At 55.3% G+C, this 57,671-nt stretch carries 47 protein-coding genes, 1 tRNA gene and 1 riboswitch (2 of these 49 running past the window's edge); of the genes, 17 read left to right on the top strand and 31 right to left on the bottom strand.

The window, feature by feature from the left end; translation table 11 throughout:
* The 14 genes from JWF83_RS03655 to eptB form a co-directional block, all read right to left on the bottom strand.
* On the bottom strand, positions 1 to 271 hold the 5' portion of the coding sequence (locus JWF83_RS03655; RefSeq protein WP_413648758.1) for a glycosyl hydrolase family 8. The gene continues 740 nt to the left of window position 1, outside the view; only the first 271 of its 1,011 coding nucleotides appear in the window; its start codon is at positions 269 to 271; its stop codon lies beyond the left edge, outside the window.
* Positions 272 to 280: 9 nt separating this feature from the next.
* Positions 281 to 742: a cellulose biosynthesis protein BcsD gene (bcsD, locus tag JWF83_RS03650; RefSeq protein WP_413648756.1), complete on the bottom strand. Its 462-nt coding sequence runs from the start codon at positions 740 to 742 to the stop codon at positions 281 to 283.
* 2 nt (positions 743 to 744) lie between these two features.
* A complete protein-coding gene (locus JWF83_RS03645) occupies positions 745 to 4,791 on the bottom strand; it encodes a cellulose synthase subunit BcsC-related outer membrane protein (RefSeq protein ID WP_413648755.1) in 4,047 nt (1,348 codons plus the stop codon).
* A gap of 1 nt (position 4,792) precedes the next feature.
* Complete coding sequence (bcsB, locus tag JWF83_RS03640; protein WP_413648753.1) at positions 4,793 to 7,285, bottom strand: cellulose biosynthesis cyclic di-GMP-binding regulatory protein BcsB; 2,493 nt, start codon at positions 7,283 to 7,285, stop codon at positions 4,793 to 4,795.
* Complete coding sequence (gene bcsA / locus JWF83_RS03635) at positions 7,282 to 9,399, bottom strand: UDP-forming cellulose synthase catalytic subunit (RefSeq protein WP_413648751.1); 2,118 nt, start codon at positions 9,397 to 9,399, stop codon at positions 7,282 to 7,284. The genes bcsB and bcsA overlap by 4 nt, the downstream gene beginning before the upstream one ends.
* A 92-nt stretch (positions 9,400 to 9,491) precedes the next feature.
* Entirely contained in the window at positions 9,492 to 10,289 is a 798-nt protein-coding gene (gene bcsQ, locus JWF83_RS03630; RefSeq protein ID WP_413648750.1) for a cellulose biosynthesis protein BcsQ, read from the bottom strand.
* Positions 10,280 to 10,990 (bottom strand): cellulose biosynthesis protein BcsO, encoded by a 711-nt coding sequence (gene bcsO, locus JWF83_RS03625; RefSeq protein ID WP_413648748.1) that lies wholly within the window; start codon positions 10,988 to 10,990, stop codon positions 10,280 to 10,282. The genes bcsQ and bcsO overlap by 10 nt, the downstream gene beginning before the upstream one ends.
* Positions 10,991 to 11,301: 311 nt before the next feature.
* On the bottom strand, positions 11,302 to 12,309 hold the full coding sequence (gene dppF, locus JWF83_RS03620) for a dipeptide ABC transporter ATP-binding subunit DppF (protein WP_413648747.1): 1,008 nt from the start codon (positions 12,307 to 12,309) through the stop codon (positions 11,302 to 11,304).
* The gene (dppD, locus tag JWF83_RS03615) at positions 12,302 to 13,285 is read right to left on the bottom strand and encodes a dipeptide ABC transporter ATP-binding protein (RefSeq protein WP_413648745.1); all 984 of its coding nucleotides are present in this window, start codon (positions 13,283 to 13,285) and stop codon (positions 12,302 to 12,304) included. The genes dppF and dppD overlap by 8 nt, the downstream gene beginning before the upstream one ends.
* Before the next feature lie 12 nt (positions 13,286 to 13,297).
* Positions 13,298 to 14,200 carry a dipeptide ABC transporter permease DppC gene (dppC, locus tag JWF83_RS03610; protein ID WP_413648743.1) on the bottom strand — a complete coding sequence of 301 codons (903 nt, stop codon included), beginning with the start codon at positions 14,198 to 14,200 and terminating at the stop codon, positions 13,298 to 13,300.
* 10 nt (positions 14,201 to 14,210) lie between these two features.
* A complete protein-coding gene (dppB, locus tag JWF83_RS03605) occupies positions 14,211 to 15,230 on the bottom strand; it encodes a dipeptide ABC transporter permease DppB (RefSeq protein WP_413648741.1) in 1,020 nt (339 codons plus the stop codon).
* A gap of 246 nt (positions 15,231 to 15,476) precedes the next feature.
* Positions 15,477 to 17,087: a dipeptide ABC transporter periplasmic-binding protein DppA gene (gene dppA, locus JWF83_RS03600; RefSeq protein WP_413648740.1), complete on the bottom strand. Its 1,611-nt coding sequence runs from the start codon at positions 17,085 to 17,087 to the stop codon at positions 15,477 to 15,479.
* Positions 17,088 to 17,962: 875 nt separating this feature from the next.
* Positions 17,963 to 18,039, bottom strand: a tRNA-Pro gene (locus JWF83_RS03595).
* A 131-nt stretch (positions 18,040 to 18,170) separates the two neighbouring features.
* A complete protein-coding gene (gene eptB / locus JWF83_RS03590; protein ID WP_413648738.1) occupies positions 18,171 to 19,844 on the bottom strand; it encodes a kdo(2)-lipid A phosphoethanolamine 7''-transferase in 1,674 nt (557 codons plus the stop codon).
* A 407-nt stretch (positions 19,845 to 20,251) separates the two neighbouring features.
* Here eptB and JWF83_RS03585 point away from each other — a divergent pair, with 407 nt between their 5' ends.
* Positions 20,252 to 20,869, top strand: coding sequence for a hypothetical protein (locus JWF83_RS03585; RefSeq protein WP_413648736.1), 618 nt, complete (start codon positions 20,252 to 20,254; stop codon positions 20,867 to 20,869).
* A 113-nt stretch (positions 20,870 to 20,982) separates the two neighbouring features.
* Here the strand turns inward: JWF83_RS03585 and JWF83_RS03580 are convergent, their stop codons facing one another.
* Positions 20,983 to 21,411 carry an organic hydroperoxide resistance protein gene (locus tag JWF83_RS03580; RefSeq protein ID WP_413648735.1) on the bottom strand — a complete coding sequence of 143 codons (429 nt, stop codon included), beginning with the start codon at positions 21,409 to 21,411 and terminating at the stop codon, positions 20,983 to 20,985.
* 264 nt (positions 21,412 to 21,675) lie between these two features.
* Between JWF83_RS03580 and JWF83_RS03575 the strand changes: the two genes are divergently transcribed.
* Positions 21,676 to 22,260, top strand: coding sequence for an HD domain-containing protein (locus tag JWF83_RS03575; RefSeq protein ID WP_413648733.1), 585 nt, complete (start codon positions 21,676 to 21,678; stop codon positions 22,258 to 22,260).
* A gap of 217 nt (positions 22,261 to 22,477) precedes the next feature.
* Here the strand turns inward: JWF83_RS03575 and JWF83_RS03570 are convergent, their stop codons facing one another.
* The 7 genes from JWF83_RS03570 to JWF83_RS03540 all read right to left on the bottom strand — a co-directional run bounded on the left by JWF83_RS03570 (position 22,478) and on the right by JWF83_RS03540 (position 30,680).
* Entirely contained in the window at positions 22,478 to 22,774 is a 297-nt protein-coding gene (locus JWF83_RS03570; protein WP_413648732.1) for an HTH-type transcriptional regulator, read from the bottom strand.
* A 194-nt stretch (positions 22,775 to 22,968) separates the two neighbouring features.
* Entirely contained in the window at positions 22,969 to 26,568 is a 3,600-nt protein-coding gene (gene uca, locus JWF83_RS03565; protein WP_413648730.1) for an urea carboxylase, read from the bottom strand.
* A gap of 88 nt (positions 26,569 to 26,656) precedes the next feature.
* Positions 26,657 to 27,292, bottom strand: a complete 636-nt coding sequence (locus JWF83_RS03560) for an urea amidolyase associated protein UAAP2 (RefSeq protein WP_413648728.1) — start codon at positions 27,290 to 27,292, stop codon at positions 26,657 to 26,659.
* A 10-nt stretch (positions 27,293 to 27,302) separates the two neighbouring features.
* The gene (locus JWF83_RS03555) at positions 27,303 to 28,013 is read right to left on the bottom strand and encodes an urea amidolyase associated protein UAAP1 (protein WP_413648726.1); all 711 of its coding nucleotides are present in this window, start codon (positions 28,011 to 28,013) and stop codon (positions 27,303 to 27,305) included.
* A gap of 10 nt (positions 28,014 to 28,023) precedes the next feature.
* Positions 28,024 to 28,785: an ABC transporter ATP-binding protein gene (locus JWF83_RS03550; protein ID WP_413648724.1), complete on the bottom strand. Its 762-nt coding sequence runs from the start codon at positions 28,783 to 28,785 to the stop codon at positions 28,024 to 28,026.
* A gap of 2 nt (positions 28,786 to 28,787) precedes the next feature.
* Positions 28,788 to 29,609, bottom strand: a complete 822-nt coding sequence (locus tag JWF83_RS03545) for an ABC transporter permease (RefSeq protein WP_413648722.1) — start codon at positions 29,607 to 29,609, stop codon at positions 28,788 to 28,790.
* Between the two features lie 15 nt (positions 29,610 to 29,624).
* Positions 29,625 to 30,680: a putative urea ABC transporter substrate-binding protein gene (locus JWF83_RS03540; protein ID WP_413648721.1), complete on the bottom strand. Its 1,056-nt coding sequence runs from the start codon at positions 30,678 to 30,680 to the stop codon at positions 29,625 to 29,627.
* Between the two features lie 63 nt (positions 30,681 to 30,743).
* Positions 30,744 to 30,838, bottom strand: a riboswitch (guanidine-I (ykkC/yxkD leader).
* Between the two features lie 417 nt (positions 30,839 to 31,255).
* Between JWF83_RS03540 and JWF83_RS03535 the strand changes: the two genes are divergently transcribed.
* The 12 genes from JWF83_RS03535 (at position 31,256) to JWF83_RS03480 (ending at position 45,297) form a co-directional block, all read left to right on the top strand.
* The gene (locus JWF83_RS03535; protein WP_413648720.1) at positions 31,256 to 31,975 is read left to right on the top strand and encodes a FadR/GntR family transcriptional regulator; all 720 of its coding nucleotides are present in this window, start codon (positions 31,256 to 31,258) and stop codon (positions 31,973 to 31,975) included.
* Complete coding sequence (locus JWF83_RS03530; RefSeq protein ID WP_413648719.1) at positions 31,972 to 32,979, top strand: ABC transporter ATP-binding protein; 1,008 nt, start codon at positions 31,972 to 31,974, stop codon at positions 32,977 to 32,979. Before JWF83_RS03535 ends, JWF83_RS03530 begins: the two co-directional genes overlap by 4 nt.
* Positions 32,976 to 34,055 carry an ABC transporter ATP-binding protein gene (locus JWF83_RS03525; RefSeq protein ID WP_413648717.1) on the top strand — a complete coding sequence of 360 codons (1,080 nt, stop codon included), beginning with the start codon at positions 32,976 to 32,978 and terminating at the stop codon, positions 34,053 to 34,055. The genes JWF83_RS03530 and JWF83_RS03525 overlap by 4 nt, the downstream gene beginning before the upstream one ends.
* Positions 34,056 to 34,059: 4 nt before the next feature.
* The gene (locus JWF83_RS03520) at positions 34,060 to 35,577 is read left to right on the top strand and encodes an ABC transporter substrate-binding protein (protein ID WP_413648715.1); all 1,518 of its coding nucleotides are present in this window, start codon (positions 34,060 to 34,062) and stop codon (positions 35,575 to 35,577) included.
* A gap of 20 nt (positions 35,578 to 35,597) precedes the next feature.
* Complete coding sequence (locus JWF83_RS03515; RefSeq protein ID WP_413648713.1) at positions 35,598 to 36,539, top strand: ABC transporter permease; 942 nt, start codon at positions 35,598 to 35,600, stop codon at positions 36,537 to 36,539.
* 2 nt (positions 36,540 to 36,541) lie between these two features.
* Complete coding sequence (locus JWF83_RS03510; RefSeq protein WP_413648711.1) at positions 36,542 to 37,417, top strand: ABC transporter permease; 876 nt, start codon at positions 36,542 to 36,544, stop codon at positions 37,415 to 37,417.
* A gap of 16 nt (positions 37,418 to 37,433) precedes the next feature.
* Positions 37,434 to 39,035, top strand: coding sequence for a gamma-glutamyltransferase family protein (locus JWF83_RS03505; RefSeq protein WP_413648709.1), 1,602 nt, complete (start codon positions 37,434 to 37,436; stop codon positions 39,033 to 39,035).
* A 744-nt stretch (positions 39,036 to 39,779) separates the two neighbouring features.
* On the top strand, positions 39,780 to 40,496 hold the full coding sequence (locus JWF83_RS03500) for a DUF3053 domain-containing protein (RefSeq protein WP_413648708.1): 717 nt from the start codon (positions 39,780 to 39,782) through the stop codon (positions 40,494 to 40,496).
* Between the two features lie 471 nt (positions 40,497 to 40,967).
* Positions 40,968 to 42,899: a PTS mannitol transporter subunit IICBA gene (locus JWF83_RS03495; RefSeq protein WP_413648706.1), complete on the top strand. Its 1,932-nt coding sequence runs from the start codon at positions 40,968 to 40,970 to the stop codon at positions 42,897 to 42,899.
* 102 nt (positions 42,900 to 43,001) lie between these two features.
* The gene (gene mtlD, locus JWF83_RS03490) at positions 43,002 to 44,153 is read left to right on the top strand and encodes a mannitol-1-phosphate 5-dehydrogenase (RefSeq protein WP_413648705.1); all 1,152 of its coding nucleotides are present in this window, start codon (positions 43,002 to 43,004) and stop codon (positions 44,151 to 44,153) included.
* 171 nt (positions 44,154 to 44,324) lie between these two features.
* A complete protein-coding gene (gene mtlR / locus JWF83_RS03485; RefSeq protein ID WP_413648704.1) occupies positions 44,325 to 44,870 on the top strand; it encodes a mannitol operon repressor MtlR in 546 nt (181 codons plus the stop codon).
* A 64-nt stretch (positions 44,871 to 44,934) separates the two neighbouring features.
* On the top strand, positions 44,935 to 45,297 hold the full coding sequence (locus JWF83_RS03480) for a YibL family ribosome-associated protein (protein WP_413648703.1): 363 nt from the start codon (positions 44,935 to 44,937) through the stop codon (positions 45,295 to 45,297).
* 107 nt (positions 45,298 to 45,404) lie between these two features.
* On the opposite strand, the gene JWF83_RS03475 is transcribed toward JWF83_RS03480, so the two are convergent.
* The 5 genes from JWF83_RS03475 to JWF83_RS03455 all read right to left on the bottom strand — a co-directional run bounded on the left by JWF83_RS03475 (position 45,405) and on the right by JWF83_RS03455 (position 51,484).
* Positions 45,405 to 46,475: a sugar ABC transporter substrate-binding protein gene (locus JWF83_RS03475; protein ID WP_413648701.1), complete on the bottom strand. Its 1,071-nt coding sequence runs from the start codon at positions 46,473 to 46,475 to the stop codon at positions 45,405 to 45,407.
* Between the two features lie 30 nt (positions 46,476 to 46,505).
* Entirely contained in the window at positions 46,506 to 47,504 is a 999-nt protein-coding gene (locus JWF83_RS03470; RefSeq protein ID WP_413648700.1) for an ABC transporter permease, read from the bottom strand.
* On the bottom strand, positions 47,501 to 49,006 hold the full coding sequence (locus tag JWF83_RS03465; RefSeq protein WP_413648698.1) for a sugar ABC transporter ATP-binding protein: 1,506 nt from the start codon (positions 49,004 to 49,006) through the stop codon (positions 47,501 to 47,503). The genes JWF83_RS03470 and JWF83_RS03465 overlap by 4 nt, the downstream gene beginning before the upstream one ends.
* A 306-nt stretch (positions 49,007 to 49,312) precedes the next feature.
* Positions 49,313 to 49,930 carry a superoxide dismutase [Mn] gene (sodA, locus tag JWF83_RS03460; protein WP_413648697.1) on the bottom strand — a complete coding sequence of 206 codons (618 nt, stop codon included), beginning with the start codon at positions 49,928 to 49,930 and terminating at the stop codon, positions 49,313 to 49,315.
* A gap of 213 nt (positions 49,931 to 50,143) precedes the next feature.
* Positions 50,144 to 51,484, bottom strand: a complete 1,341-nt coding sequence (locus JWF83_RS03455) for an aspartate aminotransferase family protein (protein WP_413648695.1) — start codon at positions 51,482 to 51,484, stop codon at positions 50,144 to 50,146.
* 262 nt (positions 51,485 to 51,746) lie between these two features.
* Here JWF83_RS03455 and JWF83_RS03450 point away from each other — a divergent pair, with 262 nt between their 5' ends.
* Positions 51,747 to 52,523, top strand: a complete 777-nt coding sequence (locus JWF83_RS03450; RefSeq protein ID WP_413648693.1) for a DeoR/GlpR family DNA-binding transcription regulator — start codon at positions 51,747 to 51,749, stop codon at positions 52,521 to 52,523.
* Here the strand turns inward: JWF83_RS03450 and JWF83_RS03445 are convergent.
* Genes JWF83_RS03445 through fdhD form a run of 3 tightly spaced genes read right to left on the bottom strand, consistent with a single transcriptional unit; the run spans position 52,520 to position 55,050 of the window.
* Positions 52,520 to 53,104: a hypothetical protein gene (locus JWF83_RS03445; protein ID WP_413648691.1), complete on the bottom strand. Its 585-nt coding sequence runs from the start codon at positions 53,102 to 53,104 to the stop codon at positions 52,520 to 52,522. The genes JWF83_RS03450 and JWF83_RS03445 overlap by 4 nt on opposite strands.
* Entirely contained in the window at positions 53,101 to 54,240 is a 1,140-nt protein-coding gene (locus JWF83_RS03440; RefSeq protein ID WP_413648689.1) for an AAA family ATPase, read from the bottom strand. Before JWF83_RS03440 ends, JWF83_RS03445 begins: the two co-directional genes overlap by 4 nt.
* Before the next feature lie 36 nt (positions 54,241 to 54,276).
* The gene (fdhD, locus tag JWF83_RS03435) at positions 54,277 to 55,050 is read right to left on the bottom strand and encodes a formate dehydrogenase accessory sulfurtransferase FdhD (protein ID WP_413649162.1); all 774 of its coding nucleotides are present in this window, start codon (positions 55,048 to 55,050) and stop codon (positions 54,277 to 54,279) included.
* Between the two features lie 361 nt (positions 55,051 to 55,411).
* Here fdhD and fdhE point away from each other — a divergent pair, with 361 nt between their 5' ends.
* Positions 55,412 to 56,338: a formate dehydrogenase accessory protein FdhE gene (fdhE, locus tag JWF83_RS03430; RefSeq protein WP_413648687.1), complete on the top strand. Its 927-nt coding sequence runs from the start codon at positions 55,412 to 55,414 to the stop codon at positions 56,336 to 56,338.
* A 51-nt stretch (positions 56,339 to 56,389) separates the two neighbouring features.
* Complete coding sequence (locus JWF83_RS03425; RefSeq protein WP_413648685.1) at positions 56,390 to 57,001, top strand: glutathione S-transferase; 612 nt, start codon at positions 56,390 to 56,392, stop codon at positions 56,999 to 57,001.
* Positions 57,002 to 57,062: 61 nt separating this feature from the next.
* On the opposite strand, the gene glyS is transcribed toward JWF83_RS03425, so the two are convergent.
* Positions 57,063 to 57,671 carry the final stretch of a glycine--tRNA ligase subunit beta gene (gene glyS, locus JWF83_RS03420; protein WP_413648684.1) on the bottom strand. 1,461 nt of this gene lie beyond the right edge of the window, so only the last 609 of its 2,070 coding nucleotides appear in the window; the start codon falls outside the window, past its right edge; the stop codon is at positions 57,063 to 57,065.

The raw sequence follows: 57,671 nt of genomic DNA, 5'->3' as shown, positions 1-57,671 counted from the left end.
ACAGCCCATTGTTCGGATTACTGAGGTGGGTCCGGGTCCATTGCCACAGACGGTCAAAGGTCTGACGATCGTTATTCCCGACCGCCAGCAACATAGCAAAACCCTGCCCTTCGGTATGGCTGACGTTATTATTCGCGGTATCGCGAATACGGCCGTCAGACATAAGAAAACGGTTTTTGTAGTTACTCCATCCATCCGCAGCCAGACTTTGCACGCTGAATAAAGATAACAAAAGTAGTAACACCCACTGACGCCAGCTGGACTTCACCATCAATCTCCCTTATTGACCATTTTGATAACGAAATAGCAGAATGGCATCTTCGGCAGTGGTATCGCAAACCAGCGCTACCTGTTCACTCCCCCCCTGAGCCAGCAGCCAGGCCGAGTACAGCCCGGTCAGCACTGCGCCTAACAGCCCGCGCCACTGACCCGCGTCCAGCGTCTCATCTCCCGCCGGGAATGCCATATGGGTCAATACCAGCGCATTGTCATGCGGCTGCACATCGACAAAACCCCAGTTAAAACGCGCCAGCGCCAGATTGATCTGCACTTCGAGATCGTGCACCGTCTGCGCTTCCGCCAGCGGATAACGCTGCGCCAGCTGCTCGCCCATCTGCTGTAAAAATGCATAGCTGTCCTGCTCGCCAGCATTTTCCAGCATCCCTCCGGCAATCACACTAAACAGATCGAACCAGCCGGGCTGATAAGGATGCGGGCGAACTTGTTGCGGTACGTTTTCCATGTTTATTTGTCTCCCAGCATATAGCGGAAATAGAGTTGCGCCGAGGTTTCGTTATAGTCACCAAAGGTATCGTAACCAAGCTGGCCGCCGACGGTGACATCTTTATTCACCTTATAATCCGCTCCTGCATGCAGATTGTAGCCAATACCATTTTTACTCTCGCCGGAATAGTATGACTCTTTAGCAAAGCCAGAGCTCACCATGGTGTCCAGGAATGTCTGCCAGTCAGGGTTATTGGGATAGTAGGCGCTTTTATCCTGGCTGTATGACTGATAACCAATAGAGCCGCCGACTTTGACGCTCAAGTCATCATACTTCTGCATAAACTCAACCGGGAAGGAGACAGCAACGTAATCCTGCGGACTGAAGTATCCCCCCTGGCCATAGCTGTAATAGCTGAGGTTTTTCGAGAAATCCATCCAGCTCATGCTGATACCGGTTTTCAGCTCGCGGTCGTCATAGTGGAACGGTCTGATATAGGCCCCGGCATTTGCCAGCAGGCTCTTGTTACTGGCAACATTCTCCCCCAGATAACTGTAAGCACCAGCACCGGCATAGAACCCGGCATCGCCGTCATCATAACTGAGTAACGCATTACCCCCATTTTTGGTGACGCGTCCCCAGCTCTTGCCGGATAACTTATCCTCGGTACCGACATAAGACAGGATACTGTCAGTCACCGCGCGGCGTTCACCCGTCAGAATCAGGGTTAAGTAATCGGTCAGTTTAGGCGCCCACCTCACGCCGCCCACCAGAGTACTGAGATCCTGCCCCAGTGGCGTGCTGCCGAGGTCAATTTTATAATTACCGCCGGTTAGAGCCAGATTCAGCTCTGCACCATTGGCGGTTTGCGCATCGCTGGAACTGGTACCTTCGGCAGTCACGCTGGGTTTATTGGTCGACGCCAGCAGGTAATTTTTGACTGCAGTGTTGTTGTTCAGTGCAGTCAGGTTATTCAGCCCTGATGCCGTCAGTGGGTTAAGATCTTCAAATGAAACCGTACCACCGGCACTAACGATACGGTCATAGTAATCAGCGACTGCCGGGTTGCTGGTGCGGAAAGCGGCCAACTCCGTGGCACTTAAATTACTAATACTGGTCACCTCACTATTAATTGTGGTTACCAGATTCTGCACCGCATTCGCACCCGCGCCGGACCCCAGACGACGCCATGCATCGCCACTGGCCGACCCCGCACTGAGCGATACTGGCGTCACGGTAAATTCAAAGCGCGCATCGCCAAAAGGTACGCTGGACCAGGTGAGCGGCGCTTTCGCTTCCGTCAGCTTACTAAGACCCGACTCGCCATCCCGGCTGCGGATCTGCACGCCCCCCTGCGCCCAGGTGCCGGTACGCTCCTGCAGATCGTCCATCATGGTATTGATCTGTTTCAGCGTACGGCTCTGCTGCGTTGGCGCATTTACCGCCACCGTCTGACCGCCGATATCACGATAACTGGTAGCATCCGGCGCCGTCTGCCACGGCATGGTCGCGCCGTAGCTCGAAGCAGGGCGTCGTGCATCCGGGGTGCCGCGGTTGATAAACGGGTTATCCGACAGCGCCAGGCCGCCAGCCGTGGGTATACTGCCGGTTTCCGCGCCTTGCAGACCGATCATTTTACCGCGCGCGGTGCGCAGATAGCCGAGCGCCTGGTTATGATTGCCTTCCGCCTCGGCGACGCGCGCCATCAGCAACAGACGTTCCGGCGTCTGCTCGCCACGCAGTCCCTGGGTCAGCGCGCGTGCTTTTGGCACATCGTTAAGCGCCAGCGCCACGTTAATCGAACCTTCGCGCGCATCCTGAGCTGGCGTATCCCGGGTCAGCAGGTAGTCATACACCACCCCCGCTTCTTTGTTCATTTTGCCGGACTGATACAGCCGCGCCATGGCAAACATCAGATCGCTGTTTTGCGGATCGCTTTGCAGGGCGCTAATCAGCTTGTCGTAAGCTGCCGCATATTGCTTCTGCTCCCGCAGGCGATCGACTTCGTTAATCACATAGCCATTACGAATAGCCGCCAGCTGCGTCGGCGTACTGCGCGCCTGCAGGGTCGGATTACTGAGGAAGCTCTGCGCTTCGGCGGTTAAGCCAGCCTGATTCAGCACCGCCACCTGCGCGGCATAATCCCCGGCATTGCCCTGCACACCGCGCTGCATATTGTTGCGTACTACCGCCACTGCGCTGGTGAGATCGCCCGCGCGCGCCAGATTTTGCGCCAGCTTACCGGCATCGGCCGGATTGGACGGTGGGTTGCTCGCCAGCGCTTTCAGGGTGTTGGCCGCCGCCACATTGGATCCCTGCGCCAGGTACTGCTCGGCGGTACTCATCTGTAAGTTAAAATTCACCCGCTGCGCCAGCGTGCGCATTTCGGCACTCTGGCTGCCGGCGGGAATGCGTGATAACAGGGTACTCGCCTGCTGCCACGCCCCGCTTTCACTGGCATTCAGCGCGCCGGCGTACAGCTCATTACTACTGGCGCCGCTACGGAACACCGGCTGCATCACACTGGCCGCCGCCGCGCTGTCGCCCTGGCCGCGGTAAACCCGCGCCAGATCGAGACGCAGCCAGCCGTCGTTCGGGAAGCGTTGCAGACCCTGTTGCAATATGGCGATCGCCTGCTGCGGATTGCCGGCGCTCAGCGCCTGTTTCGCCTGCTGGCGCACCGGATCGCTGGTGGCGACAGGGCGCGGCAACATGCTCTGGCGCACCGTAGCCGGTAACGAAGAGAGTAAGGTATTGGCTTCTGCGGTCCGGTTTTGCTGACGCAGTACGTAGAACAACCCCTCTTTGGCGTTGCGGTTTTCCGCATCACTCTGCAACACGGAGCGGTAAGTCTGTTCTGCTTCATCCAGCTGATTAGCACGACGCAGCGCGTCGCCGCGGAACAGTTTCGCCGCAATACCCTGCTCGCCTTCAGCCTGAACCAGAGGCGCGCTAAGCGCCAGCGCCTGGGCGGTATCACCTGATTTTAACGCCTGTTGCGCCGTGGCCAGCTGCGCATAGAAACGCGCATCGCTGGCCTGCTGCTGGCGCTGCTGGCTGTCAGCGCCCCCCAGTTTTGCTGAGCGCTCCAGGTAGTCAGCCGCGGCGGCAAAATTACCGCTGCGCTGTGCCGCATAGCCTAAACCTGCCAGCGCATCGGCATCCTGCGGGTTAGCCTGCAACACCTGTTTAAACGCAGTTTGCGCCGCGGGAACATCACCGCTGTTCAGCGCGCTAAAGCCGCGCCCCTTCTCCGCCCCACCGACGTTTTTACGGTAATAATCCATTACCGCATTATCCTGCGGATGACGTTGCTGCCAGGTCTGATACAGCGCCGCATCTGTCGGCTGCGGCCCCAGCCACAGCAGCGCCTGACGCATCGAGCTATCGGCATCAGGGTTACCATCGGCCATTCCCTGTAGGATCTGTAAACCTTCACGCCGCGTCGATTCTTGCCAGGTCAGCGCCTTGCCTAACGCCAGCTGCGCACCGGCATCCTGCGGGTTGCGGGCAGCGAACTGACGCAGACTGTCAATCGCCTGCGGTCGCAGGCTACGATCGCCCGCCATCGTCAGATAATATTCGGCCGCAATGCTGGGTGGCGGTTCATTACCGGCAAAGGTATTGCGCCAGGTTTGCAGCGCAGCGCTAACGTTGCCGCTACGCGCCTGCTGGCGTGCCAGCGACAGCTGGGCCTGAGGAATAGATTGCAGCTGTTTGGCATTGTCCAGCTCGGCCAGACGCGGATCCTGCGGCGAAACCTGGCTGAGACGTTTACGCCATTGGGCCGCTTCGGCGCTGTCGCCGCTCTGCTCAGAATAGAGCGCCATCAGATACAACGCCTGGGCGTTATTGCCATCGACCATCAGGATTTTCTTTAGCGCATCTTTAGCCAGATCGTCATGGGCTTTCTGATGCCAGTAGGTCGCCTGGTCGAACAGCGCCTGCATCGCCGGATTATTCTCAGCGGCGGCCAGCACTGGCGCAAAAACAGCGGTAGCCATCGCGCTACTTATCAGGAGCGCCTGGCGAATTCTGGCGGTTAAGGTGGTGGTTTTTATCGTCATATCACTTCTCTTCGCCAGAGGAATCATCTTTCCGGTGCTTATTCAGCCGCTTCCACGCATGACGTTTCAGCATCATATACGTACAACCGCCCACGATTAACGAGAACAGTAATGCCATCAGCGCCAGTAATACCGAGTGCTGGTTGGCATACCACACCACCATCATGTACCACGGCATCTGGCCACTCGGGAACTGCGGCCCGACACGGAAACTGCGAATACCGTTTTCATCGGTAATAATGGCGGTGTCACCGCGAATGCCGGCGTTAATACGCGCCGAACTGAGGTCGTTATGCAAATTCAGCAACTGCTGATCGCTGCTGGCAATCGCCATCACCACCAGCCGCTCCTGACTCCACGGCGAGCGATAGCTGACAAAACCACGCCAGGATTCGTTGGACGAGAAGTAGCGATCGGCATCCAGAGGCTTGCGCGACCAGTCGCCGGTCAGCCAGCTGCGCGCATTGTCCCAGGTGCTCGGGGCTTTTACGCCAAAGGTGTGGGTGGTGGTGTCGTAAGGTGAATTAACCAGCATCGCCTGATTAAAGCTGGTCTGCTGCATCGTCGAGATCGCCAGCACATCGCTGTTTTGCAGCCGCTCAAGGCTGGTGCCGCCAGCAGGAATACCAAACATGACGCTGTTATGATCGAGGGTAACGCCGGTGGCGTTACCGGCACGCCCGGCGATATCCAGCAGGGCGCTGATTTCAGCATCAGTCGGTTTTTCCGGCAGCATCAGTACCGTCTGCGAGAAGTCCGCCATCCGCGAGAACGGAAATGACGCGCCGACAAAATAAGAGAGATTCGGCAACAGGGTAAAGTGACGCGTGTTGCTCAGATCGATAGACGAGGTATCTTCGATGCGGCTCTTAATATTGTTATTCAGCAGGACGCTACAAGGCGCATCGGCTTTCGGCTTAATATTGAAATAGAGCTGCAGCTGGTTATCGCCATAGATCAGATACGGCTCCAGCTTCAACCCATAGCTTTCCTGACGCGCATCACCGCCCAGCCGGTGCCAGATATTCTCCAGCAGGCCAACCTTATTTACCGTCAGATTGCGCAGAAAAGTGCCGTTCAACGAGACGTTAAGGGAAGACTGGTTCTCATCAATCCAGCCTTCCGCCGGGAAGCGATAGTTAAGCTGTACCGGGATGGTTTCACCGTCCCACAGGAACAGGTCCGGCGCGGCGCGGAAGTTTACCCGTAGCGCATCATGCCAGATGCCATTAGTGGTCAGACTCTGGTCTTTCCGCAACAGATCGGCGAGACGCACCGGTCGATCGGTGTTAATCCAGCGCGGCGCGTCATAAGGCTTACGTACCGGAATGGTTTGCGCCGCCACATTCAGCATTGACTCATCCAGCGCCAGCGGCGCTTTGATTAAGCGCCAGGCCGCCTGACGCAGCTGATCTTCATCTTTACCGATCACCAGCATCAGTTTGTAGGTGGGATTATCCGGGTTATCCACCATCTGCAGCGTTGGTCCATTGACCACCGGCATAGTCAGATTGCCAATTTTTTCCCCCGGCTGGCCAAACAGGATGCCATTTTTCTCCGGCAGCTGGTTACGCAGTACCGGGAAATTAGCCCCACGATAATCGGCCTGAATGCCCATCCATGAGGAGATAATCGCCGCAGCGGTGATCTGCCCCGGGGTTACCGCGTCGGGAAATACCATCGGCACGCTGGCGCTGGTCATCTGCAGCGGGTCGATAAACGGACGCGGGAAGTTACGCATACTGGTGCCGATATTCAGCTGCTGACCTTCCAGTGACAGACGGGTCTGCGGCAGGATCACCACCTGATACTGCTGCGCGCTGTCACGCTCGCAGAGCAACTGGTCGGCATCGTTAATTTTAAAGCTCAGGTTGTTGCTCGACACCACCATCGCGGGCGGAATATCCAGCTGATAGGTCGCGCTGTCGCTATCCGAAGCATTCAGCGGCAGGGTACCCAACGGCTGACCGTTGAGCATAAGCTGAATGGAGGTATTACGTGCCGCCAGCGCAGGAGAAACGCGCAGCGATAAATCGAGGCGCGCGTTAGTAATCACCTGATCGGTTGGCAGGCTAAACACAATACCGGATTGCAGCTGGCCGCCGCTTAGCATAATGCCGTTCTGCTGGCCCATTTGCGCCACGGTCACGGTGCTGGAAGTCGGATGAAACGCCATTGCCGATGTACTGCTGGCCGCTGGCGATTGCATCAAATCTGGCGCAGCCTCCGCCGGTACGCTTTCGCCGCCGCTCTCCGCTTCTGCTGGCGCCGTGTCGGCCGTGCTGCTGTCCGCCGCAGCGCCCGCTGGCGCATAGGGTTTCGCCCCAACCGTGGAGCGCAGGCTGCTCTCCGCGGCGCTGGCATCGGCTGCCGCCAGCTGGGATAACACATGACTATCCTGGGTGACGCTCTGTTCTGCCGCCCGGCTACTGCCCAGTGTGGCGCTACTGCAGATTAACGTTGTAAGCATCGCCCGTAAAAAGTATTGCCTCATGCCGCGTTATCCTCTTGCACCTGGCCGATCTCTTCTTCTGCCTGGCCGGTTCGGCGTTTATTGCGACGCCCCTGCCAGGTGAGCCAGAACAGCTCAAAGACGGTACGGATAATGGTTAACAGCGAACGCAGCGGATTGTCCTGCTTATGTTCCGGCTGGATCCAGGCATCAGCGCGTGCCAACACCACACGGACTAATTCGCGCCGACGTGATAACGGCATCTCTTCAAACTGCAAACGGATAACGCCATCGCTGGCATCAATGGTTTTTACCGGAATGCTGATGGTGCCGGACTGCAGCAATACATCGATCTCTTCAATTTCATCGGTTTCATGACGATTATCCGGTGCGGTGATCTGCGCCCCGCCCATCGACAGGTCGACACTGGTGGTGCGTGAGGAGATACCGCTGGCGTAGTGAATAATCACCGGGATTTGCACTTCGATACGGATGGTTTTGCGCGTCTGACGGGTTTCGCGCGCCACGGCAATCGCCGCCATTAAAATGATCAGACTAAAAATCGCCCAGCCGACGTTCAGCGAAATAACATACGGGTCGACGCCAAAATAGTTATGGAACACGGCGCGGACAATACCCGCCAGCACGCCGATCAACAGCAACACGGCGGTGATCACATGCGGACGCACAATATTGAAGTCGAAGAAACCCACGTCCAGCAGGCCGCCTTTATCGGTGACGTTGAATTTACCGTGCTTCGGCGACAGCATCGTCAGCACCGTCGGGATCACCAGATGGAAAGCCATCACCGTTTCGTAAATCTCACCCCAGAAGGTGTAACGGAAGCGACCATTCATGCGTGAGTTGACATACAGCGACATCACCAGATGCGGCAATACATAGGCAAAAATCAGCGACGCCGATGAGTGAATAATATTCAGGTTAAACATCAGATACGCCAGCGGTGCGGTGAGAAACACCACGCGCGGCAGACCAAACTGGAAGTGCAGCATGGCGTTGAGATAGCACAGCCGCTGCTGCCATTTCAGACCGCGTCCGAGCAGTGGGTTATCGACGCGGAAAATCTGCGTCATGCCACGCGCCCAGCGGGTACGCTGGACAATATGCAGACCGAGACGCTCGGTAGCCAGGCCCGCCGCCAGCGGAATAGAGATAAATGCCGAACCCCAGCCCAGACGCTGCATCTTTAAGGCGGTATGCGCATCTTCGGTAACGGTTTCAACCGCAAAACCACCAATCTCTTCCAGCGCCGCACGGCGGATCACCGCGCAGGAGCCGCAGAAGAAGGTGGCATTCCAGTTATCGTTACCCTGTTGTACCGGGCCGTAGAACAGAGCGCCTTCATTCGGGATATTGCGCGCGGCGCGCAGGTTACGTTCAAACGGATCCGGTGAATAGAAATAGTGCGGCGTCTGCAGCAACGCCAGTTTCGGGTCGCTGAGGAAAGGTCCGACGGTGGCCTGCAGGAAAGTACGGGTCGCCACATGGTCACAGTCAAAGACGCAAATCAGTTCGCCTTTGGTGATTTTCATCGCGTGATTCAGGTTACCGGCTTTCGCATGGGAGTTATCTTCACGGGTGATATAGCCCACACCGACATCGGCGGCGAACACCGCAAACTCGCTACGTTTGCCATCATCCAGCAGGTAGATTTTCAGCTTATCGCGCGGATAGTCGATGCACTGGGCAGCCAGCACGGTATCGCGCACCACATCCAGGCTTTCGTTATAACTCGGGACATAGATATCGACCGTCGGCCACAGGCTGACATCATCCGGCAGCGGCTCAATAGTCCGTTTTAATGGCCAGGTGGTTTGCAGGAAGCCGAGGATCAAAATCAGCCAGACATACAGCTCGGCAAGAAATAATCCAATCCCGAGGATGGCTTCAACTTCGGAATTGAAGTGCAGTGTTTCGGTAGCACGCCAGTAAATATAACGGGTGGACATTAACGCAGAGAGGATCACCATCACAATGGAAACTTGTTTACTTTTACTCAGTCCGAGTAAAAACAACAGTGCAATGCTGATTAAGCCAAAAATATATTGTTTTTGACTGTCCATTGGCGTGATAACAATCACAGCTGCGACCGGAAATAAAACCAGCAGCAGCAGGTAATACAGCGCTTTATTCATGCAGCATCCTGAAAACAGGGATTAATAGTTATTGCTCAGCAATGAGCTATTGTTAACCCGCAGCGGGTTGCGGCATCCATGCCTTACCGGTGTTATAGCGAACGCAATGTGGCGTGAACTTCGCCATCGCCCACCTTAATATTCAACAACGCAGACAAGCGTTTACTGACCAGTTCAATATCAAAAGCAGCAGCTGATACCGGACTAAAATCAAAAATCGAGCGTTGCGAGGCATTGGCCTCCGCCACGCTTTCATCCCGATGCACTACGCCCAACAGCTTGTCACCCAGCCGTTGTTGCATAAACGCGGTAACGTCGCGGCTGATATTACGGCGCGCATCACTTTGATTAAGAATGAAATAATGGCCTGATTTTTGATTGAGGGCGGTGCCTGTCATCCGCTCATTTTCAATGTGCGGTAATAGCGACAGCGAGGCGGTATCCGCCAGCATCACCACCAGATGGAGGTCCGCCAGCCCGGTCACAGCTTTCAACGCCGGGCCGGGGCCTGGCGGAAAATCAGCAATGATCACCAGGCCAGGATAGTTCAGTACCGTATCCAGCCCGCGCCGCAGAAAATGGGGATCGCTCGCCAGATTATTTTCAAAGGCAACGCGCTGATCTTCCGAAACATCGCCATAGGGCAGCACAAAAATATTACCGCCGGTAGTCAGAATCGACTGACTCCAGTCAGAATTTTCTGCTGATTTCGCGACAAAGCCACGACCATCGGACAATGGCACGCCGAAATGCAGGCGCAGGGCATTTTGCACATCAAAATCAACTACCAGTACTTTGCTGCCGCTACGAGCCAGGGCATAGGCAAGATTTGCCGCCATTGTGGTTTTACCCACACCACCTTTCGGGGAACACACACAAACTAACGGCATAAGGCAATTTTCTCTAGCAAGGGTTTTAATAACGACTCTTTTGTCACACTGACGACCGCACCCGTATGACGCGCATTGAATAACTGCTTGTAGCGTGGTGCATTTCCCGCCCGGGCTGGCTGCGCCGGGGCCGGGGTCGCGATCAATGCCGCGGCTGGCTGCGGTGACAGCGGTGCAGCGACTGGTGCCGGTGCTGGTGCTGGTGCTGGTGCTGGCGGTACCGCGACTGGCGCGGCGGCCACCGATGCCGCAGCAGGTTCTGGCGCCGGGAATGCCGACAGCGCAGCGCCCAGCGCCCCCAGCGCCGGTAACGGTGTCGGCATCGCCGCTGGCGTCTGCATCGCTGTGGCTTCCGGCTGCGGTTCCGCTGCCCCCACCGCTGGTTTTAAGCTGGCAGCAATACTGTCAAATAGCGTACCGCCCTGGCTGCCAACGGACGGGGCAGCCACAAAAGACTTTACCACCTGATGCGCCGGTATTGGGCTGGAAAACTGATCTTTCGCGATAGGCTGAGGCTGAATCACATCAATACTCTGGCCGCGCTCCAGCGCAGAGTCGCTTTGATTGTCATTGAGTAACTGCTTGATAATCGCCCAGTTTGTTGTAGCTGATTCGAGGCTCTGTTCTGACATGTCCTTGAATTTGATGTTATTTGTTTGGGTTTTTTCTTTGAAGCGCTGCAGATCATCATAACTTTTCATATGATTTCAACTGAATTCATTAGGGGGGTTTTTGCTGAATAATAGCACACAACTTTTCAATCGGTCAGAATATTCTGGTTAACGGATGGTCCTGATCCATCATTATTTTCAATCAGCAGGATTGAGTATTCGCCGACAATTACGGCTGCAATTTATTACCAGCGTAACTATTAAATCCGTTAAATTAATTGCCGTCGGGCGCTTTTACTGAAGGGGGATTTGCTGCAGATTTAATTAAGTATTACTGAACACAACTATTTAAGTGAAATATTGCCAATATAACGGCCGACTTTCGTCGGCCGGTTAATCCACTAACCTGCGTTTTGCTGTTCATCCTGATCGACAGCAAAACAGGCCACTTGCTGCTCGCCATATTGCTTCAGTTGCGGCTGCAATTGGGTACAGGTGCCGAAACGGCGGTGGCAACGGGCGTTAAAGGCACAACCCGGCGGTGGGTTGAGCGGGCTTGGCAGCTCGCCGGTCAGCTTAATACGCTGCCGACGGTCATCCGGATTCAGACGCGGTGTCGCCGACAGCAACGCCTGGGTATAAGGGTGGCGCGGATTAGCAAATATCGCCTCTTTACTGCCTTTTTCTACACAGCGACCAAGGTACATCACCATCACTTCATCAGCGATATGTTCAACTACTGAAAGGTCATGTGAAATAAAAACATATGACAGGCCCAAATCTTGCTGCAGGTCCATCATCAGATTTAATACTTGCGCCCGCACCGAAACGTCGAGCGCGGAAACCGGCTCGTCGGCAATCAGCACATCAGGATCCAGCATCAAACCACGCGCAATCGCGATACGCTGACGCTGACCACCGGAAAACATGTGCGGATAGCGATCGTAATGTTCGGTTTTCAGCCCCACCTTCGCCATCATCTCCAGCGCTTTTTCACGGCGCTCAGCTTTGGTCAGCGTAGTATTGATGACCAGCGGCTCTTCCAGAATATGGCTGACCTTCTTGCGCGGATTCAGCGAACCGTATGGGTTCTGAAACACAATCTGGATCTTCTGCCGACGCAATTTCTGCGCGTGGGGATCGTGTTTTAACAGATCCTGGCCGTGCCAGTACAGCTGACCTTCGGTGGGCGTTTCAATCATGGTGAGCAGACGACCAAGGGTCGATTTACCGCAGCCCGACTCACCCACCACCGCCAGCGTTTTACCGCGTTCGAGATTAAAGGAGACGCCATCCAGCGCTTTAACCAGACGTTCCTGACCAAACAGCCCTTTTTTCACCGGATAGTGTTTTTTCAGGTCGATGGCCTGCAGCAGGTATTGCTGCTCCAGCGTTTTTTCATCACTCATAAGTTGGTCTCCCGGCATCATCCAGAGGGAAATGACATTTGGACTGACGCCCCGGAATATCACGTAATTCAGGTTCTTCACTACGGCAGCGTACGGTAGCGTACGGGCAGCGCGGATTCAGCAGGCAGCCATTCGGACGATCGTATTTACCCGGCACCACCCCCGGCAATGAAGCCAGACGCGCTTTATCGGCAGCAAACTCCGGTAATGCGCGCAGCAGCGCCTGGGTATACGGATGACGCGGCGCCCGGAAAATATCCACCGCTTTGCCGGTTTCCACCACCTGCCCGGCATACATCACGATAATGTGCTGGGCCGCTTCCGCTACCAGCGCCAGGTCGTGGGTAATCAGAATCAGCGCCATATTTTCCTGACGCTGCAGATCGAGCAGCAGCTCAATAATCTGCGCCTGAATGGTGACATCCAGCGCGGTGGTCGGTTCATCGGCGATCAACAATTTAGGGCGGCAGGCAATCGCCATGGCGATCATCACGCGCTGACTCATCCCTCCCGAAAGCTGATGCGGATAAACATCCAGACGCGAGGCCGGATCGGGAATGCCCACCTGGTTCAGCAGGTCAATCGCGCGCTGACGGCGCGTGCGGCGATTACCGCCCTGATGCACCTTAATCGCTTCCATAATCTGAAAACCAACGGTGTAGCAAGGATTCAGGCTGGTCATCGGATCCTGGAAAATCATCGCCACTTCAGAGCCAACCAGCTGGCGGCGCTCTTTTTCGGAGATTTTTTTCAGATCGCGCTGATTAAATTCCAGCTTATCGGCCATCACTCTGCCGGGATAATCAATCAGCCCCATGATCGCCAGCGAACTGACAGATTTACCGGAGCCAGACTCGCCGACAATGCCGACCACCTGCCCCTGTTCCACCTGATAGCTGATGCGATCAACCGCACGGAACGGTGCTTTTTCGTCACCGAAATGCACCGATAGTTTGTCTATATTTAATAACGCCATCTCGGTGCCTCTTTACTGCTTGAGTTTCGGGTCGAGGGCATCACGTAAGCCATCACCCATCAGGTTAAATGCCAGAACCGTCAGCAGAATCGCGACGCCAGGGAAGGTCACGACCCACCAGGCACTTTGCGCATACTGCAATACGTCAGAGAGCATGGTGCCCCACTCCGGCGTTGGCGGCTGCGCGCCCATACCCAAGAAGCCCAACGCGGCCATATCGAGGATGGCGTTGGAGAAGCCAAGAGAAGCCTGCACAATCAGCGGCGCGAGGCAGTTTGGCAAAATATTGACAAACATCTGACGCACCGCACCGGCACCGGCCACACGTGAGGCGGTAACGTAATCGCGGTGAACTTCCACCAGCACCGCCGCACGGGTTAAGCGGATATAGTGCGGCAAGGCAACAAAAGTCAGCGCTATCGAGGCGTTGACAATCGACGGGCCAAATATCGCCACCAGCACCAGTGCCAGCAGCAGGCTTGGCAACGCCAGCATAATATCGACCAGACGCATAATGATGGCATCGACCGTGCCGCCGACGTAGCCGGCGATTAAGCCAAACACCACACCGAGGATCAGCGACAGAATCACCACCATACAGCCCACCAGCAGCGACAGGCGCGCGCCGTACATCAGGCGCGACAACACATCGCGGCCAACATCATCGGTACCAAACAGAAAATGCCAGCTGCCGCCTTCCTGCCAGGCTGGCGGACGCAGCAGTGAATCGCGGAACTGCTCAGCAGGGGCATGCGGCGCCAGTACGCTGGCGAATACCGCGATTAAGATCATGATAACCACGTACACCAGGCCAACCACCGCGCCCTTGTTACGTTTGAAGTAGTGCCAGAATTCCTGAATAGGGGTCATCGGCTTTGGTGCAGCAGTAATGCTGCTCGGATCAACTTGAGACATCCCGGCCCCCTTATTTTTTGTGTCGGATACGTGGATTAACCACGCCGTATAGCAGGTCGACCAGCAGGTTTACCAGGATAATCAAGGTAGCTACCAGCAGAACACCGCCCTGCACCACCGGATAGTCACGACGCTGGAGCGCATCGATTAACCAGCGGCCCAGTCCCGGCCAGGAGAAGATAGTTTCGGTCAGGATCGCCCCGGCCAGCAGTGTGCCGACTTGCAGACCGATGACCGTCACCACCGGTAACATCGCGTTGCGCAGCGCATGTACCACAATCACCCTAAGGCGTGTCAGCCCTTTGGCGCGCGCGGTGCGGATATAATCTTCACCCAGCACTTCCAGCATCGAGGAGCGGGTCATACGGACGATCACCGCCAGTGGAATGGTGCCGAGCACGACCGCAGGCAGGATCATATGCATCACGGCGTCTTTGAAATCGCCAGGCTGCCCCCAGAACAGGGTGTCGATAAGCATAAAGCCGGTTAGCGGCATGGTGTCGTCGAGGAATACCGTGTCGCCGACGCGCCCGGAGACCGGCGTCAGGTTCAGCTGAACCGACACCAGCATGATCATCATCATGCCCCACCAGAAAATCGGCATCGAATAACCGGTCAGCGAGATGCCCACGGCGGTGTGATCGAAAATAGAGCCGCGTTTCACCGCCGCCAGCACGCCAACCGGAATACCCAGCACCACGGCAAAAATCATCGCGCAGATACCCAGTTCAAGGGTAGCTTTAAAGCGTGGAACAAACTCTTCCCAGACCGGAATGCGACTTTTCATTGAAATACCGAGGTCGCCATGCATAACGCCGTTGATATAGGTGAGATACTGCTTCCACATCGGCTGGTCCAGCCCCAGCAGAGCCATTAATTGGGCATGACGTTCCGGTGACATGCCGCGCTCACCCGCCATGATCATTACCGGGTCGCCCGGGATCAGGTGGACAAACGCAAAAGTTAATAGGGTGATACCAATAAACGTTGGGATAACCAAACCCAAACGTCGGAATATGAACTGCAACATAATCCGTAATCTCTGTAATCTCCCGCGGCACATAACCGACGGGATGCTAATTGCTCACATCTGGTGGTCGGCAAGCGCTGACCACGACGCGTTTACCCCGGTTTCCTGAAGCTGCCGCGGCGTTAGCCGCAACTCCGGTCACCCTGGGAAAAAGACGCCTTTACCAATTTATTCATCCGGAAAAGGGCCGGAGGACCCGGCCACTACGGGAAAGGTGAAGGGGTCAGGCAAGCCTGACCCACAACATTATTCCTGAATATCAACGTTTTCGAAGTGGTGTTTACCTAATGGATCAACCACATAACCGCTGACCTTCTTACTGACTGGCTCATAAACGGTAGAGTGAGCAATGATCAAGGCAGGCGCCTGATCATGCATCACAACCTGAGCTTGCTTGTAGTATTCAATCCGTTGATTGTGATCGGCAGTCGCGCGGGCTGGCTGGATCTGATCTTCAAACGGCTTGTAACACCAGCGTGAGTAGTTAGAACCATCTTTCGCTGCCGCACAGCTAAACAGGGTGGCGAAGAAGTTATCCGGATCCCCATTGTCCCCGGTCCAGCCCATCATTACCGTCTGATGTTCACCGGCTTTGGCACGTTTCAGATATTCGCCCCACTCATAGGTGACAATATTGGCTTTCACACCAATTTTAGCCCAGTCGGACTGAATCATCTCCGCCATACGGCGCGCATTCGGGTTATACGGACGTTGCACCGGCATTGCCCACAAATCGATGGTGAAGCCATCCGGCATACCGGCTTCTTTCAGCAGCGCTTTGGCTTTTTCCACATCATAAGAGTAGTCCTGAACGGCGTCGTTGTAGCCCCACATGGTTGGTGGGATCAGGTTCTTAGCCGCCTGACCAGCCCCCTGATAAACCGCATCGATAATCGCTTTCTTATTCACCGCGGTAGTCAGCGCCTGACGAACTTTCAGGTTATCCAGCGGTTTTTTCTCAACGTTGAATGACAAATAACCGACGTTCAGGCCAGGCTGTTCCATCAGGTTGATATTTTTGTCCTGCTTCATACGCGCGATATCAGCCGGGTTCGGGTACGGCATCACCTGACATTCGCCTTTCTGCATCTTCGCATAACGTACCGAAGCATCCGGGGTAATCGAGAAGACTAAGCGATCGATTTTCGGCTTGGTGCCCCAGTAATCCGGGTTGGCTTTGTACAGAATGCGCGAGTCTTTCTGGTATTGCAGCAGCTGGAACGGACCGGTACCGACCGGGTTAAGGTCAACTTTATCCGGGGTGCCGGCTTTCAGCATCTTATCGGCATATTCCGCAGACAGGATGGAAGCGAAGTCCATGCCAAGGTCAGCCAGGAACGGTGATTCAGGGCGGGTCAGCACAAAGCGCACGGTGTTGGCGTCCACTTTTTCAATCTTGCTGATCAGGTTCGGCATATCCATGCCTTCGAAGTATTCGTAGCTGCCGCCGGAAACACCATGATATTTGTTGTTTTTATCCAGCTGACGCTCAAAGGAGAACACCACGTCGTCGGCGTTAAAATCACGCGTCGGTTTGAAATCCTTGGAGGTATGGAATTTTACGCCCTTGCGCAAATGGAAAGTGTAGCTTTTACCGTCAGCGCTGACATCCCACTTCTCAGCCAGACCCGGAACCACTTCGGTGGTACCGATTTTGAACTCAACCAGGCGGTTATAGATAGGTACGGAGCTGGCGTCATAGGTGGTGCCGGAGGTAAACAACTGCGGGTTAAACCCTTCAGGCGAACCTTCTGAACAATAGACGAGGGTCTTAGCCTGGACACCGGCGGCAACGGTCAGAGCGATCAGGCTCAGACCAACCTTCAGCATCCCTGTTTTTGCCAAGGAAATACTCATGCTTATACTCCAATGTGTGATGTGTTGTTGTGTGCGTTACGCCCAACCTGTGTTTTTGTAGTGTGGTTGGTGCGTGAGTGCCCGCAGGCATCAATGAGCAGGATATCCGGCTTATTAACGTCTGACTCTGTGGAATCCATCAGACGAATCCGCTTCCTTTCACCTCATTGAGGCATCAATTTGTCAACAGTTGCAACTAACGTCAATACAAAGACCAGGTATTTACACAGAGTGTGAGAAACAGCAAGCAAACATAAAAAAAACAATTTCCCAACAATTGTAGTTGAAAAATGCACTATTACCGCTAATAACCAGACAATTATCGCGCCTTTAAAATAATTAACAGCCAATTACTCCATTAAAAAACAAATAAAAATTATCGTTTAATGATGAATATCTGCACGATTAGTTTTGTGATCCAGCTCAAATCAGCTAAATATGCTGCAATGCTGGCATAAGAAATGATCAACAAGCCAAATTCGGTCATAAGAAGAACGTGTCGCGAATTAAGCATTACCCCGGTGGCAAGCGGGTTGCGATAGCCCTATGCAGGAATAATGCGTAATAAGTGTTTTACGTTGCATAAATCCCGCTCAGAGACAGGATAAGCTGGTCTGATAAATGGATGAACTGATGGTCTTTTCCGCCGATTTCAGCGCAAGCGCCGCGGTGCGGACAATTGCCGCTGCCGCCGACGCCATTTTCTGATGACTTAAACTTATAATGGCCGGGCGCTGACAGCGGAGCGTGCAGGAGTGACTGATTCGGCGGAATATCCCGCTGGCGCCGCGGTAATAAGCCGGGCAACAACGGTCAGTGGTCAGTGAGGCGGAAAAACAAAAAACCCCTGTCATTGCTGACAGGGGTTCTGAAGATGGTCGGCGAGAGAGGATTCGAACCTCCGACCCACTGGTCCCAAACCAGTTGCGCTACCAAGCTGCGCTACTCGCCGATGGGGGCGCATGTTACTGCGCCGCTATATACGCGTCAACGACTTTTTGTGAAATGCACTTCAACCGCCTGGAAAGCATGCACATTTGCGTTAACAGAGCCTTTTTAGCGGCTTAACGCCGCAAACCGGCTTTACTGTGCGGGCGCCTGGCACCAGTTATTCGCGGTTTTAATACCACCATTTGGCGAGGTGTAGCCTAAACAACCGAGAATGGTGTCAAACAACTCAACGTGACGATGGGTAGTGCCAAGACGCTGTTGCGCCTGTAAACGCTCAAACGCGCTCTTATTGCTGGCATCTGCCAGGTACTTGTCGGATGCCCAGACAATCATCGGCACGCGGAACTGCTCCGGCGGCGCCATTTCACGCGGCGTACCGTGCAGATGCATATTTTCGTTGATCGACTCGCCATGATCGGAGGCATAAAACACGATGGCTTTTTTATCGCGCAGCTGATCGAATACGCTATCCAGCACACTGTCGGTATAGAGTATCGAGTTATCAAAGGCGTTAATTAACTGCGCTTTACTGCAGAAATCATCCACCCCCATACACTCCGGCTGATAGCGGGCAAAATCACGCGGGTAGCGCTGCGAATAGAGATAATGTGAACCTTTGGTATGCAGTACCACCAGATGCTTGCCACGAGGATGTCGCTCCACCGAGGCTTTCAGTTCCTGCACCAGCAGCATATCGTCTACCGATTTTCCCTGGTTACGTTTCTCGGAGCCAATTTGCTCGCGGAAAGCGTAGTTGTCGACATCGGCATTGTTATAGAACCAGACTTCGCTTTGCATGGCGAACAGTTCAGAACTAAAACCCAGCGACTTAAGCACCGCGAAAACGTTCTGCTCTTTGAGCGTACGTCCCGGGTTATCCATGGTGCCGCCTTCGCGCACAAACATGCAGCGCAGGGAGAGTTTGGTGGAGGTGTCACAGGATTCGCCACGGAAAGCCACCAGGTTTTTCTCCTGCGATAACTTTGGCGTGGTATCACGTTCGTAGCCGAGTATCCCCATATGGTCCCAGCGCGTGGTTTCACCAATCACAAACACCACATAGGTATCATCAATGCCGGGCGGGGCAACATAGCTAAATTTCTGCGCCGGATCGAGTAAATCCTGGTTATTCATCGACTCATCAGCACGGGTATAAGCAAACAGCCCCAGTGCGGACAACCAGTTGGAAGGCAGGTAAGAGTGCGCCACGACGCCGCCATAACTGGGCAGATCGATATTGGTTATTTTTTCCTGCGCCGACTGCAACTGGTCAAAATAGCGGATCGGTAAATACACCAGCGCCACCGAAACTATCAAGATGGCCAATGGCTTAAGGCGCTCTCCCGGGGTTTTCAGTTGCTCAAGCAGCGTCAGGCTCAGTCCGTTACGCCAGATCATCAGCAACGGTAACACACTCACCAGCACCATCCAGGCGATAAACTGTAAGCCCACAACCTCTTTTGACAGATCAACATCGGTGGTCATCACCGAAGCCACAATACCGTAACCAATCACCACGTTAAAAAACGCCATATAGTAGCTGGCGGCAACGGAAATCAGTACCAATAGCGAGGCGAGTAGTCGGTAAAACCACTTGCCGCCAAGTGACAGCAGGCGCATCAGGAAGAAAGTGAGTAACACGCTGGCAACCACTTCGACAGCGGCAGATAGCCAGTTTTTCAGCGAGGAGTTAGCGATATAAGGATCAAAACGTCGATAAAAGACGGGTAGATTCAATAAGATGCCAATATAAAGCGCCAACAGCAGCGAGAGCTTCTGTTGTGTTAAAGATTTGATGTAATTCATTCGATCCTTTTATATCCGGCCTGGCGGGTCAAGTACTTAACGTTAATCAGACAGTATTCACCCATCAGAGTTCGGGAATCTGATCAATTAAGTGTTGTGTGCAGCCTGGACAGAAGATCACTGAACCGGGGAGTGCCCCCTTTGCCGCAGATAAGGGCGTAGTAAAACATATAACGCAGCCGCGTTCGGCAAAAATTAAACATCGTGACGAGAAAAAACCCGAAATCCGGTGCTTTTCATTAATCTGGCGAAAAAAATAATTGCGCCCGGCGCAGGCAGATGCCGGTCGGCCAGTCGATGGGATGCGGCTGAAATCTTTTATCACACTCTTTGTCGCGGTTAACCTCGCCATTTCGCCGGCGCTGATTACGCTTTACTGGCATATTCCAGCTATTCAGGAGAGTTAAATGATCAAGCATCGATTTACCGGTCTGTTACTGGCGACATGTTTAGTGAGCTTTGGCGCAGCCGCGGTCTCCGCCGATCAGGTGATTAAGCCAGTACGCGGCACCGTGGATGCGGTGAGTGATAATTCACTGCGGATCACTACGCGCCAGGGAGAAAAAATGGTCGTAAAACTCACCGACAAAACCCGAGTGAACAGCATCAGTAAAGCGCAAATCAGCGATATCAAAGCGGATAGCTTTATTGGCAGCGCTGCGGTGGCGCAGGCGAACGGCACGCTGGAAGCGCTGGAAGTGCATATCTTTGCGCCAGAGTTACGTGGCTCCGGCGAGGGGTTTAATCCGTTTCAATCCGCTGACGGCAATGTGAATACCATGACCAACGGTACAGTGGGGAATGTGGTGAATAGCCATGGCCGCACCTTAACGGTGAAATATCATGACAAAGAGAAAACCATCATCGTGCCGGATAATGTGCCGGTGGTGCTGATTTCACCGGGCAACAGATCATTACTGCAACCGGGAACCAAAGTGGTGCTGTCTACCATGAAAGATGAACACGGCGATCTGGTGGCGCGGGGTGTTTCGGCCGGGAAAGATGGTCTGACGCCGCCGATGTAGTGGCCGCGATTGATGGATACGGTATCGGGCGGAATAAATCCCGCCCCTACGGTGGGGGCGTCGTAAGGGAGCCATTAATGGCTCCCGTCACATTGATGACTGCCAGCGCAATATCAGTTAATGATATTCAGTGTCACATCAATATTATCGCGGGTGGCATTAGAGTACGGGCAAACAATATGTGCCGCATCAACCAGTTTCTGCGCTTCGGCACTGTCCATGCCCGGCAGGTGAATATTCAGCAGAGCTTCAATACCAAAACCGGTCGGGATCGGCCCGATACCCACTTCACCTTCGATAAATGCCTCTTTCGGTATCGCGATTTTATCGCGTCCCGCAACAAACTTCATCGCCCCGAGGAAACAGGCCGAGTATCCGGCAGCAAACAGCTGCTCAGGGTTAGTTACTTCACCACCCGCGCCGCCCATCTCTTTTGGCACGCCCAGTTTCACGTCCAGCACGCCGTCGGAAGAGGTCGCACGACCATCACGGCCGCCGGTGGCTTTAGCTTTTGCACGATATACGACTTTTTCTAATGACATAAAGGTTATTCCTTTCTGATGTGGTTGGCCCTTGCGGACGATATTACACACTATTAAATCGCGAGCGATTTATACAGGCAGACAACTAAAGTATAGACCATCAGACTGACAGCTTCAGATGCCCTTTTGACCGTTCAGCAACAGCAGACGATGATACAAAGTGGCGTATCCGCCGCTTTTTTGACATCCTGATGTGTAGTGATAACTCAAAATATAGATAGTGCACTATATAATTGCAAGCTACTTTTTCAGCGGGAGACGATTTTGATGCAATCCCTGGAAGAACAGGCACGGCGTTATGCCAGTAAAGCCCATGCGGAAGCCGGGCAACGCCGCAAATACACCGATGAGCCGTATATTGTTCACCCGGCGGCAGTCGTTGAGCTGGTGCGCAGCGTGACTGATAATGAAGTGATGCTGGCGGCGGCCTGGCTACATGACACCGTTGAAGATACCAGCAGTACGCTAAATGATATTGAAAGCCATTTTGGCGCAGAAGTGGCACTGCTGGTTGGCATGTTGACGAATACGCCGCAGCCAGAGGCAAAGAATCGCGCGATGCGCAAAGCGGCGCATTTCCGCCATACCGCGACAGCCTGTGCCGAAGCGCAAACCATCAAACTGGCGGATATCATCGACAATACCCGTTCAATTATTCAGTTTGACGCCCGATTCGCGCGGGTTTATCTGGTAGAAAAGCGCCTGCAGATCGCCTTGCTGAAGAAGGGTGATAGCGTACTGTGGCAGCAGGCATCGATCGTTATTGAACAGGGCATTTATCAGCTAACGGAACCCCCCTATAACGTACCGGTCAGCTGGTTTGCCCGGCAGGCCGCTCGCTATATTTAATCAACCCGCTGCGGTAGCAGGCTTTACCCCTCTTCAGTCAGCCGGTAACGTTGCGGTCAATTTTGGGGTTTTTCAGGTAGTGTCATCTCAATCAGCTTGCTGCTAAGTGCGGGTTGTAACTAACGTTGGTGAAACGATTTTCTATCGTGCAGCAACAATGCATGCTATATGCCACGCCAAAAACAACTCACCCGCCGGTTAGCGGGTGAGGGTAAACTCAATCTAATAGCTGTCGACCAAGGGTCGGGTTCGACTGAAGCAACTTCATCAGCTTCTGCGCGGTGCCTGAAGGCCTGGTGCGCTTCGCTTCCCAACTTTTAACTGAAGAGATACTGACGCCCATCACCCGGGCGAATTCATCAACCTGCATCCCGGTGATTTCCCGCAATCGTTGTGGTTCTGGCATTACTGCGGGTTCAGCTTGCGGGGCAGGCGCAACACTTATCACTTCACGAGCTAAAACAATCTGTTCCAGACTACTCAACAACTCAAACATTGGATCTTTATTTTCCATCGAGAACTCCTTACGACTCACAATGAAATGACATGATGGTGACCAGAATAAGAGCGCCAAAAAACCGGGTGCCCAATGCTGGTCCCCGGCAACTGAAAGAGCCGTCAGGTCAGTGCAGGGGAAGCCAGAACCCTAAGTATTAGTTGAAGCCAGACGTTTTGCGCCAGTTTTTTTGACTATTTTTTAATCCTGCTTTATGAGCCTGAAGTCTCAATCAGCAGCAGCAGTTGTCCTGCCTGCACTTGCTGACCTGGCGTGCGTTGCAGCGCACGAATTTTCCCGCTTACCGGCGCGGTAATTGGGATTTCCATCTTCATCGATTCGAGAATGCCAACGGTGTCACCGGCGTTAATCGTGCTGCCAGGTTCTACCAGCCACTGCCACAGGCTGCCGGCAATCTGACTCTCCACGCCACAGCAGTCATCGGGGATCGCTTCGATTTGCTGCGTCTCCGCCTGCAGGCTGCTGTCAAAGGTAAACTGGCCGTCAGCACGCCAGCGTGCCAGCTCATTATCGAAGGCTTGCTGGCGCTGCTGCTGGAAAGCGTCAATTTCCGGTTGTTGCTGTGCCAGCATCGTCTGATACGCCGCAAGGCTAAACTCGCCCTCCTCGCTGCGCAGTGGATAATCGCCCCACGGGAAGCGTTCGCGGATCTCCAGCAACTGTTCGGCACTCACCGGGTAAAAGCGGATCTGATCGAAAAAGCGCAGCAGCCAGGGCTGGCGAAATGCCGCGGTGAGACGATCGCGGTTCCACATCTGCAGCGTCCGGCCGACAAACTGATAACCTCCCGGTCCTTCCATGCCGTAAACACACATATAAGCACCGCCGATACCGACCGAATTCTCCGCAGTCCAGGTTCGGGCAGGATTGTATTTGGTGGTCACCAGCCGGTGGCGCGGATCGAGCGGGGTGGCAACCGGCGCGCCGAGGTAAACATCCCCCAGCCCCATCACCAGGTAACGGGCGCTAAAGACGATCTCTTTCACCTGCTCAACCGAATCCAGCCCGTTAATCCGGCGGATAAACTCAATATTACTCGGGCACCAGGGGGCGTCAGGTCGTACCGACTGGGTGTAGCGGGTGATGGCTTCACGACAGGCGGCGTCGTCCCAGCTGAGCGGTAGCCAGACGGTACGCGACGGCACGGTCGCCGCTTCCAGTGTACCGAGCGCGCTATCGGCCAGTCGGATCTGCGCCAGCAGCGCGTCACGTGGGCAAATCAGACTGTTAAAGTGAATTTGCAGTGAACGAATACCCGGCGTCAGCTCCAGTCGCCCGGCGAGCGGATGCTGCTCCAGCCACTGCATCAATGCGTGGACACGAAAACGCAGGGCAATATCTAACAGCTGTTCGCCGTACTCCACCAGCAGAAAGCGATCGCCAGCGGCGCGAATGGTAAGCGACGGCTGCGCGCCTTGCGCTGCCTGGCGGTAAAGCAGCGGATCGCTGCGGCTGGCGACGATCTCGCCCGGTGGTTGCGGCACCAGCGTTGTCACTTCTTCTTCGCTCAGCTGTGCCAGCCGATCGGCTTCCGCCAGTGTCACCGGCACAAAACGCAGCGTATCACCGGCCTTCAGCTGGCCAACCTGCCATAGATCGGCGGCGATCACCGTTGCCGGACAGACAAAACCACCCAGTGACGGGCCATCGGGCCCGAGGATCACCGGCATATCACCGGTGAAATCAATGGTGCCGAAAGCGTAGGCATTATCGTGAATATTCGACGGATGCATACCGGCTTCGCCGCCATCGCTGCGCGCCCAATCGGGTTTCGGACCAATCAGGCGCACGCCGGTGCGGCTGGAGTTGTAATGCACCTGCCAGTCGGCGCTAAAAAAACTGTCGATATCCTCGCGGGTGAAGAAATCCGGGGCGCCATGGGGGCCATAGATCACCCGCAGTTGCCAATGATGCGACATCGTCGGGCTTAAGGTCGCCGGCAAAGTCGCAGGCGGTCGTACTACCGGTTCCAGCAGATGCAGGACATCGCCGGCGCGCAGCTGACGACCGGCATGGCCGCCAAATTTCCCCAGCGTAAAGGTGCTGCGGCTCCCCAGGTATTGCGGGCAATCAATGCCGCCCGCCAGCAGCAGATAACTGCGACAGCCGGCATCGCGAATATCACCCAGCATCAGGGTTTGTCCGGCACGCGCATTAACGATTTCATCACCGTTTACCGGCTGCTGATCGAGTCGCGCATCAATCTGCGCACCACTAATCACAAAGGCGCAGTCGCGGCTAAACCGCAGCGTCGGGCCACGCAGGGTTATCTCCAGTCCGGCCGCTCCGGCGGCATTGCCCAGCAGCTGATTACCCAACCGGAATGAGCGACTGTCAAACGGGCCGGAAGGCGGGACGCCAACGTGCCAGTAACCAGCGCGTCCGGAAGCATCCTGAATGGTCGTCAGCGTACCACCGCTGAGGATTTCCAGCGTGGCCGGTGACCAGCTGACGCTGGCGAGGGTGGCGGTAATCACCCGCCCCTGCTGTACCTCGTCAAGGGTCAGCAGATGACGCAGCCAGCGCAGATTGGTTTCAATGCCATACAGTTCGCTGTTATCCAGCGCTTCGGCCAGGGCCGCTAAGGCCGCCGGACGGTCAGCGGCATGAACCATCAGTTTCGCCAGCATCGGATCGTAAAACGGCGAAACTTCATTGCCACTGTCCAGCCAGCGGTCGATACGTAATTTCCCCTGCGATAGCGTTGACGGGAAATTCACCTGACTAAGCAGCCCGGCGCTGGGCTGAAACTGACGCGCCGGATCTTCCGCATACAGGCGCACCTGGATGGCATGGCCCTGCGGACGGGTCGCTAAGCTTGCCAGTTCCGGTAACACGCCGGCGCCCAGCTGTACCATCCAGCGCACAATATCAACGCCGTACACCATCTCGGTGACGCCATGTTCCACCTGCAAACGGGTATTGACTTCAAGGAACCAGAATTGCTGTTGCCGATCGTCATATACATATTCCACGGTGCCGGCGCTGCGATAGTTTACCGCCTGACACAGGCGCACCGCGGTTTCCTGCAAGGCACGGCGCTGGGCAGCGCTCAGGCCCGGCGCTGGGGTCTCTTCTATAACTTTCTGATTACGGCGCTGGGCGGAGCAGTCGCGCTCACCGAGCGCCAGCACCTGACCTTTGCCGTCGCCGAATACCTGCACTTCGATATGGCGGGCGCGCGCAATAAATTTTTCTAAAAAGACGCCATCGTCGGCGAAGTTATGGCCTGCCAGACGTTTTACCCGGGTAAAGGCTTCGATCAGCTGCGGTTGATCATCACAACGCTGCATACCAATGCCACCGCCACCGGCGGTACTCTTGAGCATCACCGGATAGCCAATGTCACGGGCGGCAACACAGGCATCCTCAATAGTGGTCAGCAAACCGCTGCCCGGCAGCAGCGGCACGGCATTCTGTTCGGCCAGCTCGCGCGCCCGATGTTTCAGGCCAAAGGCCGCCATCTGTTCAACCGTCGGGCCGAGAAACACCACCCCCGCCTGCTGGCAACGGGTGACAAATCCGGCATTTTCGCTGAGAAAACCGTAGCCGGGATGCACCGCCTGCGCGCCGGAAAGCGCGGCGATCGCCAGCAGTTTGTCCTGATCAAGGTAGGTTTCCCGTACCGTGCCGGCGCCGAGCTCGAAAGCTTCATCGGCCAGGCGAACATGCAACGAATGACGATCGGCTTCGGCATATACCGCTATCGCTTTGATACCCATCTCTTTTAAGGTCCGGATAATGCGCACGGCGATCGCGCCACGGTTGGCAATTAATACGCGCTCAAACATGACTAAAGTCTCATTCAGGCAGGTCGTCCTGCGGGGGAATAGTGACGCGTTTGTTCGTGCTGGCGGGTCGTCCCGCAGCGTCAGAGAATTACCACACCGTGACAGCGATCGGCGTCGGGTTATAACCGTTACAAGGGTTGTTCAGCTGCGGACAGTTGGAGATCAGCACCAGCACATTGATATGCGCCACCATCTCGACATATTTGCCGGGTGCGGAGATACCGTCGGCAAAGGTCAGGCCGCCCGCCTCCGTGACCGGCACGTTCATAAAGAAATTGATGTTATGGGTGATATCGCGGCGCGTCAGGCCGTAGTGCGGATGTTCGGCTACCGCCAGCATCCAGCTGTCACGACAGGCATGCATATGGCGTTTTTCGAGATCGTAGCGCACGGTATTGCTCTCGGTCGAACAGGCGCCGCCGAGAGTATCGTGACGGCCGCAGGTGTCGGCGGTAATCGTCAGCATCGGGCGATCGTCATTGGAGCGCAGCACGCTGCCGGCAGTGAGAAACACGTTGCGCTGGCCGCGCAGCGTATCGCTGACGCTGTAGCGCTCGGCGGTATCATCAGCATTAAAAAACAGCGTGTCTGCCGCCTGATTACCTTCAAGGTCGGTAATGCGCAGCGTCTGTCCGGCTTCAATGCGCTGTAACCAGTAATCACCGGCAGCAATGGTATGGTTCAGGCTGGCCTGTGCCGGATTGTTGGAACTCTGCTTGATCATCTGCGTCTCCTTAAAACTGTGCGCCGAGGTGATAGAGGGCGTTATTGCGCAGACCGCGCTGGTTTTCATCGCGCTGCAGGCAAATTTCCGGCAACGGGGCGGATTCACCGTCAATCATGATGCCCAGCGGATGACGCGGATAGTGACTGGCCGCCGTCAGCGGGTGCGGACAGGTATGCAGCAGCACCAGGGTATCCATAGCAAAACGCAGGGTGACCTGTGCGCCTGGTTCACCCTGCCGCACCAGTTTCAGCTCACCATCATTACCGGTCGTCACTTCGGCAAAGAAATTCACACAGCAGGCCATATCGCGTTTGCCGAGGCCGTATTTCGCCAGCTCCACCAGAAAGCTGTCATAACCGTTCTGATGCCAGTCGTTACGCGCCTGCTGATAATCACGGGCGCCAAACTGCGCAGCGACATGTTGCGCATTGGCGGCGCCGCAGACAGTCTCGTGCCAGCCAAAACTGTCCTGCTCAATTCCGCAAAAAATGCGTCCCATATCGGAATAGAGACAGTGTCCGGCGGTGAGGCGAAAAGTGTGCTGGCATTTCAGGCTGTCCGGGGCGTTATAGCGCTCCAGCAGGTTATTCGGGTTGTACATCAGCATGCCGACGTTCACCCCGCCCTCAAGGTCGGTAAGCTGCAACGCACTACCGCTGCGCATTAACAGTGACCAGTGCGCCCCTGCGGGCAGCTGGGTTTGATAACTACGAATCATTACTCCTCCTTCAGGCAACCTGCGGTTGCCGCTCTGCTTGCGCCGGAATATGGCGATTTTCCAGCGGGATATCATAGGTAATGGTGGCGCCCCAGGCATCGGGGGCGTGGGGATCGTGGCGCAGCTTGTCGAATACCAGCAGCCGCGAACCGAGGGTAAAACCCTCTTTCAGATCGTGGGTGATCATAAAAATGGTCAGCCCGTGGGTTTGCCACAGATCGCTGATCAGTTGCTGCATTTCGCCGCGGATACCCGGATCTAATGCGCCGAATGGCTCATCAAGTAACAGGATACGTGGTCGTTTCATCAGCGCCTGGGCCAGCGCCAGACGCTGTTGCATCCCGCCGGAGAGCTGATGGGGATACTTGTTCTGCGCCTGCTCCAGCCCCACCTGCGCCAGCATCTCCTGCGCACGCTGTCTGATAACGCGCCGTTTTCTGCCCCAGACGCGTCCCAGCCAGCGCGCGCTACTGAATTCATCAGCCAGCATCACATTGCCGATCACCGTCAGATGCGGAAACACCGAATAGCGCTGAAACACCACGCCACGATGGGCATCCGGCTCATCCGGCATCGGTTTGCCATCCAGTAGCAGCTGGCCTTTACTCGGGGTTTCAGTACCGAGCAGCATATTAAGAAAGGTGGTTTTACCGCAGCCGGAAGCGCCGACAATCGAGACAAACTCTCCCTCCTGCACGCTAATATTCAGACGCTCCAGCACCACCTGCTGGCCGTAATGCTTTTCAAGGTTTTTCAGTTCAAGTAGCGCCATGATTATTTCCCCTGGTTGGCGTAATACCACGGCCAGCAACGGCGGCTAATCGTGCGCAGTAACAGATCGAGAGCAAAGGCCAGCAGCGTAATCCAGGCGACATAAGGCAGAATCACGTCCATCGCCAGATACCGCCGCATCAGAAAGATGCGGTAACCCAGCCCTTCGGTAGCGGCGATCGCTTCGGCGGCAATCAAAAACAACCATGCCGAACAGAGCGACAGACGTACCGCATCAAACAGGCGCGGCATCAGCTGCGGCAGGATCACCCGCCACAGGATCTGTCCGCTGTGACCGCCAAGCGTCTGGGCTTTTACCAGCTGTTCACGCGGGATCGCCTGGACCTGCAGCTGTAAATCACGGGCGATAAGCGGCGTGATGCCGACAATAATCAGCACCACCTTAGAGAGTTCACCAAGGCCAAAGCTGATAAACAGAATCGGCAGGATCGCCAGCGGCGGAACCAGCGCAAACAGCGTAATAATCGGCGAGCAAAAGGCGCGCACCACCGGCAGCGCGCCACAGAACAGTCCCAGCGCCAGCGCCAGCAGCGCGCTCAGCACCACACCGGTTAATAAACGCAGTAAGCTGGCGACGGTATCCACCCACAGCAGATACTCGCCGGTACGCGGACTGGGTTGAAACGCCATGCGGTACACCGCATCCCCCATCGCATTAAAACCGGGGAGTAATTTGTCTGCGGCATTGATGCCCAGACGGGCATCCGAAGCCATCAGATAAACCAGCAGCAACGCCAGTAGCGGCAGCAATCCCATCAGATAGCGGGTCAGTGGCACCGGTTGATAGTTGATTATTTTGCGCATCTGGCGTTCCTCGTTTTACAGCTGATTGGCGGCAGCGAGTCGGGCAAACTCGTCGGTGAAACGTAATTTGATGTTATCTGCATTACCCCAGTTGCCCGCTGGCGTAGTAATGCCCACCGCATCCGCACCGGCAGCCCCTTCACCCAGCAGACCATGCTTAAAGGAGAACTCGGCCACGCGCTGCATGGTGGCTTTCAGTTGCGGGGTGGCAATAAAGTCGAGGGTCACTTTGGCGTCGCTAAACAGGTGCGTCGCCGCAAGCTGCTGATCAAAACCGGCAAGATCGGTACCGGCGGCTTCACCCATTTGCGTGCGCGCGGCTTTGGCGGTGGCACTATTGCCATCCATGGTTTTCAGCGTCTCATACCAGGCGCCGGTCAGCGCTTTACCCAGCTCAGGATGCTGTTTCAGCGTTGCGGTGTTGACCACCAGCAGATCGAGAATTTCACCCGGGATCCGGGCGGAAGAGAAGACTAAATGGCTGCCCGGCTGCTTTTTCGCTTCGGCCAGCAGTGGGTTCCAGGTAACGATTGATTTCACATCGGCGGTGTTAAACGCGGCCACCAGATCGGCATCTGCGGTATTGACCACTTTGACATCTTTTTCACTCAGGCCCGACTGCTCCAGCGCACGCGCCAGCAGGTAGTGTGATACGGAGAGCTCAACCAGATTGATCGGCTGATCTTTCAGTGATGCCACGCTATCCGCGCCCTTCACCAGAATGCCGTCGTTGCCGTTAGAGTAGTCGCCAACAATCAGGGCAGTGCTGTCAACGCCGCCGGTGGCCGGAATGGTCAGCGCATCCATATTGGTCATGGTGCAGCCGTCAAAACCACCTGCGGTGTACTGGTTTACCGACTCGATATAGTCATTCACCTGCACAAACTTGATGTCAATGCCGTACTTGTCTGCCCATTTTTTTACAATGCCGCTTTGCTGTGCATAATCCCACGGCATCCAGCCCGCATAGATTGACCAGCAAATTTTAAATGAGGGTTTTGCCGCAAAGGCGTTAACGCTGAACAGCGCGATGGTGCAGAGAAGTAGCAGTCGTTGGCAGGCTTTAAACATGGTGGTTCCTCTGACGTTGGCGGAAGAATAAAAAGCAGGAGGCAGCGAGCGATGTTCGCGCTATCCTCCCGGGCTTTTATCCCGCCGTGTAACCGCCAGAGGGCGGTCGGTCACTCTCGGACCAGCGTCTTGCGACCGGAACCCTAGTGACCCATTTACAAATTGTGTGGCGACACCGGTTCCCCGCCATCGCTCCTGCATGTCACTCTTTACCTAGCAAAATGGATACCATATTGCTAATTATATGTTTTTTAACATTTATCTTTTCTTTCCCCGCACAATAACCGCCATAGCTGCACCTGAATGCGGCATAAATGCACCATTGCGGCGCAATAGCGGTGCAACCAGCGCACGCATCTGAGATACCGGCTGCAGCCATGTCAGCGACGAAAAATTAATTATTTTTAATATTCAATAACCTGAACAGTTATCACCGTCATCCGCAATGAACCAATTAATAATTGGTTCACATCTTGCCTGTGCTTTACTTAGCCACTTTGTCTGATTGCTAACCAAATACCCGGCTAATGCACAACCGAACCCCTTTTACTGATGAAAAGATAAGCGAACCAATCATGGGTAATACGCCAGAAACGGCAGCAAACTCCAGCTCGGCGCTGGAAAACCTGCGTCAATTGATTCAGCAACATGATGTTCAGCCCGATCAGCCGCTGCCGACCGAGCGCGAGCTGGCCGAACGTTTTGCCGTCGGTCGCCGCGAGATCCGTCGGGCGCTGGACGTGCTGGAAGAAGAGGGGCGCATCTGGCGTAAGCAGGGGAAAGGCACCTTTGTCGGCCCGGCAGCACCGGTACAGCCGCTGGTGCTGCAGGATTTGCCGCAGCAGTCGAACCTGCTGGAAGTGATGGAAGCACGTATTCAGCTGGAACCCGGCCTCGCGCGTCTGGCGGCATTGCGCGCCAGTAAAGAGCAGATCGCACTGATGCAGCGTCTGCTAGAGCGCATGCAACATATCACCCTTAATGATGGCGATCAGCACGAACTCTGGGATAGCGCTTTTCATCGCGCCATCGCCGAAGCTGCGGGTAACCGCCTGATGCTCGGCCTGTTTGATGCCATTGACGCGGTGCGCCGCGAACCCGCCTGGCAGCATCTGCGCGTACAGGCGCGCACCCCGGCGCGGCTGGATAACTATGATCATCACCATCATCGGCTGGTACAGCATATTGCCGCACGTCAGCCGATTGAAGCGGCGGCGGCGATGCGCGAGCACCTGCTGGCGCTGCAGCAGGCGCTGACCGAAGCCATCAATCGCGATGACGAGGAGCAGCCATGAGCCTTCCTGCCGCCACGGCGCCGGTACTGAGCCTGCACAAGCTCGAAGTCCAGTTCAGTGGTTCGCCAGTCACGGTACTCGACAGCATTTCGCTCGCCGTTTACGCCGGGGAAACCCTGGCGCTGGTCGGCGAATCCGGCTGCGGAAAAAGTATCACCTCACTGGCGCTGATGGGCCTGCTACCGGCTTCCGCCCGGGTGAAAAGCGGCGAAATGCGCTTTCAGCAGCATAACTTATTGCAGCTCAGCGCCCGCGACTATGCCGATCTGCGCGGTAATCAGCTGGCGATGATTTTTCAGGAGCCAATGACCTCGCTTAATCCGGCATTTACCCTTGGCGATCAGCTCAGCGAGGCGGTAATTCGTCATCGCCAGTGCAGCCGTCGCAGCGCAATGCAGACCGCGCTGGAGATCCTGCAGAAAGTACAGATTCCGGCAGCGGAGATGCGGCTGAAAGCGTACCCGCATCAACTGTCCGGCGGCATGCGTCAGCGGGTGATGATCGCCATGGCGCTGATTAATCGCCCGCAGTTACTGATTGCCGATGAGCCGACCACCGCGCTGGATGTCACCATTCAGGCGCAGATTCTGGCGTTGCTGAACAGCCTGAAGCAGGAGACCGGCACCGCGGTGCTGATGATCACCCACGATTTAGGCGTGGTAGCGGAAGTCGCTCAGCGGGTGGCGGTGATGTATGCCGGACAGGTGGTGGAAAGCGGTGATGTGGCAGAGATTTTTAACGACCCGCAACACCCGTATACCATCGGTCTGATGGCTTCGATTCCCAGCCTCGCCGCCCGTAGCGCCACTCTGGCCACCATCCCGGGTAACGTTCCGCTGCCGGAGCAGATGCCTGCCGGTTGCCGTTTTGCCACCCGCTGTCCCTTCGCGGAAAGCCGTTGCCACCAGCATAAGCCATCACTTTATGCGCTCAATGACCGCCATCAGGTGGCCTGTTTTCGCGCGCCGCTGGAACAGCACGTTACTGGAGGAGTTGGCATATGACCATCCCGATCCTCGCCTGCAGCGATTTGAGCAAAACTTTCGCCGGCCCGACATCGCTGTTTAAACGCAATAAGCAGGTCACCGCCGTCGATCGCATCTCGCTACAGGTGATGCCGGGCGAAACCCTGGCCATCGTCGGTGAGTCGGGTTCCGGCAAATCGACGCTCGGACGGCTATTGCTGCGGTTGCTTGAGCCAGACCAGGGCCAGGTGTTTTATCAGGGAGAAGAGATTACCCACGCCAGCGGCGGCCGCCTGAATCAGCTGCGCCGCGAACTGCAGATTATTTTTCAGGACCCCTTCGCCTCACTGAACCCGCGCATGACGGTGGAAAACATTGTCGGCGAACCCCTGTGGCTGCATGAGTCACTGTCACGCCCACAGCGTACAGCGCGGGTAGCTGAGCTGCTACGCACCGTGGGTCTGCCTGCCGCCTGGGCGCTGCGCTATCCCCATGAATTTTCCGGCGGTCAGCGTCAGCGCATCGGTATTGCCCGCGCGCTGGCCTGCGGGCCGAAACTGTTGCTGGGTGATGAGCCCGTCTCCGCGCTGGACGTTTCGGTGCAGGCGCAGGTGGTCAATCTGCTGGAGAACCTGAAACAGCAATTCGGCCTGACCATGGTGATCGTGGCGCACGGCCTCGCGGTGATCCGCCATATGAGCGACCGGGTCGCCGTGATGTATCTCGGGCAGATTGTGGAGCTGGCCAGCGTTGATGAGATTTTCGATGCCCCTCTGCATCCCTATACCCAGGCGCTGATTGCCTCCGCGCCGCAGCTACAGCCTGGCGGCGGACGCCAGATCGCCATGCTGCAGGGAGATTTGCCCAATCCGGCCACGCCGCCGGGCGGCTGTCGCTTCCATACTCGTTGCCCTTATGTGCGTGATGAATGCCGACAGCTGGAGCCGATTAACCAGCTATTACCCGGCGGCCGCCAGGTGGCCTGCCATCGCTGGCAGGAACTGAATCGCGACCGCAGTGTGATTGAAATTGCCCCACCCTCATCCGCCTTTTTACGCCGCCGTGCGCTGTTTGAGCAGGCAGTCAGGCAAAACCATAACCCTCTGGAGAAGTGAAGCGATGAAAGTACGTAATACGTTATTGACCGCGCTGGGTGGTCTGATGCTGATCGGCGCCAGCGTGCAGTCGCATGCGGAAAGCACCTTGCGTATCGGCCTGGGAGCCGATCCGGATATGCTCGATCCGCATCTGGCACGCACCTATTACGGCCGCTTTGTCTTTGCCGCGCTCTGCGACCGGCTGGTTGATGTTGATGAAAACCTGAAGGTGATCCCCGGTCTGGCTACTGACTGGGCGTGGAGTGATGAGGGGAAAACCCTCACCATGAACTTGCGTCAGGGAGTGACTTTTCACGACGGCGAAAAGTTTGATGCACGGGCGGTAAAATTCAATCTCGAACGCGCATTAACGCTGCCGGGTTCACTGCGCAAAAGTGAAATCTCCTCGATTGCTACAGTGGACGTTACCGGGCCTTATCAGGTGGTGTTTCATCTGAAAAACGCCGATGCTGCGCTGCTAAGTCAGTTAACTGACCGCGCCGGGGCGATGATGGCGCCAGAGGCCGCCGCAAAAGCCGATTTCGCGACTCATCCGGTATGCTCCGGCCCGTATCAGTTTGAAAGCCGCGTGCAGCAGGATCGTATTGTACTGAAGCGCTTCGATAACTACTGGAACAAGTCCGCTTATCACTTTGATAAAGTGATCTTCCTGCCGATCCCCGATGCGTCGGTGCGCCTGGCGAATTTGCGCGCCGGCGATCTCGATCTGACCGAAGGCATTGCCGCCAGCGATGTGAAAACGGTGGAAGGGGATTCACGTCTGAGCCTGGCGAAGGTCACCGGTCTCGGCTACCAGGGTATTACCTTTAATATCGCCAATGGCAAGGTCGATCCCGACAGCCCGTTTGCCAAAGATGCGCGGGTGCGTGAAGCCTTCTCGTTGGCTATCGACCGCGATGCGCTTAACCAGGTTGCGTTTGAAGGCTTGTATACCCCGGCCAACCAGGCGTTTTCCAACGTCAGCCCTTACCATGTAAAACTGCCGGTGCCAGCACGCGATATGGCAAAAGCCAAAGCGCTGCTGGCGGCAGCCGGGGTGAAAACGCCGCTCAGCGTCACGCTGCTGGTGACCAATAACCCGACCGCGCAGCAGGTCGGTCAGGTGATACAGGCGATGGTCAGCGAAGCCGGATTTGATCTGCATCTGCAGATGAGCGAATTTGCCACCCTGCTTGATCGCCAGCAACGCGGGGATTTCCAGCTGAGTCTGTCCGGCTGGTCCGGTCGTCCGGACCCGGATGGCAGCATCTTCTCGTTTATTAACAGCAAAGGCACGCTGAACGATGGTCGCTACAGCAATCCGCAAGTCGATGAGTGGCTAACCACAGCACGCCAGACCAACGATAGCGCTGCCCGTCAGGCATTGTACGACAAAGTTGTGGCGCAACTGCAAACGGATATGCCGATCGCTTATCTCTACTTTGAACCGCGTATTTTTGGTATGAGCAAAAAGCTGACCGGCTTTAAACCTTCACCGGATGGTCTGGTGCGTCTGGCTGGCGTGCAGATGGCGCCCTAAAGGGCGTTGGGGGAGGAGTGATGGTTGAATTGATCTGTAAGCGTCTGCTGCTGGCCATTCCGACGCTGTTGCTGGTCAGTATTATGGTGTTTTCCCTGCAAAAGTTGCTGCCGGGAGATCCGCTAGTGGCAATGGCTGGTGAAGAGCGCGATCCGGCGGTGATTGCCCAGCTGCGCGCGGAGTATCACCTTAATGATCCGATTCCGGCACAGTATTTTTACTGGATCAGTAATGCGCTGCGCGGTGATTTAGGGGTTTCTCTGCGCACCAAAGAACCGGTTACCCGGCTGATTGCCAGTAAGTTGCCGGTGACGCTGGAGTTGTCACTGCTGGCGATGACGGTCGCGCTGCTGGTCGGCATCAGCATGGGGATTGTCGCTGCGGTACGTAAGGACAGCTGGGTCGATCACACCACTAATTTTGTTGCGCTTTCAGGTATCTCGGTACCGCATTTCTGGCTGGGTATTTTGCTGATTTTGCTGTTCTCAGTACATTTACAATGGCTGCCCGCCTCCGGTTATGTGCCGCTCAGTGAGAGTATTCCGCAGAACCTGAAGACCCTGCTGCTGCCAGCACTGGTGCTTGGCACCGGACTGGCGGCCACACTGATGCGCCATACTCGCGCGTCGATGATTGCCGTGCTGAAGGCTGACTATATCCGTACCGCACGTGCCAAAGGCTTGCTGCCAAAACGAGTGATCCTGAAGCATGCTTTGCGCAATGCGCTGGTGCCGGTGATTACCCTGACCACCCTGCTATTTGGTGAACTGCTAGGGGGGGCGGTACTGACCGAACAGGTTTTCACCCTGCCCGGTTTTGGCAAGATGATCGTCGACTCCGTATTTAACCGTGATTATGCGGTAGTGCAGGGGGTGGTGCTGGTGACGGCAATCGGTTTTCTGCTGCTAAATCTGCTGGCCGATGTGCTCTATGTGCTGATCAATCCGAAAATGCGAGGCTAACCATGAGTGACGCTTTAGCTGCTGGCGCCGCCGTGCCGCTGCAGCAACCGGGCAATCGGGTAGTAAAAAAGTTTCTCGCCAATAAAAGCGCCATGGCGGGAGCGATTATCGTGCTGCTGTTTGTACTGCTGGCGCTGCTGGCGCCGTGGCTGGCGCCTTTCGACCCGATCAAAGCCAACTTTCTGGCCGTGCGTAAGCCGCCGTCAGAGCTTTACTGGCTGGGCACCGATGAGCTGGGGCGCGATATTTTATCGCGGATGATTTGGGGGGCACGGACTTCGCTGCTGGCCGGCTGTATCTCGGTGTTGATCGCCATCCTGATTGGCGTGCCGCTGGGGCTAATCGCCGGTTACTGGCAGGGCATCTGGGACGGCGTGATTTCGCGTTTTATTGAAGCGCTACTGGCCTGCCCGTTTTTGATCCTGGCGATTGCGCTCGGCGCCTTTCTCGGCCCGAGCCTGGGTAACGCGATGATTGCCATTGGCTTATCGGCAATGCCGATTTTTGCCCGCCTGACGCGCGGCCAGGTGATCGCCATCCGCAATGAAGAGTATATCGACGGCGCGCGCGCCATTGGTCTGCCCGACCGCTGGATTGTGCTGCGTTATGTCTTGCCGAATGTGATGTCGCCGATTCTGGTGCAGGCGACACTGGCGATTGCGGCGGCGATTATCACCGAAGCCAGCCTGTCATTTCTTGGCCTCGGCCAGCAGCCGCCCAATCCGTCGTGGGGCGCAATGCTGAATACGGCCAAAGGCTATCTGGAACAGGCGCCCTGGATGTCTATTTTTCCCGGGATTGCCATTTTTCTCGCCGTGCAGGGCTTCAATCTGCTGGGAGATGGACTGCGTGACGCGCTCGATCCGCGCAACGACTGATGATTAAGGAATAGCGATGAGTGGTGAAATAGATTTTAATCTCGGGTATCCCTCCTGGCGTGCGCCGATGATGGGTCGCAATGCGGTTGCCACCTCGCAACCGCTGGCGGCGCAGGCCGGATTGCGTATGTTACAGCTGGGTGGTAATGCGGTAGACGCGGCGATAGCCACCGCCATGGCGCTGACGGTGGTGGAACCGACCGGCAATGGTATCGGCAGCGATGCCTTTGCCATTGTCTGGGATGGCGAACAGCTGCATGCGCTGAATGCCTCCGGACGCGCGCCGGCGGCATGGAAAGTGGAAGATTTTGCTCACCTGTCGGTAATGCCGGAAACCGGCTGGGATGCGGTCACCGTGCCGGGTGCGGTATCGGCGTGGGTGGAACTGGCGGAACGTTTCGGCAACTTACCCCTCACCACCCTGGCGCAACCGGCGATTGAGTACGCACGCCACGGTTTTCCGGTTTCACCGTTAATCGGCCAGCTGTGGCAGCGCGGCTATAACAAACTGCGCGATCAGCCAGGTTTCAGCGCCTGTTTCGCCCCCGCAGGGCGCCCACCGCGCAGCGGCGAACTGTTTCGCAATCCGCATCAGGCCGACAGTCTGGAAAAAATTGCCGCCAGTAACGGCGAGGCATTTTATCGCGGCGAACTGGCGGAAAAGATCGTCGCCTTCGCCCGCGAACACAACGCGGCGCTGACCCTCGACGATTTGAAAAACCACCGCGCCGACTGGGTTACCCTGCTGTCACGTCCGTTCGCTGGCGGTTCAGTGCATGAACTGCCACCTAACGGCCAGGGTATCGCCACACTGATGGCGCTGGGCATTCTGGAACAGTGGGATATTGGCAGCTATCAGCCGGATTCGGTCGACTGGCTGCATCTGTCGATTGAGGCGATGAAGCTGGCGCTGGCCGATCTCGACCGCTATATCGCCGATGAGGATCATCTGGAGTTTCCGGCGGAACTGTTGCTCAGCGATGCGTATCTGCAAAGCCGCGCGGCGCTGATTGACCCGAAAAAAGCCGGTGATTTCACCTTTGGCGCCCCGACGCAGAGCGGTACCGTCTATCTTTCCACCGCCGATGCCAGTGGCATGATGGTCTCTTTTATTCAGTCCAACTATATGGGCTTCGGTTCCGGGGTGGTAGTGCCTGGCACCGGCATCAGCCTGCAAAACCGTGGCGCGGGTTTTGCGCTGGATAAAGATCATCCGAATGTAGTGGCGGGTGGCAAACGTCCCTTTCACACCATTATTCCGGCCTTTGCACTGGATGGCGATGGCCAGCCGCTGATGTCGTTTGGCCTGATGGGCGGCCCGATGCAGGCGCAGGGGCATTTACAGCTGGCACTGCGTATTATGCTGCATAAGCAGAATCCGCAGGCGGCGATTGATGCACCGCGCTGGCGCATTGTCGCAGGCCGCGAAGTGAGCGTCGAAGCAACGATGGATCGCAATACGCTGGCAGCACTGCGCGCCATGGGGCATAAACTGGTAGTGGAAGATCCGCTGCAAAGTTATAACTTTGGTGGTGCGCAGGTGATCGTGCGCGATGCGCAGGGCTTTTATATTGCCGCCACAGAAAGCCGCAAGGACGGGCAGGCACTGGTGTTTTAATGACCAGCTGGGGCCGGTAACCACTGGCCCTATGCTTTATTTAGCGTTTATCGCTAAGTTGCAGCTGCTCTGTTTTGCCATCGCGTATCAGAGAGATACTCTGCACGATATCGTCGCCTCTCTATATGGTTATCAAACCAGACAGTGGTATAAATCGAGTATTCCGCTTCTTTCCCATTATTAAAGTCGTTATGTAAACATTTATCGGACTTTACACGCCAGTAATCACTTTATGGCATTTCGGCAGTAAACCAAATGACTTGAAATTTTCCGTCGATGACTTTAGATATCATATAACCATCGTTTACCGGACGATTTTCCAATAGCCTTTTCGTTCTGTAAGTTAAATGGAAAGTAGCTGCCATGATCGATTCTGACCCGACGATAATCAATACTCTGGTGAAATACAGATCGCACTAATGATATTTCACCACAAGCAAGCGCGCGTGACTCTCCTTTTACCATAACCATAATCCTCATTCCCTAAGTGGCAGGGGGGAGGATAATAAATATCACTAAATAAAAGTGTTCAGGCAATAATCAGCGCATTTCGGCTGCGGAGCACATATTGCCCTGCTCCCGGCCGGGCCCAACCCGGTGCAAACGACAGGGAAAATGCGCCGAAGAAAGCCGTGTCAAGGGTATTCAGCGCTGGTAAATAAGACTATCCTTTAGGCACGACAAAGCATGCTATTGATCTGCGTTATCATCCAGATAACCGTTCACAATGACAGGAGTTTATGTATGGCGACTGGAATCTCCCGTGTCTGGGCCCGCGTATGGGTGCCACTGACGGCACTGTTTCTCGTCTTTCAACTAACCGGCTGCGGCGACAAAGAGCCGGAGCAGCGTAAAGCTTTTATCGATTTCCTGCAGAATACCGTAATGCGTAGCGGTGAGCATCTGCCAGCACTGAGCGAAGATCAGAAACAGAAGATGGGTAATTATGCCAGTGATTACGCCATTCTGTATGGCTTTTCACAGCAGGTGAATAAAGCTGTTGATGACGGTATGAAGCCGGTGGTGGATGAGCTGACGGCGATTCGTGTTCCGCAGGATTATCTGACCCGTCGCAACTCCCTGCGCCAGGCCAGCGGTTCGCTGAATGTGCTGGCGCAGCAGATCCAGAGCGCTAAAAGCCAGGCCGACAGCAGTCATGCCGCTCTGAAGCAGCCTGACGATTTAAAAGCGGTATATCAAACGGTCTACAGCAAGGTAGTGACGCAACCGGCAGACTCGCTGATCCCGTTATTACCGGCGCTGCAGTCGCTGAGCCAGGATGTCTTGCAGGCTGGCGACTATCTGCAACAGCAGGGAGCTGCAGTCAGCTTTAACAATAATGGCGTGCAATTCTCTACCCGCGAGCAGGCAGCGCAGTACAACACCATTATGAGTAATATGTCGTCAAAAACTCAGGCATTGACCCAGGCGCAAAGCGCGGTGCAGGGTGGTTTCCAGTAACGGCAGGGAAAGCCCCTTTCCGGCCGCGCTTTAGCGCTGAGCACCCCAATACCCCGGCGTAATTTTCTTACAGCTTTTCCCTGCCCCCCTGGCGTCCGAATCAATATGTGATCGGGCGCCTTTTAGCCTTAAAATAAATTGTGATTGTCATCACAATTTAGCAACAAACAGCCAATAATTTTTTGTGATGCAGATCACATTAAATCCATTTTCCAGTATAAATAATCGCCACCGTCCTTTTTTTACATCACAAATATGTGATCAATATCACCAAATACCCCCCTAAAGCCCCATTATCAATGTGATGTAGATCACACTTAATCCCATCACTACGCAGCGTCATAAACGCGTGCTAGAGTCCGCTTGCATACAGTAATGGTGTCATACCGACGGCTCCCCGCCGTAACGTCTCACACAAAAATCAACGCGCTCTCTTATTTGTCAGCGCGTACCAATAAGGGGTGTTTTTTTATGTCCTCATCAGATTTCAAGATCAAGGTACAGAGCTTTGGTCGCTTTCTGAGTAACATGGTGATGCCAAATATCGGGGCGTTTATCGCCTGGGGTATTATCACTGCTCTGTTCATTCCAACTGGCTGGCTGCCAAATGCAACGCTGGCCAAGCTGGTAGGCCCAATGATTACCTACTTGCTGCCACTGCTGATCGGTTTCACCGGTGGCCGTCTGGTGGGTGGCGATCGCGGCGGCGTAGTCGGCGCCATCACGACCATGGGTGTGGTTGTCGGCGCCGATATGCCAATGTTCCTCGGTGCCATGATTGCAGGTCCGCTGGGCGGCTGGGCAATCAAACACTTTGACCGTCTGGTTGATGGTAAGATCAAAAGCGGCTTTGAAATGCTGGTTAACAACTTCTCTGCCGGTATTATCGGTATGGTGTTGGCAATCGTGTCATTCCTGGCTATTGGTCCACTGGTTGAAGGTCTGTCGCATATCCTCGCCGCCGGCGTAAACCTGATGGTGCAGAACAACCTGCTGCCGCTGACCTCGATCTTTGTTGAACCGGCAAAAATCCTGTTCCTCAATAACGCGATTAACCACGGTATCTTCTCGCCACTGGGCATCCAGCAGGCAAGCGAAGCAGGCAAATCGATTTTCTTCCTGATCGAAGCCAACCCAGGCCCGGGTATGGGCGTACTGATGGCCTATATTTTCTTTGGTCGTGGTAATGCCAAGCAGTCTGCAGGCGGTGCGGCAATCATTCACTTCCTCGGTGGTATCCACGAAATTTACTTCCCGTATGTACTGATGAACCCACGTCTGATTCTTGCCGTGATCCTCGGTGGTATGACCGGCGTGTTTACCCTGACCGTGCTGCACGGTGGTCTGGTTTCTCCAGCATCACCAGGCTCAATCCTGGCAGTACTGGCAATGACGCCAAAAGGAACTTACTTCGCCAATATCGTGGCGATTGCCGCCGCTTTTGCCGTCTCTTTCGTGGTCTCTGCTATTCTGCTGAAAACCAGCAAAGTGAAGGAAGAAGACGATATCGAAACTGCAGCCCGTCGCGTGCAGGAGATGAAAGCACAGTCTAAAGGTCAGGGTGGCGCCGCCGTTACCGCAGCCGATGGCCTGAACAGCGATCTGAGCCATGTGCGTAAAATCATCGTTGCCTGTGATGCCGGTATGGGTTCCAGCGCCATGGGTGCCGGCGTGCTGCGTAAGAAGGTTAATGATGCTGGCCTGAGCAATATTTCAGTCACCAATAGCGCGATTAACAGTCTGCCAGGCGACGTCGATCTGGTGATTACTCACCGCGATCTGACAGAGCGTGCGATGCGTCAGGCACCACATGCACAGCATATCTCACTGACCAACTTCCTCGACAGCGGCCTGTATACCGATCTGACGGCACGTCTGGTGGAAGCCAATCGTTCCGCCGGCCATCGTGACAAAGTGATGACCACGCTCAATGACAGTTTCGATGCAGGTCAGGATCATCTGTTCCAGCTGAGCGAGAGCAATATCTTCCTTGGTCTGCAGGCGACAGAAAAAGAGCAGGCGATTCGTTTTGCCGGTGAGCAGCTGGTAAAAGGCGGCTACGTGGAACCGGAATACGTCCAGGCGATGCTGGATCGGGAGAAATTAACCCCGACCTATCTCGGTGAGTCAATTGCGGTGCCACACGGTACGGTTGAAGCCAAAGATCGCGTTCTGAAAACCGGCGTGGTGTTCTGCCAGTATCCAAAAGGCGTACGTTTCGGTGAAGAACCGGACGATATTGCCCGTCTGGTTATCGGCATCGCCGCACGTAATAATGAGCACATTCAGGTGATCACCAGTCTGACCAACGCGCTGGACGATGACAGCGTGATTGAGAAACTGGCTTCCACCACCAGCGTTCAGGAAGTTCTGGATCTGCTGTCAGGTAAAAAATCCGCCTGATTTATTCGCAGGCGCGAAGGTAGTTCCCAGGGGCTGAGCATGCCCAGCCCTTTTTTCGGGCCAGGCATGCCTGGCCCTTACGTCATTTATATGGGTAACAGCATGAAAGCTTTGCATTTTGGCGCAGGTAACATTGGCCGTGGTTTTATTGGGAAGTTGCTGGCGGATGCCGGCGTCGAGCTGGTTTTTGCCGATGTGAATCAGGCAGTCCTTGACGCGCTGAACGCGCGTCATGAATATCCGGTGCATGTCGTGGGGGAGAATGCCCAGGTTGAGATAGTTAAAGGCGTCAGCGCCGTTAGCAGCGCCAGCGATGACATTATCGCGCTGATTGCTGAGGTTGATATCGTTACCACGGCGGTTGGCCCGCAGATCCTTGAGCGCATCGCCGGTAGCGTGGCGAAAGGACTGGCCAAACGCAGTGATAGCGCTAATGTCCGTCCGTTAAATATTATTGCCTGTGAAAATATGGTGCGCGGCACCAGCCAGTTAAAACAGCATGTGCTGAAGGCGCTGCCGGAACAGTATCACGCCTGGGTTGAACAGCATGTCGGTTTCGTTGATTCCGCCGTGGACCGTATCGTGCCCCCGTCCGAAGCAGGCAGCACTGATGTGCTGGAAGTGACGGTGGAAACCTTTAGCGAGTGGATTGTCGATAAAACCCAGTTTAAAGGTGAGTTGCCGAATATTCCGGGTATGGAACTGACCGATAATCTGATGGCATTTGTCGAGCGCAAACTGTTCACCCTGAATACCGGCCATGCGATTACCGCCTATCTCGGCCAGCTGGCGGGTCACCAGACTATTCGCGATGCGATTCTTGATGAGAAAGTGCGCCAGGTGGTAAAAGGGGCCATGCAGGAGAGCGGCGAAGTCCTGATCAAACGTTATGGCTTTGATGCCGCTAAACACGCCGCCTATATCGATAAAATCCTCAGCCGTTTTGAAAATCCCTATCTGAAGGATGATGTTGAGCGCGTAGGCCGCCAGCCGCTGCGTAAACTGAGCGCCGGTGACCGCCTGATTAAGCCAACCCTCGGCACCCTCGAATATCAGTTGCCGCACGACAATCTGGTGATCGGTATTGCCGCCGCGATGCACTACCGCAGCGATCAGGATCCTCAGGCGCAGGAACTGGTGGGTTTGCTGGAGAAATTAGGGCCGCAGGCAACCCTGGCGCAGGTGTCAGGTCTGGATGCCAATAGCGACGTTGTCGCCGCTGCGGTGCAGGCTTATAACGCATACTCGAAATAACGGACGCGGTAGCAAACGCAAGGGGCGGCAGTCATGCCGCTCCGATAACCCGCGTACACGCTGCTACCCCTTCAAAAACGACGAGTATATGCCATAATGCGCGCACTTTCGGCTCCCCTCCTCCCTCCCGGAGAGCATAAAGAGTACAGTTCTGCTGTGCTCTCAGGCGCAATGACAGATATGCAGGCAATAATGGAAGAGAAGCAGGCTTTTGAAAATCGGGTGCTTGAGCGCCTGAATACCGGTCGTTCGGTGAGAAGCTTTCTGATCGCCGCGGTGGAGCTATTGGCCGAAGCGGTTAACCTGCTGGTGATTCAGGTATTTCGCAAAGACGATTATGCGGTGAAATACGCGGTTGAACCTCTGTTACTGGGGAATGGTCCGCTGGGGGAGCTGTCGGTACGCCTGAAGCTGATTTACGGCCTGGGGGTGATTAATCGCAATGAGTATGAAGATTGCGAACTGCTGATGGCACTGCGTGAAGAGCTGAACGACGATAATACTGAATACCGTTTTACTGACGATGAGATCCTCGGCCCTTTTGGCGAGCTGCATTGCGTTAGCGCGTTACCTCCGCCCCCGCAATTCGCCAGTGAAGATGACGAATTGCGCGCCATGCAGCGCCAGCGTTACCAGCAGGTGGTGCGTTCGACCATGGTGCTCTCTCTGACTGAGCTGATTTCCCGTATTAGCCTTAAGCAAGCCTTTAAAAAGTAACACCGCGAACGGCTATTTTTCGTGTATCCTTTGCCGCATAGCGTCAATTTATCAGGTATAAACCATGAAAGAGCAGGAAAAAGCAGAAATTAAACATCTGAGCGATCAGCTTGATGCCCTTAATCGCAAAGAACCAGCGTTGCTGGAATCTGGCGAAGCAGAGAAACTCGGCGAACTGCTGAAAGAGAAAGATAAGCTGGTTGCTGAGATCGAACGCCTGAAAGGCGTACGCGAGCAGAAGCTGAGTAAAGAAGCCGCGAAGCTGAAGCAGTTACCTTTTAGCCGGGCGATTACCAAAAAAGAGCAGGCGGATATGGGCAGCCTGAAAAAAGCGGTGCGCGGCATTGTGGTAGTGCACCCGATGACCGCCCTGGGCCGCGAGATGGGCCTGCAAGAAGTGACCGGTTTCGCTAAGAAAGCGTTTTAATTTATACCAGCGCCGGCGTTTTATAACGGCAGCAAATAATTCAATTAGCAAATAACAGAATAGTAAAATAAGTATTGGCCGTATCCATACGGCCAATGATGATTTTATTACTTAGCGTACTTGGCGGCTAATGTGGCAAACCATGGGGCGATAAAGTCATCGGTCTGACCCCAGCCAGGCACGATTTTGCTCAGGCCGGCAACGTTAACCGCACCCTGCTGGTTGTTCAGCAGCGCTTGCGGGATGGCCGCCGCTTTAAACTCATAGCTGGCAGGGGTTTTCTCACCGGCAATTTTGTTGGCGATCAGACGCATATTCACGGCGCCAATCAGCCTGGTATCCACTGCGACGCTGTGTACCCATGGGCTTTTCGGCTCACGCATCAGCTGCAAATCCTGGTTAGAGATATCAATACTGTACAGTTTGATCTCGGTACGCCCATTCTCCTGCAATGCTTTGTAAGCTCCCTGGCTGAATGCGTCCCAGGTTCCCCAAATCGCATCAATTTTACCCTTCGGATACTTGGCCAGAATCGCGCCGACTTTATTCGCAGTATCGCCCTGTACGTCAGAAGAGACCGCACCAATCGACTCCAGCTGATGAATGCCCGGGTAAGTTTTTTGCAGCTTTTCAAACTCGGCCTGGCGACGCTCCATCGCCGGGAAACCGGCGACCCACAGCTTGACGATATTCGCTTTACCGTTGAAATCCTTTGCCAGCTGGCTGATTGAGAGATTAGCCAGCGAGGCATCATCCTGCTGAGAAACCGTCACGCCCGGCACTTCACTGTTTACCGGCGTATCAAATACCGTCACTTTAATACCGGCATCAGCAATACGTTTTACCAGCGCCGTTGAGTAAGGGTCACGACCATGAGAGAGGATAATACCGTCATATTTCTGGCTGATAGCCTGATTGACGAAATCCTGGAAACGCGCGTCGTCGCCATTACTGAGGAAGGTGCTGACCTTAAAGCCCAGTTTTTTCCCTTCCTGAATCGCACCGGCGACAAACTGGGTGGTGTTATCGTCAGAACCGAGATTGCGGATCACCGCCACGCGGATCGGACCGTTATGATTAGCGATAGCGGCAGGTACCGGCGCCAGCGTCTGGGTGGCAAATGCAGGCAATGCAGTCAGCAGGCTCAGGGCCAGCAGCGATGTGGTGAATTTTTTCATTATAATTCTCTGTGTTTAATAAACTGCGCGTTAGCGGCGCTGGATGTAGGTAATCGCCAGCGCAACCGCCAGCACTAACCCTTTAATAATGTCCATGGCGTAGTAAGGCACTGATAGCATCACCAGCCCGTTCTGCAATACCCCGAGGATCACCGCGCCGAGCAGTGTTCCCAGCGCATTCGGCTTACCGGCGCCGGCCAGCGACAGGCCAATCCACGCCGCCGCCACCGCATCCATCAGATAGCCACCACCGGCGTTAACCTGTGAGGAACCGATACGTGAAGCCAGCAGGATCCCGCCGAGGCCAGCCAGCAGTGAGGCGATCACATAGGCGGCAACGCGGTAGCGGGTGGTACGAATACCGGAGAGGCGTGCCGCTTCCGGGTTGCCGCCAATCGCATACATCCGGCGACCATGCTTGGTCAGCGACAGACCGAGCTGCGCTACCACCGTCACCACCAGCATAATAATGACGATCGTCGGCACCTGACCGAGCAGGGAAAATCCTGCCGGAATCGTCCCTTCCGCCATATCGCCGCCCGGCAATACCATATTTTCCGTAATCGAGCCGCCAAAGCTGTAGGTCATCGCCACGCCCTGTACCACAAACAGGCTGGCCAGGGTCGCCAGCATATCGGGAATTTTCAGCACCACGATCATAAAGGCGTTAAACAGGCCAACCAGCGTACAGAGCAGCAGAGTCACCACTATCGCCTCTGTCGAGCCGAAGCCGTACCAGACGAACAGTGAGATCACCAGCGAGTTGGCCAGCGATGCCGTCGAACCTACCGACAGATCGAAACCACCAATCGTCAGCGAGATCGACACGCCAATCGCAATTACCGTTACAATGGCAATCGAACGCAGAATGTTGATGATGTTATTCGGGTCGAGGAAGCTATCCGATGCCAGGCCAAAGCCGGCGATCAGCGCGACTACCGTCAGCAACATTCCCCATTTGTAGAGAAATTCAAATAACTGGTGACGCGCCGATGGCGCCCCCTTCAGGGAAATTTCTTTGCTGCTCACGCAGGGGTTCCTCCGGTGGAATAAAGTAAAAGCGTTTCTTCGTCAGCGGTACGAGCATCCATTTCCGCTACAATACGGCCATCCCACAGCACGCAAATGCGATCGCATAAACCAACCAGCTCGGCGAATTCTCCGGAAGCATATATCACCCCTTTGCCTTCGCGCGCCAGCCGATCGATTAATACGAACAGGTCAGTTTTTGCTTTAACATCAACGCCTTTGGTGGGCTCATCAAAAATCAGCACATCGGCGTTATTACGCAGCCATTTACCAATCGCCACTTTTTGCTGGTTGCCCCCCGACAGCCGGCGCAGGATCTGCTGCGGCCCGGTAGTACGAATCCCAAGCTGCTGGATCACCTGCTCTGCCCAGCGCCATGCCTGACGCCGGCCAAACACGCTCAAGCGCGAGAAGCTGTTATCAGCACTGACGCTAAGGTTCATGCTAACCGGCTCATCAATAAAAATGCCCTCTTTGCGTCGCTCTTCCGGCACCAGCGCCAGGCCTCTTTCGACCGAATCATGGGGTGAAGAGGGTTTCCACGCCTTACCATGCAGCTCACCAGCCCGCAGCTGGCTGCGGCTGGCGCCAAACAGCGCTTTACACAGTTCCGTCTTGCCGGCGCCGGCGAGGCCAGCAATACCCAGAATTTCGCCTTTACGCAGCGACAGCGAGATATCGCGCAACAGAGCATCGTCGTGCAGCCCGCTAATGCTCAGCACCGTCTCAGCCTGCACCGCGGCACGGCGCGGCGGATAGATATCATCCAGCTGATGACCGAGCATTTTTTCCACGATCTGCTCGCCGCTAAGGTTTTGCATCGGCGCACTTTCGATTAAGCGACCATCGCGTAACACCGTCAGCCGATCGCAAATCGCTTTCAGTTCGTGGATGCGGTGGGAAATAAACACCACACCAATGCCGCTACGCTGCAGACGGCGCACCACGGTAAACAGACGTTCGCTTTCATGCTGATCGAGTGGCGCAGTCGGCTCATCGAGGATCAAAAAGCGGCAGTGGTGGGATAAGGCGCGCGCCAGCAGAATTTGCTGTTTCTCTGCCAGCGTGCACTGTTCGATACGGCGACGGACATCGATCTGCACATCCAGCTGCGCCAGCAGTTCGCGCGCCTGACGGCGGATTTGCCCCCAGCGATAAACCTGACCGCCTTCGGCCAGTCGATCCAGCATGATGTTCTCCGCCACACTGAGCGTCGGCACCAGCGCCACATCAACCTCCTGCTGCACCAGATGAATACCCAGTTGTTTAGCGTCGCGCGGCGAGTTGATGATTACCGGTTGGCCATCCAGCAAAATTTTTCCCTGATAATGCTGGTGTGCGCCCGACAGCACCGCCATCAGTGTTGATTTCCCCGCGCCATTAGCGCCGGTTAATGCATGGATGGATCCGCCTTCAAGGGTGAAATCCACCTGAGTCAGCGCTGCAAAACCGCCAAAAGCGATGGAAATGTTATGCATTTCGAGGCGATTTAACGCAGTCATGGGCATCTCTGCTCCCGGATTTTAGCTGTGGGTTCGTCGCATTCTTATCGGAATGGTTACCTCCGGCAACGAACGAAAGCGCATAAGCTAACACAAAATGTTATTAGCCATCCAGACATCCAGACACAACAGCAAATTAGTGCGGTTATCCACTGGTTAAGCAGCAGGATCATGGGTATGTGTGGGGAGATTGCCAGAGGTTATGCTGAGGTTACTTTGCGGTTAATCAGCATCGCATAAATAAAAAACCGACGAAGCAGGCTCCGTCGGTTGGCTGTCACGCATTATAACGTGCAGAGAAAAAACTTATTTAGCAGACGCGAAACGTGCTGCAGCTTCGTCCCAGTTTACGACTTCCCAGAACGCTTTGATGTAGTCAGGACGTTTGTTCTGATATTTCAGGTAGTACGCGTGTTCCCACACATCCAGACCAACAATCGGGAAGCCAGAAACGCCAGAGATGGCTTCACCCATCAGTGGGCTATCCTGGTTAGCAGTAGAGACGACCGCCAGTTTGTCGCCTTTCTTAACCAGCCACGCCCAGCCAGAACCAAAACGGGTTGTTGCTGCTTTTTCGAATTCGGCTTTGAAAGCGTCAACGCTACCAAAATCTTTCTCAATTGCCGCTTTCAGCTCGCCCTGCAGAGAAGTGCCGGTTTTCAGGCCTTTCCAGAACAGGCTGTGGTTTGCGTGACCGCCTGCGTTGTTACGCAGTACAGTTTTCTTGTCTGCCGGAACCTGATCCAGTTTGGTGATCAGTTCATCCACTGGCAGATCGGCGAACTCAGTCCCTTCCAGCGCGGCGTTCGCGTTGTTGACATAGGTCTGGTGGTGTTTAGTGTGATGGATTTCCATCGTCTGCTTGTCGAAATGCGGTTCCAGTGCGTCGTATGCGTAAGGCAGGGATGGCAGTGAATAGCTCATGTTCATCATCTCCATTAATGTTGGGCGGCGCTCTGAGTTTTGGTTAGCACCGCGTAAGCAGTCGGATCATTATAGTTAAATAAATGATCTTGAAAATGCTTATCAATGCCCCAGGATTAATATGGGTATGTTTTAGCCGGCAATTTGGCAAGTTATCGGGACAAAAAGCGCGGAACCAGAAACGCGAAGGGGCCATTGCTGACCCCTGCCGGATTAACCTACCAGTGATGCCAGCGATTTATCCAGCGCACCCACCAGCCAGTCAATATCGCTCTCCTGGAACGCCAGTGGCGGACGCAATTTCAGCACATTGCCATACGGGCCGGCGACCGACGTCAGGACGTGGTTATCACGCAGCTTCTCGATCACATCCAGTGCCAGCTGCTTATCCGGGGTTTTACTGGCGCGATCTTTCACCAGCTCAAAGCCGATAAACAGTCCCGCGCCACGCACATCGCCGACGCACTCATATTTATCCATCAGCCCGGTCAGCGCCGCCAGCAACTTGCCGCCCACAATCCGGCTATGCTCTTGTAAACCTTCCTCTTTAATCACTTTCAGCACCGCCTGAGCCGCCGCCATTGCGACCGGGTTACCGCCGAAAGTATTGAAATAAGGGATTTCATCGCTGAAAGCGGCTAAGACATTGCTTTTCGCCAGCAGAGCCGATACCGGAATACCATTACCCATTGGCTTACCGGTGGTGACCACATCCGGCACCACATCATGGCGTGCAAAGCCCCAGAAGGCGTCACCGGTACGCGCAAAGCCAGGCTGTACTTCATCGGCGATAAAAATACCGCCATTCTTATGCACCACATCGATAGCCTGCTTCAGGTAGCCTTTAGGTCCTGGCAACACACCGTCGGAAGAGAAAATGGAGTCAGCAAGGAAACCAGCAAACTTGATACCGTGCGCCGCCATATCATCGATCTGTTTCTGAATCTCAGCGGCAAACCAGGCGCCAAGATCCGGCGCGTCAACCCGATAGCGGTCCGGCGGCAGTACTAAACGGGTGGTGGCCGCCAGCGACTGACCGCTACCCAGCGCCGGTGAGGCGCCGGAAGTCAGATCGCTGGTACCATGGTAGGCTTCCTGGCTGACGATAATCCCGGTGCCGCCGCTAAAGGAACGTGCCACGCGGATCGCCAGATCATTCGCTTCCGAGCCGGTACACATATACATGGCGCGGTCGATTTCTGCCGGCAGGGTCGCCAGCAGATCTTCAGAATAGTTAAGAATATTTTCGTGTAAGTAGCGGGTATGGGTATTTAGCATCCCCATCTGCTGGTGTACCGCCTCAATCACCGCCGGGTGGCAATGACCAATACTGGCCACGTTGTTATAGACATCAAGGTACTTATCACCTGCCGCATCCCACAGATATTGCCCTTTACCGCGCACCAGATGTACCGGTTTGCGATAGAACAGACGGTAGGATTCACCGAGAACTTTGCTGCGTTTATCGGTGAGTTTGCGCACATCGGCATCTAAGCCGTCGGCGTGCTCCGCACGAAAACTGTTGGTGTCCATGATGGTCGAACGTGTTGCCATGGTAACTCCCGTTGCGAAATTAAGTTTGGCCTGACGGCGAAGAGGAGGAAAATTTCAGCACAACCTGAGCTCATCATGGCCTATTTTTATAAAAATGCAACCAAATACACAAATACAATAAAATACACATGAAGGTGATAAGATTGTCGGGTAAGCTAACCACCCTGACGCGTGGGGACCAGTAATGGCCCTGACGGTGGTTCAGATCCCCGTTGCGTTGGGGCAGCCCGTGCCGATGATATGCACCACAAGGAATAAAATCATGTTGCAGGAAACACGTTTACACCGCATCCGTGCGCTACTCAGCACCCTCAGCCAGGTCAGCACCGAGCGGATTATTAAAGAGCTGGGGATTTCACGCGAAACGGCACGGCGCGATATTATCGAGCTGGAGGCGCTGGGACTGGCACGCCGCGTACATGGTGGTCTGGTGGCGTTGGATACCACCCCGGAACCGCCGCTGACGGTACGCAGCGCGGTACAGGCAAAGGAGAAGCGCGCCATTGCGCGCGCCGCGGCACAGCGACTCCTGCCGGGCCAGACGCTGTTTCTTGACGCGGGCAGTACCACCACCATGCTGGCGGATGAGCTGCGTTCGATGTCAGGTTTAACCATTATTACCAATAGTCTGCACGCCGCACTGAAGCTGAGCGCGGCCGAAGAACATGAGACACTGAATAATGAGGTGATCCTGCTCGGCGGCAGCATGATGGCTGGCGCCCAGCAGACGCGCGGTGAACTAACCGTTGGGGAAATTTATCGCTATCGCGCCGATGTCGCGCTGTTATCCCCGGTGGGTATCGACAGCAAAAGCGGCGCCAGCAGCTTTTATCCCCACGAAGCGGCGATTGCCCGCGCCATGACCCAACAGGCAACGCAACTGATTCTGCTGGCCGATCACAGCAAGCTGGGGATCACCAGCCGGATGGTGTATGCCACCAGCAGCGAAATTAGCCTGCTGGTGACTGACAGCGCGGCAACCAGACAGCCGGCATTTACGGCGTTGCAAAACAAACTGCCGGAAATAGTGCTGGCTTAAACCATTAAAAAATAGCGATAAGGAAACTCATCGATATCCATTTCATCGCGCACGGCAAGAAATTTTTGCAGCTCGCGACGCCTTGCGACCTTTCTGGATGGTGAGTTTAAGCCATACAGCTCGAGGGTTTTTTCCGCCCGCAGACCATCCTGCGCGGCGATTTCCGGCGCCGGGTGTAATGCGCCGTCAGAAAAGTTACAGATAAAGTAATGCTCAAAGCAGTAGTCGTGTTCATCCGGCTTCAGCAGTAATTCAGTGTATTTTTCCCCTTTTGCACTCTGGCAGACATCACAGCAGGGGAACAGATTTTCCCAGCAAAACGCCAGCTGCGGATAAGCACTTTTCGGGCGAAAATGCTCTAATGTTTTGCGTCCTTCATTACCGACAAAACCATCACAAAATGCGCAGTGCTCACGGGTGAGCGCCAGCAAGGCATCGCGCGTGGCACGATAGCAGCTTTGCGAATACCAGCTGAAGCGGGCGGAGGGATTGGCGCGGCGTGCGCTGACATAGCGCTCGGTCCACTCCTGCCAGCGTGCTGCAAGGCAAAAAGGGTGTTCGTTGCGAATCATCTTAATCATCCGCGATCTCCTGCTGGTTGAATACGTCGTGCCAGCTGACGCAGTTCCAGTTCGATAATGGTGTCGAGTTCTTCGCCCCGCTCGCGGATCTTATCGGCCAGGGCTATCAGCTCACGATCATTGCCTGAGCGGCTGTTAAGGCAGCGATTGCGCAGTTGGTAAAAGGCGTTAAGCAGCGTCTCGGTTTCAATATCAAACTGCTCCCCGACCTGAAACACCTCTTCCAGAATCACCTGATAGCTTTTGCCCGCGGCGGCGGCAACCGGAACGATCTGTTCCGCCACTAAGCTATCGCCAGCGGTTTCACGCTGTGGATCGGGCAGGCAATAGATCCACGCATCTTCAACAGAGCCGACCACAAACGGCGAATGGGTGGAGATAAAAATCTGCGCGCCGGGCAGTAATTTTTGCAGTGCGGGCAGAATACGTCGTTGCCAGGTGGGATGCAGATGAATATCGATTTCATCGAGGAACAGCAACAGCGGTTGTGCGAATATCTCGCGCGGGTAAAACGCTTCCAGCCTTGCGGCGAGACCAGTAATCAGGCTGATAACCGATTTCAGGCCTTCCGGCAATAGCGTCAGACTGGCCGGTTTGCCATTAATGTGGAGGCTAAGTTGCAACGCACTATCAAGGGTAAACGCCAGCGTTAAACCACTAATCTCGCCGATAAAATCGGTGATACGCTGCAAAATCTGCTCTTGCTGCTGCTGTTGCCCGTGTTCTCCGGCCACCTGCATTAACGCCGCCCGGGTGCGATTTTTAACTACCCACGTCATAAAATCGTCATCGCCGCCGATGTCAGAGAAGGTCAGACAGCAGGCAACAGGCGCCTGGCGTGCGGAGATACCGGCCGCCGGCGCAGACTGCCCGGCGGTGTAATAACCCGCTGCACCGGCAAACTGATAATCGACGCGCGCATGCTCGCCGTAACGTGGCGTCAGGTAGGGATTATGTTGCGGCTCAGCGGCAAAGATGGTGGCCAGAGCATGTAGCAGCGTGCTTTTACCACAACCATTTGGCCCGGTAAGAATATGAATCTCAGCGTGCCGGCGCGCGCTTTCCGCAGCGGGAAAATCGAAGCGCGTATGAGCAAACACGCCAATATTTTTCAGGATAATACTTTCCAGTCGCATATTTTCACTTCCATGTTGTGCAAATATTGCGCGATTTTATCTTAACCTTTGGGGATGTGTATAGATGGTTGCGCGTCCGGGTTTACTAAATCCGATCAGCGTCAAATTGCTCCGTTCCGCCACTTCGACCGCCAGTTTGGTGGCTGCCGAGACGGCAAACAGGATTTCCACCCCACACATCGCCGATTTTTGTACCATCTCGTAGCTGGCGCGGCTGGACACCAGCACCGCCCCCCCGGTCCATTGCTGCTGGCTGCGATAGCCAAGCAGCTTATCCAGCGCCACGTGACGTCCGACATCTTCACAACCACCGCTAAGCTGCCCGTCAGGCAACACCCAGGCAGCGGCATGAGTACATCCGGTGTACTCACCAAGCGGCTGAAACTGACGCAGCTGGCTGAGCGCATGGTCGAGATAGCGCAGATCGAACGTCTGGGTAAACGGCAGCGGCTGCAGCGGTTTACCGATCTCCGCCAGTTGCTCAACGCCACATACGCCACAGCCGGTACGGCCTGCCATTGCCCGTCGCTGCGATTTCAGCGCCATAAAACGTCGGCTGGAGAGTTCCACCTGCACTTCGATACCCTTGCAGCCGTTGACGATATCAATACCAAAAATATCCTGCGGCGCGGCAATAATCCCTTCCGACAGCGAAAAACCAATGGCAAATGCCTCAAGGTCTTTTGGCGAGGCCATCATCACCACATGGGAAATACCGTTATATACCAGCGCGACCGGCACTTCATCGGCCAGCCAGTCTGGCTGCGACTGCTGCAAATCCGCTTTATTCCATACCTGCACCGCGCTCATGCCCGCGGACGGTTGCAGATTATCGGCCGATTCCGGCCGGTTATTTTTCACGTTAACGCCACCTGTGGACAATTATTCTGATCAACCGGCGGCGCTGCGCTTGCTGCCGGTGCAAGATGTCGCAATTTTGAACCGATCGCGGCGCGGGTGCAAAGTTTGCTGGCAAAAATATCGCCCGTCGGGGGGGGCTAAACCCCCGCCGCCCTGGCCTTTTAGCGACGCAAAATCCCAAATTGCTAACATATTGAGCAGAAGTGCACCGGCAGGGCTGCTATTATCAGCAAAAGAGCGATCGAGCCCCTGCGTGTATCCGCTGTCTTTTCACCGTAGCGCCGCGCAAAACAACAGGAAAAACGCCCTGATGAGTATTCGCATAATCCCGCAACAACCGCTGGAGGAAAGCGATAAGCATGCGGCGGATAGCATTCCGCCGTTACTTTTCCCCAGACTGAAAAATTTGTATCTGCGCCGCGCGACGCGCTTGCGCGATCTGGCCGCGAAAAACCCACTGGGCGACTATTTGCGCTTTGCTGCGGTGATCGCCGAAGCCCAGGAGATCGTACTGTACGATCATCCGCTGCAGATGGACCTGCATAGCCTGCTGGTGGCCACGGCGGCCAGCGGCAAGCCGCCGCTCGACATCCACAGCCTGCCACGTGCGGCGCACTGGCAGCGCTTATTACACTCGCTGATTGCCGAAATGAAGCCGGAAATGAGCGGCCAGGCGCTGGCGGTACTGGAAAATCTGGAAAAAGCCTCATCGCAGGAGCTGGAAGCCATGGCCAGTGCGATGTTCAGCAATGATTTTGCCCGGGTCAGCAGCGATAAAGCGCCGTTTATCTGGGCGGCGCTATCGCTGTACTGGGCGCAAATGGCGGCGCTTATCCCCGGTAAAGCACGGACCGAAGCCGGTAATCAGCGCCAGTTTTGTCCGGTGTGCGGCAGCGTGCCGGTCAGTAGCGTGGTGCATATCGGTAGCGAACATGACGAACTGCGCTATCTTCACTGTAATCTGTGCGAAAGTGAGTGGCATGTGGCAGCAACCACCTGCAGCAATTGTGAACAAACGCGCGAACTGCATTACTGGTCGCTGGATAGCGCTACCGGGGTGGTAAAAGCAGAAAGCTGCAGCGATTGCGGTACCTATCTGAAGCTGCTGTATCAGGAAAAGGATCCGGCGCTGGAACCGGTTGCTGACGACCTCGCCACACTGGTGCTGGATGCCCGCATGGAGCAGGAAGGTTTTGCCCGCAGTAGCCTGAACCCTTTTCTTTTTCCAGGCGAGTAATCGGGCGACGCCATTCGTCCCTTTATCAAGCTATGCAATGGAGAGAACGTAATGAAACTGATCGGCAATTACACCAGCCCGTATGTGCGTAAAATCTCGGTCATCATGCTGGAAAAAGGCATTACGTTCGAATTTGTTAATGAGTCGCCGTGGCATGAAGAGAGCCATGTGCCGCAGTATAACCCGCTGGGTAAAGTGCCGGCGCTGGTGGTGAAACCGGATGAGGTCTGGTACGACTCGGCGATTATTGCGGAATATCTTGAGCAGCTTGATATTGCCCCGGCGCTGCTGCCGCGTGAGCGGTTCGCCTCGCTAAAAGTACGGCAGATAGAAGTCCTGGCGGATGGGGTATGCGATGCCGCGTTGTTGATTGTGCGACATCAGATGCTGCCGCCGGAACAGCAGTCGGAAAGCGAGCTGTTGCGTCAGCGCACCAAGATTCAGCGTGGACTGGACGCGCTGGAGAAACTGGCGGCAGAGGGAAGCTGGCTGAACGCTGAACAGCTGACGCTGGCCGATATCGCGACGGCCTGTACCATTGGCTATCTCAATTTCCGTCGCGTGGTGCCGAACTGGTGTGTGGATCGACCGGCGCTGGTAAAACTGGCGGAGAAGATGTTTCAGCGCGAGAGCTTTGCCCGCACGGTGCCGCCGTCCGCCTGATTTCATCGCCATTAAAAAAGGGAGCCATACTATGGCTCCCTTACAGATTTGCCGCGGGTAATTACTGCAGCAGAGAAATATCCGCCACCTGCAGGAACAGTTCGCGCAGCTTAGCCAGCAGCGTCAGACGGTTAATACGCACCGCCTGATCGTCGGCGTTAACCATCACCTTATCGAAGAAGTTGTCTACCGACTCGCGCAGCTGCGCCAGTTCAATTAACGCATCCTGATAACGGCCTTCGGCAAAGAACGGCTGCAACTTGCTGGTCAGCGCGGTAACAAACGTCGCCAGCTGGATCTCTTCGTTTTCCTTCAGCAGCGAAGCCTGCACGCTGTCATTCAGGGTTTCGGTCGATTTCGCCAGGATATTCGATACCCGCTTATTGGCAGCGGCCAGCGCCGCGGCTTCCGGCAAGCTACGGAAGTGCGATACCGCCTTCATCCGCGCATCAAAGTCCGCCGGACGGGTTGGACGACGCGCCAGCACCGCCTGCAGCGTATCAATGCTGTGGCCTTCTTCCTGATACCAGCTGCGGAAACGACCGAGCATAAAGTCGATAACGTCATCCACCACCTGGCCGTTAGTCAGCTTGCTGCCATACAGACGCACCGCTTCTTCGGTCAGGGTCTGCAGATCGAGCGACAGGTTTTTCTCAACGATAATACGCAG

The sequence above is a fragment of the Pantoea sp. B65 genome (assembly GCF_047308185.1).
Taxonomy (GTDB): domain Bacteria; phylum Pseudomonadota; class Gammaproteobacteria; order Enterobacterales; family Enterobacteriaceae; genus Erwinia.
Note: the sequence above shows the minus strand (reverse complement) of the source record. Positions and strands in the feature narration are given on the sequence as shown.

Bases quoted from the DNA above. Each gene is read 5' to 3' on its own strand.
- JWF83_RS03520 (WP_413648715.1), top strand. From the start codon at position 34,060: ATGAAAGTACGTAATACGTTATTGACCGCGCTGGGTGGTCTGATGCTG.
- eptB (WP_413648738.1), bottom strand. From the start codon at position 19,844: ATGAATTACATCAAATCTTTAACACAACAGAAGCTCTCGCTGCTGTTG.
- JWF83_RS03545 (WP_413648722.1), bottom strand. From the start codon at position 29,609: ATGCGCAAAATAATCAACTATCAACCGGTGCCACTGACCCGCTATCTG.
- dppD (WP_413648745.1), bottom strand. From the start codon at position 13,285: ATGGCGTTATTAAATATAGACAAACTATCGGTGCATTTCGGTGACGAA.
- JWF83_RS03555 (WP_413648726.1), bottom strand. From the start codon at position 28,013: ATGATTCGTAGTTATCAAACCCAGCTGCCCGCAGGGGCGCACTGGTCA.
- JWF83_RS03445 (WP_413648691.1), bottom strand. From the start codon at position 53,104: ATGATTAAGATGATTCGCAACGAACACCCTTTTTGCCTTGCAGCACGC.
- fdhD (WP_413649162.1), bottom strand. From the start codon at position 55,050: ATGAGCGCGGTGCAGGTATGGAATAAAGCGGATTTGCAGCAGTCGCAG.
- bcsD (WP_413648756.1), bottom strand. From the start codon at position 742: ATGGAAAACGTACCGCAACAAGTTCGCCCGCATCCTTATCAGCCCGGC.
- bcsO (WP_413648748.1), bottom strand. From the start codon at position 10,990: ATGAAAAGTTATGATGATCTGCAGCGCTTCAAAGAAAAAACCCAAACA.
- JWF83_RS03580 (WP_413648735.1), bottom strand. From the start codon at position 21,411: ATGTCATTAGAAAAAGTCGTATATCGTGCAAAAGCTAAAGCCACCGGC.
- JWF83_RS03585 (WP_413648736.1), top strand. From the start codon at position 20,252: ATGATCAAGCATCGATTTACCGGTCTGTTACTGGCGACATGTTTAGTG.
- JWF83_RS03465 (WP_413648698.1), bottom strand. From the start codon at position 49,006: ATGACTGCGTTAAATCGCCTCGAAATGCATAACATTTCCATCGCTTTT.
- JWF83_RS03535 (WP_413648720.1), top strand. From the start codon at position 31,256: ATGGGTAATACGCCAGAAACGGCAGCAAACTCCAGCTCGGCGCTGGAA.
- dppC (WP_413648743.1), bottom strand. From the start codon at position 14,200: ATGTCTCAAGTTGATCCGAGCAGCATTACTGCTGCACCAAAGCCGATG.
- JWF83_RS03510 (WP_413648711.1), top strand. From the start codon at position 36,542: ATGAGTGACGCTTTAGCTGCTGGCGCCGCCGTGCCGCTGCAGCAACCG.
- mtlR (WP_413648704.1), top strand. From the start codon at position 44,325: ATGACAGATATGCAGGCAATAATGGAAGAGAAGCAGGCTTTTGAAAAT.
- JWF83_RS03475 (WP_413648701.1), bottom strand. From the start codon at position 46,475: ATGAAAAAATTCACCACATCGCTGCTGGCCCTGAGCCTGCTGACTGCA.
- uca (WP_413648730.1), bottom strand. From the start codon at position 26,568: ATGTTTGAGCGCGTATTAATTGCCAACCGTGGCGCGATCGCCGTGCGC.
- fdhE (WP_413648687.1), top strand. From the start codon at position 55,412: ATGAGTATTCGCATAATCCCGCAACAACCGCTGGAGGAAAGCGATAAG.
- JWF83_RS03495 (WP_413648706.1), top strand. From the start codon at position 40,968: ATGTCCTCATCAGATTTCAAGATCAAGGTACAGAGCTTTGGTCGCTTT.
- JWF83_RS03525 (WP_413648717.1), top strand. From the start codon at position 32,976: ATGACCATCCCGATCCTCGCCTGCAGCGATTTGAGCAAAACTTTCGCC.
- JWF83_RS03550 (WP_413648724.1), bottom strand. From the start codon at position 28,785: ATGGCGCTACTTGAACTGAAAAACCTTGAAAAGCATTACGGCCAGCAG.
- dppF (WP_413648747.1), bottom strand. From the start codon at position 12,309: ATGAGTGATGAAAAAACGCTGGAGCAGCAATACCTGCTGCAGGCCATC.
- JWF83_RS03440 (WP_413648689.1), bottom strand. From the start codon at position 54,240: ATGCGACTGGAAAGTATTATCCTGAAAAATATTGGCGTGTTTGCTCAT.
- dppA (WP_413648740.1), bottom strand. From the start codon at position 17,087: ATGAGTATTTCCTTGGCAAAAACAGGGATGCTGAAGGTTGGTCTGAGC.
- JWF83_RS03530 (WP_413648719.1), top strand. From the start codon at position 31,972: ATGAGCCTTCCTGCCGCCACGGCGCCGGTACTGAGCCTGCACAAGCTC.
- JWF83_RS03645 (WP_413648755.1), bottom strand. From the start codon at position 4,791: ATGACGATAAAAACCACCACCTTAACCGCCAGAATTCGCCAGGCGCTC.
- JWF83_RS03560 (WP_413648728.1), bottom strand. From the start codon at position 27,292: ATGATCAAGCAGAGTTCCAACAATCCGGCACAGGCCAGCCTGAACCAT.
- sodA (WP_413648697.1), bottom strand. From the start codon at position 49,930: ATGAGCTATTCACTGCCATCCCTGCCTTACGCATACGACGCACTGGAA.
- dppB (WP_413648741.1), bottom strand. From the start codon at position 15,230: ATGTTGCAGTTCATATTCCGACGTTTGGGTTTGGTTATCCCAACGTTT.
- JWF83_RS03455 (WP_413648695.1), bottom strand. From the start codon at position 51,484: ATGGCAACACGTTCGACCATCATGGACACCAACAGTTTTCGTGCGGAG.
- bcsB (WP_413648753.1), bottom strand. From the start codon at position 7,285: ATGAGGCAATACTTTTTACGGGCGATGCTTACAACGTTAATCTGCAGT.
- JWF83_RS03480 (WP_413648703.1), top strand. From the start codon at position 44,935: ATGAAAGAGCAGGAAAAAGCAGAAATTAAACATCTGAGCGATCAGCTT.
- JWF83_RS03515 (WP_413648713.1), top strand. From the start codon at position 35,598: ATGGTTGAATTGATCTGTAAGCGTCTGCTGCTGGCCATTCCGACGCTG.
- JWF83_RS03540 (WP_413648721.1), bottom strand. From the start codon at position 30,680: ATGTTTAAAGCCTGCCAACGACTGCTACTTCTCTGCACCATCGCGCTG.
- JWF83_RS03450 (WP_413648693.1), top strand. From the start codon at position 51,747: ATGTTGCAGGAAACACGTTTACACCGCATCCGTGCGCTACTCAGCACC.
- JWF83_RS03500 (WP_413648708.1), top strand. From the start codon at position 39,780: ATGGCGACTGGAATCTCCCGTGTCTGGGCCCGCGTATGGGTGCCACTG.
- bcsQ (WP_413648750.1), bottom strand. From the start codon at position 10,289: ATGCCGTTAGTTTGTGTGTGTTCCCCGAAAGGTGGTGTGGGTAAAACC.
- JWF83_RS03425 (WP_413648685.1), top strand. From the start codon at position 56,390: ATGAAACTGATCGGCAATTACACCAGCCCGTATGTGCGTAAAATCTCG.
- mtlD (WP_413648705.1), top strand. From the start codon at position 43,002: ATGAAAGCTTTGCATTTTGGCGCAGGTAACATTGGCCGTGGTTTTATT.
- JWF83_RS03570 (WP_413648732.1), bottom strand. From the start codon at position 22,774: ATGGAAAATAAAGATCCAATGTTTGAGTTGTTGAGTAGTCTGGAACAG.
- bcsA (WP_413648751.1), bottom strand. From the start codon at position 9,399: ATGAATAAAGCGCTGTATTACCTGCTGCTGCTGGTTTTATTTCCGGTC.
- JWF83_RS03505 (WP_413648709.1), top strand. From the start codon at position 37,434: ATGAGTGGTGAAATAGATTTTAATCTCGGGTATCCCTCCTGGCGTGCG.